Raw genomic sequence first — 42,996 nt, forward strand, 5'->3', positions numbered from 1 at the left:
GAAGATCCGCGGCGTCGACCCGATCGACATCATCCGCGTGATGCGCGGACTGACGCACGGCGGGTGGGACCCGACCGCCGCCGCGAGGGTGAGCGTGATGTACGCCCAGAGGCGCGCGGGCCCGGCCGCGACCAGGAGGCTCGGCGCGGTGGCGAGCACAAGACCCACGATCCACGCGGGGCCCTCCGCGGCGGGCCAGACATCGCCGGCCCGCCGGCGCCGGAGCATGCCGAGCACGGCCCCGACGAGACACATCGCGGCGACGGGGAGCGACACCGCTTCGACCTCGGTCGCCGCGCCCAGCAGCCACCCTGCGGCGCCGACCGCGAAGGCTCCCGCGAGCGAGATCCAGCGGGTCGCGCCGGTCAGCGGAAGGCGGTTCAGCCCCGCGGCGGCGAGATGCAGTGCGGCGAGCATGATGATCGTGCCCGCGACGATGCGCGGCTCGTCGGCGATCGGCAGGATCGCGACGATCGCCGCGATGACGGCTGCCGGGGGCACGATGAGTGCATAGAGCCCGGACGCCGGACGGCTCGGCCGGGCGAGGGTCGCGCCCCAGCCCGACGCGTACGCGACCGCGACCAGCAGCACGAGCCAGAGCACCTGCGAGCCCTGTCCTGCGAACGCGCGCTCGACGGCGACGAGCCCGATCGCGATCACGGCGACGGCGGCCCCGACCGGAGCGGCGGGACGGATGCTGCGCACCGGCGTGAACGACAGCGCCAGGCACACCGCCACGGCGACGAGGGCGATGACCACGCCCCGCAGCGGCTCCCCGCTCCACCCCTCGACGGCCGGAGCCCACAGCCCGAGCGCGAGACCGCCGGCGAGGGCGATGCTCGCCTCGACCCGGCGGCGCAGCCGCACCAGCAGCGCGGCGAAGCCCACGAGCACCACGGCCGACGGCACGACGTACGACTCCACCGTGTAGAACGTGGCGGGGGTGCCGGCGTCGAGCCACGTCCACCACGCCGCGATCGCGGCGACGGCCGCCGGCCACGCCAGCAGGCGGCGCGGGGCGTCGAGAAGCGGCATCCCGTTCCGCTTCGTCGCGAAGCGATCGTCGGCAGGATCCACCGCGATCGTCCCCGCCCATCCGCGGGACACGGATGCCGCGGCGAAGCCGATGGCGACGATCGCGAGGGCGGCCCACACGAGCAGAGGAGTCACCGGCCACACCACGACGAGCACCGTGAGGGCGGCGCCGAGATCGGCGGCGAGCCTGCGGAGCACGCGATCGGTGGGGCGAGGTCGCGGCGGGGCCGGGGCGATGTCGGCGGGCCACTGCGAGACGGGTGCGGACGGCGCCTGCTTCGCTTCGCGTCGCGGGAACGCGGTGGCCGCCGCGACCAGCGGAACGACGACCGCCGCGGCGGTGAGGGCGAGCGGCGCCGCGTCCGTGGTGCGCAGACCGAAGGTCCCGAGCACGTCGTAGGTCGTCGCGGCTGCGACCGGGGCCGTCAGCGCCGCGGCGAGGATCGTCGGCACCCCGGCGACGCGCGTGACGCCGAGAGCGACGATCGTGAGGCCGGCGAGCAGCAGGGCGCCCCGCGCGATGCCGAGGGCCGGCTCGCCGATCGCCGTCAGCAGCGGGTTCGCCGAGGGCTCGGCATCCGGCATCGTCACGGCGGTGAACGCGCCGATGAGGCTGAACGCCACGAGCACCTCGGCGGCGATAGCCAGCGCGATGCGGCTCGCACGCTCCACAGGCAGCACGATCGCCGCGACGAGGGTCGCGACGGCCACCCACTGCAGCAGTGTCGCGATCACCGGGCCCGGCTGGCCCGTCAGGCCGGTGAACGCCGCGAGGGCACTCGGGGCGAACACCGTCGACAGCGCGGCGACGGCGACCGGGGCGACGGCCGCCACGACCGCGGCGGTGTCGGTCGGCCTCATCACGAGCCGCAGGGCGATCGGGTACACCATCGCGACACCGATCCCGACGAGCCACAGCCATGGCGTGGCCACGCCGCCGACGTACGCGCTCGCGGCGGCGATCCCGCCGGCGACCAGGTACCCGATGGGAAGGCCGCGGGCGAGGAGCCCGGCGTCGGGATCGACCGCACCGCCGGCGGCGTCGTCGTTGCGGCGGCGCTCGCGGATCCGCAGCACCGCGACGACGGCGACCGCGACGACGACCAGGACGACCGCGATCGCCACGAGAACGGCCGGGACGGCCGTCCGCGCGCCCGCGACCAGCAGGAGGACGCTCGCCACGGCCGGCACGAACGGGCGCAGCACCGGTCCTCGCAGCGTGGGCGTCGCGAGCAGCAGGCCGCCGATGACCACGGCGGTGATCACCGGGGGCAGCGGTGCCTCGGGGGCTCCGGCCGGAAGGGCGAAGGCATCCGTCCGCCACGCCGTCCACGAGGCGCCGATCGTCAGGATCGCCTGCGTCGCCCACGTGAGGGTGATGGCGACGATCGACAGCCCGGCGACGACCGCGGACGCGATCGCCGCGGGCACCCACGCGGGTGTGCCGCGTCGGCTGCGCGCGACGTCGATGGCGACGGCCACGAGCACGGCCAGCACCGGGGCGACCAGCACGCCGTACACCGGGAGGTCGCTGCGCATCGCGAGCTGCCAGCCCGCGAGACCCGCAGCAGCAGTCGCGGCCACGGACGCGACGCCCGAGACCACGGCGGCGGCGGGCAGACGTGCGCCGTCGACCGGCCGATGGGCGAGCCACGCGTGTGCGATGCCCAGCACCACGAGCCCGATGCTCGACCACATCACGACCGGCAGCGCGTCCCCGGTCAGCAACGCGGCGGTGAGACCCGCCGCGACCAGGGCAGCCACCCCGCTGAGCGCGAGCACGAGGCGCTCGGCCGCGTGGTCCTCGCCGCGCCGCGCCGACGACCAGGGTGCGGGAAGCGCGTGCGCCAGCCCCCCGGCGGCGGCGCCGAGCAGGCCGGCGGTGAGGGCTTCCGCGGGGGGCAGCGACGTCAGCCCGCCCACCAGGAGTCCGAGGCCTGCGGGCAGGGCGAGCGAAGCGGCGAGGTCGGGTCCCCGCAGGTGCGAGACGCGCGCCCACAGGCGGCAGATCGCCGCGACGACGAGAGCGGACACCCCCGCGTACAGCGCCGGGTCGGTCGACCCGGTGCCGAACAGGTCGTTCGCCCGTACGGCCCACGCGTCCAGCGCGAGCAGTCCCACCCCGAGCGCGCCGATCCCCTCGGCCGTCGCCCCCAGGTCGCGGCGGCGCAGCCACGAGGCCAGCGCGATCGTGGTGAGGGTGATGCCGCCGATGATGAGCGCGCGCACCGCGATGCCCCACAGGAACCACGCGAGCAGGAGGAAGAAGACGGCGGCGATGCCGACCAGCGAGACGCCGACGATGAGCAGCAGCACCGGCACGGTCAGCCTGCGGCGGGGAGCGGATGCCGCCACCGCGACCGGTGCCGCCGGCCCGGGCCCCCGCGGCACCGCAGCGGCCGGCGCGGGCAGCTTCGGGGGCACCACGATCTCGGGTCGTGTGGTCGCGGGCGCCGCGGTGGTGGACTTCGGCACGGTCACGAGTTCGATCGCATCGGGCGCTGTGAGGGACGCCCCCTCCGCCGCGGGGTCGGCCACGATGGCCCCGCTCGGCGGCGCCGAGCCGCCGAGCATCGCCTCGGCGGCGGGCGCCAGGTGCACCGCGGCGTCGGCGTCGGGGGCGGCCGCGACGAGCTCCGGCGGGGCCGCGAGCGTTACGGGTACAGCACCTGCTTCCGTCACGGCGGCCGTCGCGTACGCGAGGCGGATCCTGTCCATCAGCTGCTGACGCGACAGCTCGAGCGTGAGCATCTGACGGCCGAGCTCGAGGACGCGCGGGGCGCGCGGGTCGCTCAACGCGAAGCCGCACGCGGGGCACACCTGCGCCGTGACGGCGGTGAAGCACGACGGGCACCGGTGCGCGTCGGCCAGATCGAAGGGAGACGCGGGCCACAGGGGTCCGTCGTTGTGTGAAGCGCTCATGTCCATCCCCTCTCCCGGGATGACGACATGGTCCACCCGGATCCGACGCGGGCGCGAGATTTTGTAGACAGGCACAGGCCTCTCGGCGCCTCGGGCGCCTCGCATTGGATCCCGTGTCAGGAGAGATTCCCGCCCCGGAATATGGTGCGGTGGGCGCGTGTCGCCTCGCAGTCGCGACGGCTGGAGGGCGAACCGGGCCCCGTCAAGCGCGACACGCCGCCCGTGCTAGACTGACTCTTTGTCTGCGCGCCTCCAGCACGCAGTACGCGTTTCGACCCGCTTCGCTCGCTCAACGACCGGAAACTTCCGGGCGATGACGGCGTGCGTCGAGATGCAGACAAGGGATCTTGGGTGAGGCCGTCCGGCCTCACGGTACTAAGGAGACATCACTATGGCAGCAGTGTGCCAGGTGACTGGAGCAGTTCCCGGCTTCGGTCACAACATCTCGCACTCGCACCGCCGGACGAAGCGCCGCTTCGACCCGAACGTGCAGAAGAAGACCTACTTCGTTCCGTCGCTGGGTCGCAACATCAAGCTCAACGTCTCGGCCAAGGGCATCAAGGTCATCGACGCTCGCGGCATCGAGGCGGTCGTGCGTGACCTCCAGGCGAAGGGTGTGAAGCTCTAATGGCCAAGAAGGCACAGGACGTCCGTCCGATCATCAAGCTGCGTTCGACCGCGGGCACGGGTTACACCTACGTTACGCGCAAGAACCGCCGCAACAACCCCGACCGCATCGTGCTCAAGAAGTACGACCCGGTCATCCGCAAGCACGTCGATTTCCGAGAGGAGCGTTGATCCATGGCTAAGAAGAGCAAGATCGCGCGCAACAAGCAGCGCCAGGAGGTCGTCGACCGCTACGCCGCCAAGCGCCTTGAGCTGAAGAAGGCGCTCGTTTCGCCGACGTCGACCGACGAGGAGCGCGAAGCCGCTCGCGTGGGCCTGCAGAAGCTGCCCCGCAACGCGTCGCCGGTCCGCCTGCGCTCGCGCGACGTCATCGACGGCCGCCCCCGCGGTGTCCTCACGAAGTTCGGCATCTCGCGTGTCCGCTTCCGCGACATGGCGCACCGTGGCGAGCTGCCCGGCGTGACCAAGTCGAGCTGGTAAGCACCCGCTTCCCGGAAGGCCCGGAGTTCCTCGGAACTCCGGGCCTTCTGCATTCATGCTCGACATCGGCCGCTCGAATGTGTATCGTTACAAATCGCCTCGCCCCGATGTTTCGAAGGAGAAACCCGTGCCCGACCTCCGCGCCCGCGCCGTCGTCGACCTGGACGTCCCCGGTCCGGTCATCAGCCGCCACCTCTACGGCCACTTCGCCGAGCACCTGGGGCGCTGCATCTACGGCGGCTTCTACGTCGGCGAGGATTCGTCGATCCCCCACGAGCGCGGGATCCGACTCGACGTCGTCGAGGCGCTCAAGGGCATCGGCATCCCGAACCTCCGCTGGCCGGGCGGCTGCTTCGCCGACGAGTACCACTGGCGCGACGGCATCGGCCCGAAAGAGTCGCGGCCCCGCATGGTCAACACCCACTGGGGCGACGTCGTCGAGAACAATCACTTCGGCACGCACGAGTTCATGGACCTGTGCGAGATGCTCGGCGCCGACGCGTACGTCAGCGGCAACGTCGGCTCGGGCAGCGTGCAGGAGATGAGCGACTGGGTCGAGTACCTGACGCGCGACGGCGACAGCCCGATGGCGAGCCTGCGCCGCGAGAACGGACGCGACGAGCCGTGGAAGGTGCCGTTCTGGGGCATCGGCAACGAGGCCTGGGGCTGCGGCGGCAACTTCACCGCCCCGCAGTTCGCGTCCGAAGCGCGTCGCTACGCGACCTTCTGCCGCGACCACGGCGACAACAAGCTCTACCGCATCGCCGCCGGCGCGTCCGATGACGACGTGACCTGGACGACGGCGCTCATGGAGGCGCTGAACTGCCTCGGCTGCCAGCGCGACCCGAAGAACATCTTCCAGGCGATCTCGTTCCACTACTACACGCTCGCCGGCACGTGGGAGCACAAGGGCAGCGCCACGTCGTTCTCCACCGAGGACTACTACGCGACGATGTCGAAGGCGCAGGACATCGACCGCGTCATCAGCGCGCACGCCCGGATCATGGACGCGTACGACCCGGGCCGCAAGGTCGGGCTCGTGCTCGACGAGTGGGGCACGTGGTGGGACGTCGAGGAGGGCACCAACCCCGGGTTCCTGTATCAGCAGAACACCGTGCGCGACGCCCTCGTGGCGGCCGTCCACTTCGACGCGTTCCACCGCAACGCCGACCGCCTGGTGATGGCCAACATCGCGCAGACGGTGAACGTCTTGCAGGCGATGCTGCTGACGGATGCCGAGACTGGCGCGCTCGTGCTCACGCCGACGTACCACGTGTTCGAGATGAGCCGCGGTCACCACGACGCGACGTCGCTCGCCGTCCACGTCCTCGACGCCCCCGACGCCCGCGAGGCGGACGGCCGATCGCTGCAGGTGATGTCGGCGTCGGCGAGCACGACGGGATCGACGGCGCTGCTCTCGCTGAGCAACCTCGACGCCGAGGCATCCCTCTGCCTCGAGGTCGACCTGCGCGGCCGAACGGTGTCGTCAGCGACGGCCCGTGTGCTCACCGGCGACTCCGCGGCCGCGCACAACACGGCCGAGGCGCCCGAGGCCGTGGCCCCGGTCGCGCTCGAGACCGAGCTGGACGGCGGCACGCTGCGCGTCACGCTGCCCGCCCACTCGTTCGCGACGGTGTCGCTGGAGCTGGCCTGACGGCCGGGCCGGCGGCCCACGGATAGAGTTCAGCAATGGCCACCCTGCACGACGTCGCCAAGGCCGCCGGCGTCTCGCCGATGACCGTGTCGAACGTGCTCAACAAGCACCCGCACGTGCGCGCCGAGACACGTGAGCGCGTGCTCAAGGCGATCGACGACCTCGGTTATCGCGTGAACGTCGCGGCGCGCAACCTGCGTGCGGGGCGCACCAACACGATCGGGTTCGCCGTGCCGGAGGTCGATCGGCCGTACTTCGCCCAGCTTGCGGCGCGCGTCATCGCGAAGGCGCACGAGGCGGGATACCGCGTCGTGATCGAGCAGACCGGCGCCGACCGCGAGAACGAGCTGTCGGCCATCGTCTCTTCCCGCACCCGCATGTACGACGGGCTCATCCTGTCGGCCGTCGGCCTCGGCACCGCCGACCGGGACCTGCTCACGACAGACGTGCCGATGGTGATCCTGGGCGAGAGCGTCTTCGACTCGCCGGTCGACCACATCGCCCTGCCCAATGAGGACGGCACGTACGCCGCGACGATGCACCTGATCGACCGGGGGTGCCGGCGCATCGCGATGGTCGAGGGCGACGACGTCAGCCGACTCAGCGTCACGTCGCTGCGTCACGCGGGCTTCCGTCGGGCGCTCGCCGAGCGGGGCATCGAGCCGGACCCTGCGCTCGTCGTCGAGCTGCATGAGCTGACGTCCGAGTCCGGACGCCTCGCCGCGCACGGGCTCGCCGACAGCGGCGCGGGTGTCGACGGTGTGGTGTGCATCACCGACACCGTCGCGCTGGGCGTGATCCGCGGGCTCGCCGATCGCGGCATCTCGGTCCCCGGCGACGTGAAGGTGGTCGGCTTCGACGACATCCTCGAGGCCCGGTACAGCGTGCCGAGCCTCACGACCATCGACCCCGACCACGACGAGGTCGCCCGGCTCGCTGTCGATCTTCTGCTCGCGCGCCTGGCGGACTCGCCGGACTGGCAGCCCCGGGAGCATGTCACCGGGTTCCGTGTGGTCGCACGGGAGTCGACCGGATGAATCCGGCATGAGGATTCGGCACCGGCTCTAGACCGGTTGTAACGATACAGGTAACATTCAGTCCACTTCCGCTGGTCGAAGGAGATCACGTGACACTCATGGAAGAGAGGCCCCGGACAGACACGCGGGTCCTCGTGACGGCGGGCAAGCGCATGTCGCGATGGCTACGACAGCCGGTCGGCAGCCATGGCCCCGTCTACCGCGCCGACCGGGTGCGAATCAGCCTGTTCCTGGTCCCGATGATCATCGTCTTCATCGTGCTGTTCGCGATCCCGCTGGCGCAGTCGCTGTGGTGGAGCTTCACGGACTTCAACGGGTACTCGTCCGACGCCCAGTTCGTCGGGTTCCGCAACTACGCGAACGTCTTCACCGACCCGTCGATGCTGGCCGGACTGAGCTTCACGATCCTGTTCACGCTCGCCACGACGATCATCATCACGGCGCTCGCCATCCCGCTCGCCGTCGTCCTCGACCGCACGTTCTTCGGCCGCAACGCGGTGCGCGCGATCTTCTTCTTCCCCGCGATCCCGTCGGTCGCGATCCTCGGGCTGGTGTGGGGCTTCATCCTCAACCCGCTGGGATCGGGGGCGCTCAACTCGCTCCTGATGTCGATCGCCGGCATCGGGCCGATCCCGTGGCTGTCCAACAGCACGCTGGCGCAGATCAGTGTGATCGCGGTCGCGGTGTGGACCTCCACCGGGTGGCACGCCATCCTCTACCTCGCCTACCTGCAGTCCATCCCCGGCGACTACTACGAGGTCGCTCGCATCGACGGTGCGTCGGGAATCCAGCGCTTCTTCTACATCACGCTTCCGCTGCTGCTGCCGGCGATGACGGTGAGCTGGCTGCTGCTGATGACGGGCGGCCTCAAGGTCTACGACCTGCCGATCACGCTGACCAAGGGCGGCCCCGGCTTCTCGACCTTCACGATCACGCAGACGATCATCCAGAACGGCGTTTCGCAGGCGAAGTACGGCCAGGCGTCCGCGCTCGCGGTGATCTTCATGGTCGCGGTGGGGGCGATCGTCGCCCTGCAGCTCTTCCTCTCCCGCCGCCTCGAGGGGAGGTTCTCATGAGCGTCCGCGAAGCCGCCGTGCCCGCAGCATCCGTCCCCGCCGTCAAGATGCGCCGCCGTGAACGGGTGCTGTCGCGCCCGGGGGCGATCGTCACGAGCCTCGTCATGATCCCCCTCGCCGTGCTGGTGGGGCTGCCGTTCTACTACCTCGTCATCAACACGCTCAAGACGCAGGCCGAGACCACGGCGTCGCCGCTGGCCCTGCCGAGCACGTTCAACCTCGACAACTACATCCGCGTGTTCACCGAGGTCCCCGTCGCGCAGGCGTTCCTCAACACGCTGTACGTGACGCTCGCCTCGATCCTGCTCATGCTGCTGATCGGGTCCATGGCCGCGTTCTCGGTCATCATGCGCACGTCGCGGCTCATGGTCGTGCTGCTGGTGATCGCGTTCCTCGTGCCCGGCCAGGTGACCCTGATCCCGCTGTACCGGCTGCTGAGCGATGCGCGGCTCGTCGACACTCTCGAGGGGCTCATCATCCTCTACTCCGCGGGGGCGGTGTTCTGCTACTTCCTCATCGTCGGCTACATGCGCACGCTCCCCGGCGAGGTGATCGAGGCCGCGCGCATCGACGGCGCCGGGCCGTGGCAGATCTACTGGCGGATCGCTCTCCCGCTCATCCGGCCGATCCTGGTGACGGTCGGCGTCTTCCAGACCATGTGGGTCTGGAACGACTTCCTGCTGCCCGTCGTCTTCATCAGCTCGACCGAGAAGCAGACCCTGGTGCTGCAGACCTACAAGGCGGTCGGCGAGTTCACGACCGACTGGCCGATGTTCCTGACGCTCAGCGTGATCGTCCTGATCCCGATGGTGATCTTCTTCATCGCGATGCAGCGCCACATCGTGCGCGGCCTCATCGCCGGAAGCGTCAAGGGCTGAGATGCACCGCTCGCACGGCGGTACACGCGGACGGCTCCGCAACCTGTAACGATCCAACAACCGAAAGGCACAGCAATGACGCACACCTTCCTCTCCACCCGGGCGTCGATCCGGCTCGCCGCCGGCGCCGCCGCAGTCGCCACGGCCGTGGCGCTCGCCGGCTGCTCCGGCGCACCCGCCGACGACCGGACCGTGCTGACGTTCTTCTCGTGGTCGAACGAAGAGACCATGACGCCCGTGATCGAGGCCTTCGAGGAGGAGAACCCCGACATCCGCATCGACTTCTCCTCGGCGCCGCCGGTCGCGGAGTACATCTCCACGCTGCAGAACCGCCTCGGCTCCAACACCGCCGCCGACGTGTTCGTCATCGCGGCCGAGAACAAGACGAACCTCATCGAGGGCAAGTTCGTCGAGGACCTCAGCGACGAGCCGTTCATGGACGTCGCGTCGGAGTTCAACACGGCGACGTACGCCGGCCCCGGCGGCGAGGCGTACGGGCTGTCGCTGTCGTCGTGGGCGTCGGGCATCGTCTACAACGAGGACCTCCTGGCCGAGCACGGGTACGACGAGTTCCCCACCGAATGGGACTCCTTCGTCGAGATGCTCACCACGCTCAAGAGCGACGGCGTCGTGCCGTTCCTCGAGTCGTGGCAGGGCTTCCCCACGTCGCTGGGTTCGGCCGTCGGCCTCGCGAACTACGAGCAGGGCGGCGACGTCGACGCGCAGATCTTCGCGGGCGAGTCGACCTTCGAGGACCTCTGGACCGCCCCCCTCACCCCGTGGGACGAGCTGATCGCCGACGGCGTGCTGAGCCCCGACATGGTCGGCCTCACCGGAGACCAGGTGCGTGACGAGTTCGTCGGGGGCCGTGTCGCGATGATCACCACGGGTCCGTGGGACGTCGGCACGATCCGTGAAGCCGCCCCCGACCTGAACTTCACGTTCGCGGGCGTGCCTCAGGAGGGCGGCGAGCCCTTCTTCACCGGCGCCGCGTCGCCCGGCTACGCCATCAACACCGCCGCCAAGGAGCCGGAGGCCGCGAAGAAGTTCCTGGAGTTCCTGGCCAGCGAGGAGGGTGTGCGCATCTTCCAGGAGCAGACCAACGACATGACGACCACGTCGAACTACACCCCGACGATCGACGAGTCGCTCGAGGTGCCGTTCCAGGCGCTGCTGGACGGCAAGTTCTACCTGCCGATGATCTCGTGGCCCAAGTACCAGGACGCGCTGTACACCGAGCTGGTCGCGCAGATCCAGCTGATGGCGCAGGGGCAGGCCACTCCGGCCGACGTCGGGGCGGCCCTCGACGCCAAGCTCGCGCAGGAGTCGGGCGAGTAGGCCCGGTCTTCTCGGGCCCGGAGTTCCTCGGAGCTCCGGGCCTTGCGCTTTGTCAAGCGCCGTGCGGCCGCGGCCGGCCGCGCGAGGATGGGATCATGCGGCTGGATCCGTTCTTCGACGAGCGCCTGAGAGTGCACCGCAAGTACCTGCTCGACAAGGCCACAGGGTCGATGCGCGCGCGGCTCGCCGCCCTCTGGCCCTTCCCGCGCGTCGCCGCGCCGACCGCGGCCGCCGAGGCGAGCGCGCCGAGCACCGCCGAGGCGACGGGTTCCCCTGTCGAGGCGCGCGCACAGCAGCGCACGAAGAAGCCCGAGAAGCCGACGCTCGGTCCCCGGGCTCAGGCCCGCGCGCTCAAGCGCCGCGCCGCGCTCGCATGGGATCGCACGGAGCTGCGCACGGTGGGGGTCGCGGGGCCCGAGGTGCGCATCGCCGAGCACCGCGTCGACGTGCCGGGCCGCCCGTCGGTGCGCGTGCGCATCTACTACCCGTCCGAGGCAGCCGGCGCGCCGGTGCCCGCCGTGCTCGCGTTCTTCGGCGGCGCGTTCCGCATCGGGGGGATCGACTATCCGACGACGGATGCCGGATTCCGCCGTCGTGCCGTCGACGCCGAGGTCGCGATCGCCGCCGTCGATTACGCCCTCGCGCCCGACCACCAGTACCCCGTGCCCGTGGAGCAGGGGTACGCGGCGCTCCAGTGGCTGTTCGCGCAGGCGGAGGAGCTCGGCATCGACCCGGCGCGCATCGGAGTGCTCGGCACCTCCGCCGGGGGCAACATCGCCGCTGCAGTGACCCTCATGAACCGCGACCGCGGCGGGCCGGACCTCCGGCTCCAGCTGCTCGAGGTGCCCGTGGTCGACCTCACGGGGGCGCACCTCGATCTGAGCGCGACCCGGGCTCTCGGCATCCCTCGATTCATCGCGGTCCGCGAGCTTCGCTCGGTCGCCCGCACCTACCTGCCGTCGAAGCGGAGAGCCCGGGAGTCCTACGCGTCGCCGCTGCGGGCCGCGTCGCACGAGGGCCTGCCGCCGGCGGTGATCCTCACGGCCGAGTACGACCCGCTCCGCGGTGACGGCGACGCCTACGGCGCGGCGCTGCGCACGGCCGGCGTCGACGCGAGCGTCGTGCGCTATCAGGGCGTGACGCACGACACCCCGATCTTCCTCGCCGTCCTCCCCGCCGCCCGCCGCTGGCACGACGACGTCGTCGCCGCGCTGCGCCGCCTGCACGCCTGACCTCACCCCGCGGATCCGGAATTCGGGCTTCTTGCCTGTTTCCGGATGCTGCGACCACGACCGCTCCGGAAACGCGACGATTCTCCGAACTCCGGATCCGCGAGAAGGTGGGGGACGGACGGCGAAGGCCCGGGGTTCGAAGAACCCCGGGCCTTCGCGTCCCACCGCGGACACCGGCCCGGACACCACCCGGCCGCCGAACCACCAGATGGACTGGGAGCTCGACGACCGGCTGCTGTCGGCGCGGCGCCGGGGCGCAGCATCCGTCTACTGCGCCGCCTCCGTCTCCGCAGCGGCAGACGTCTCGCGCACCTGGTGGGCGGTGGCCCACGCGAGGGCGTCGTCGGCGATCTCCTCCCAGCCGTCCTGGCTCACCAGGCGGTGAGTGCGGCCCGCGTACTCCTTGTACTCGACGATCGCGGGGCTGCCGGTCCCGGTGTACTTCTTCACGACCGCCTTGCCGATCGCCGGCGGCACGACGTGGTCGATCTCGCCGGTGATGATGAGCAGCGGCGCGCGGTCGGTGCGGCCGTAGTCGACGTGGGTCACGCCGCCCTTCTCGTTGAGCACCGAGGCCACGCCCTCGAAGAAGACCCGGTTGTACGAGTTGACCGCGTACTCCTCCCAGAGCCTGTCGGACTCCTCCCGCGGCAGATCGTTGCCGAAGGTGAAGTGGAAGTGGCGCTTCGAGAGCGGCTTGGCGCCGTTGCGGCCGAACGGGTTCGACAGGATCGGGGCGCCGGTCCACAGGGTGGAGAGCGGCAGCGTGGTGACCCCGGCGGTCTGTCCGGGGGCGACACCCACGTACGCGACGCCGAGGCCGCGGTCGGCGAGCATCTGCGTGAGGACTCCCCCGAAGGAGTGGCCGATGATGATCGGCTTCTCGGGGAGCTCGCGGATGATGCGCTCGTAGTTGTCGGCGATCTGCTTCAGGCCGATGCCCTTGAGCGCCTGGGGGTTGTTGCGGATGTCTTCGACCGTGCGGTCGTCGATTCCGGGCCAGCCGGGGACGATGACCTGGTGGCCGGCGGCGCGGAAGCGCTCGGCCCACGTGTCCCAGCTCTTGGGGGTCATCCAGAGGCCGTGGATGAGGACGATCGGGGTCTTGGTCGTGCTGCTCTCGTTCATGTCGTGCTCCTCGGTGGTGTCGTGCGGTGGTGCCGGTGGGGGTCTCAGGCTCCGGATCCTGGTGTGTCTCCGGCTGATGTGTCCGATGGTAGACCGAACGTTCTATCTATGCAAGACTATTCCCAGATTTCCTGGAATGGCACGATGGAAGGACCTGAGGGGGATCCATGAGCACCACACGCGCCGCGCCTGCCGCGGCGAGCCACCCGTCACCGGCGCGTCGACGGCTGCTGGAAGCCGCGACGCAGCTCTTCTACAACGAGGGCATCCACTCGGTGGGGGTCGATCGCATCATCGAGGAGGCCGGCGTCACGCGGGCCACGATGTACAAGCAGTTCGCGGGCAAGGAGGGCCTCGTGCTCGCCTACCTGGAGGGGGAGGACCAGGGCCTGCGGGCGCTGTTCGCGCAGGCGGCACTGGCCGGCGGCGAACCCGATGCGCTGCTGGACCTCGTGGTCGCCGGCATCGAGCAGGACATCCGCGACCGGCACACGCGAGGCTGCCCCTTCATCAACGCCGCGGCGGAGTATCCCGACCGAGGGCCGGTGCGCGATCTCATCGCCGAGCACCGCGAGTGGTTCCGCGGCACTCTCCGGCAGCTGGCAGAGGGAGCGCGGCTGCGCGATCCCGAGGGGGTCGCCGCATCCCTCGTCCTGCTGCGTGATGCGGCGCTCGTCGGCGGCTATCTCGACGGCCAGGACCGGGTCGGCCCGGCGTTCGCCCGCACCGCCCGCGAGCTCATCGCCGCACACAAGAGCTGAACGCTGTCGGCGTAATCGAGTCTCACGAGCCACATCTGTCACTCTTTTCACACGACACGCGGCCTGAATCGCCAGAAATCCGCAGAAATACGCGGTTCTGTCGGCCAGGTCAGGTACATTCGGGACCGGTCGATAGGACCAGCCGGGGGGCGAAGCCGTCCGGTCCGAGCAATGACAAGACGGCACTCGTCGTCTTTGGAGGACATACCAAATGGCCGACAAGACCATCACCAAGACCGAGCTCGTCGCGAGCATCGCGAGCGCGACCGGCCAGAGCCAGTCCGCCGTCTCTGGCGTGCTCGACTCCCTCTTCTCCACCGTCTCCGACGCGGTCGCCGCCGGCAGCAAGGTCTCGATCCCGGGCTGGATCGCCTTCGAGCAGGTCGCCACGTCGGCTCGCACGGGCCGCAACCCGCAGACCGGCGAAGAGATCAAGATCCCCGCGGGCAAGCGCGTCAAGGTCACCGCGGGCTCGAAGCTGAAGGCCGCCGTCAAGTAATTCCGACGCAGACCTCTGGAGAGGGGATGCCGCGACCCGCGGCATCCCCTCTCTGTTCGTAAACGTAGGCTTGAGACGTGAAACCCCGCGCCCTGCGGGCCGTCGGGCCCGTCATCCTCGTCGTGGCCGCGCTCGCCGTCATGGTGTGGGCGCTGGCGTTCGGCGGGGGCGCCGCGCCGCTCGCGATCGCCGACCCCGGGCCGTTCGTGCGCTGGGGGCTTCCCACCGCGAAGCTCTTCGTCAACCTCTCGGCCGCCGGCATGGTCGGCGTGCTCGTGACGGCGCTGTTCACGCTGCGGGCCGGGGATCGCGAGTTCGACGTCGCGCTCGACACCGCGTCGATCTCGGCCGCCGTGTTCACGATGGCCGCGGCCGCCACCGGGTTCCTCACGTTCGTCGACGCGTTCAACCCGGTCCTCAGCATCGGTCCTGAGTTCGGGGCCCAGCTCGGCCGCTTCATCGTCGAGACCGAGGTCGGCCGCACGTGGCTCATCACCACGATCGCGGGCGCCGCCCTCACGGTGCTGACCTTCGCCGTGCGCTCCTGGACGGCCACCATCTTCGTGGCGCTGCTGGCCACGGCATCCCTCGTCCCGATGGGCACCCAGGGCCACTCCGGCGAGGAGGCGTTCCACCACGAGGCGATGACCGCGCTGATCCTGCACATCATCGCCGCGGCGGTGTGGCTGGGCGGCTTGCTGCTCATCGTGATCGTGCGGCCGCTGCAATCCCGGGGCGACAGCGTCGCGACCGTCGCCCGCTACTCGAGCATCGCGCTCGCCGCGTTCGTCGTGGTGGCCGTGTCGGGCACCGTGCGGGCCGCGATCGGCCTGCGGGACTGGTCGGCGCTCATCTCGCCGTACGGGGTGATCCTCGGCGTCAAGGTGCTGGCGCTCATCGCGCTCGGCCTCTTCGGCGCCTGGTACCGCACCCGCCTCATCGGGCGGATGAAGATCGCGGATGCTGCCACCCGCGCCTTCTGGACGCTCATCGCCTTCGAGCTCGTGCTCATGGGCGTCGCGAGCGGTGCGGCGGGGGCCCTCGCGCGCACGCCCCCGCCGGTCGCATCTCTGATTCCGACGACGCCCACGCCCGCGGAGCGGCTCACCGGGGCGCCGCTCCCGCCCGAGCTGACGCTCGACCGCTGGCTCACGGCGTGGAACGTCGACCTCCTGTGGGCGGTCGTCGCCGGCTTCGCGATCTTCTTCTATCTCGTGGGCGTCTGGCGCCTGCGCCGACGCGGCGACGCGTGGCCGGTGTACCGCACGATCATGTGGGTCGTCGGCTGGCTCCTGCTGGTCTGGGTCACCGGCGGCGTCATCAACGTCTACCAGGACTACCTGTTCAGCATGCACATGGTCGGGCACATGCTCCTGACCATGGCGATCCCCCTCCTGCTCGTGCCGGGCGCACCCATCACGCTCGCGGCGCGCGCGATCCACAAGCGCGACGACGGCACCCGCGGCGGCCGCGAGTGGCTGCTCTGGGCCGTGCACTCGCCGGTGGCGCGCATCCTCACGAACCCGTTCGTCGCGGCAGGCCTCTTCATCGGCTCGCTCTGGGTCTTCTACTACACCGACCTCTTCCGCTGGTCGCTGTACGACCACCTCGGCCACGAGTGGATGATCGCGCACTTCCTCATCACGGGGTACCTGTTCGTGATGAGCCTCATCGGCATCGACCCGGTGCCCTACCGCCTGCCGTACCCGGGGCGCCTGCTCCTGCTCATCGGCGTCATGGCGATGCACGCCTTCTTCGGGATCGCGATCATGATGCAGGAGGGCCTCATGATCGCCGAGTGGTTCGGCTCGATGGGCCGCACGTGGGGTGCGACGCCCCTCGAGGACCAGTACACCGGCGGTGGCATCGCGTGGTCGATCGGCGAGATCCCCACGCTCATCCTCGCGATCACGGTGGCGATCCAGTGGAGCCGCAGCGACGACCGCGAGACCAAGCGTCGTGACCGCCACGCCGACCGCACCGGCGACGCGGAGCTCGAGGAGTACAACGCACGGCTGGCGGCCCTCGCCGAGCGCGACGCGCGCACCGGCGGCTGAGAACTACGCTTTCGCGTCGGCGGGGGTGTCGTCCCCCGGGGCGCGCCGCGGCGTTCCGGGCGCAGCATCCCATTTCGTCCCGCCGATGTCGCCGCGCAGGGTGCCCGTGACCTCGTCGACGGCGGCGCCGACGGTCGGTGCGAAGCGGTCGGGCGTGAAGCGGGCGGTGAGGCCGTAGCGGGAGAGGGTGTCGACGACGGGCGACTTCATCTCGGCGATGATGAGACGGATGCCGCGTGCCTCGAGGTACTCGTCGAGCTCGACGAGCTCGTCGGCCGCGGTGGTGTCGATATCGGTGATGGGCTCGGCGGCGAGGATCACGGTGCGCACGTCCGGTCCCGCGGACCGCACGCGCGAGCGCACCCAGTCGTCGAAGATCGCGCCGTTCGCGAAGAACAGCGGTGCGTCGAATCGCACGATGACGATTCCCGGAACGCGGGTGCCCTCGGGATTGCGCGAGAGGTCGTGGTAGCCGCGGAGGCCCGCGACGCGTCCGAGCTCGGCCTTGTAGGGCCGCCACGAGCGGTTGACGAAGGCGATGAACGACAGCCCGATCGTGATGACGATCCCCTCGAGCACGCCGAACACGAGCACGCCGAGGAATGCGGCCGCCGAGAGCACCGCGTCGACGAGGTTGACGCGGACGAGCCGCACGACCCCGCGCGCGTCGATGAGGCCGATCGCTGCGCTCATGACGATGGCGGCGAGGGTCGCCGAGGGGAGGAGCTCGGTGAGTCCCGGCAGGGCGAGGATGAACACGATGAGCAGCACGGCGCCGACCACGCCGGTCAGCTGGGTCCGTGCTCCCGCCTGCTCGGCGACCGGCGTGCGCGACGACGACCCCGAGACCGGGAAGCCGCCGAGCGCGCCGCCCGCGACGTTCGCGATGCCGAGACCGGCCATCTCCTGGCTGCCGTCGACGCTGTCGCCGCGCCGCGCGGCGAACGTGCGCGAGAGCACCGCCGTGTCGGTGAACGCGATGAGCGCGATGCCGGCGGCGGGCAGCGCCAGGGACGCGACATCCGTCCACTCCAGCCCGCCGAGGGCGGGCGCGGGAAGGCCCTGCGGCAGTGCGCCGACCACGGGGAGCCGGTCCGAGAGGCCGAGGATCGCGGTGAGGACCATGGAGACGATCACGACCACGAGCACTCCCGGCACAGGGAAGCGCAGCGCCTTCAGGGCGAAGATCACCACGAGGGAGCCGATGCCGAAGGCTGCGGCGACGGGATCGACGCTGCCGCCCACGATGCCCTCACCCGTGGCGACCGCTCCCCGCCACAGCGACGGCGCCTCGACCGAGAAGCCCAGCAGCTTCGGAAGCTGGGACACGATGACGATGACCGCGATCGCGTTCAGATAGCCGACGCGGATCGGCTTCGACAGCAGATCGGTCACGAAGCCGAGGCGCACCAGGCCGCCGATGATGAGCAGCGCGCCGACCATGATCGCGAGCAGCCCCGCGAGCGCGACGGCGCGCGACGGGTCGCCGAGGGCGAGCGGGAGGATCGCGGCGGCGATGATCGGGGCGAGGGACGAGTCCGGGCCGAGCACGAGCACCCGCGAGGGGCCGAACACCGCGTACGCCAGCAGCGGCACGATGGTCGCGTACAGGCCGGTCACGGGCGGAAGCCCCGCGACCTCGGCGTAGCCCATGCCCGCGGGGATCAGAAGGGCCGTCACGACGATGCCCGCCCGCACGTCGGGCCAGAGCCACGCGCGCCGGTATCCGCGCACGGTCGCGACGGCGGGAATCCACCGCGCGATGCCTTCCTGCGACCTCATCATCGACCCCGGCACCCATCATGGCGGAACGCGGTCGCCGCCGCCCGGTGCGCGGCCGATGAAACGAGGAGTTCTGCGGATCAGGGGGTGATTCGGCGGAATCGGCCCTCGGATGGGCAGATCTCCGCGGACCTGCACGTCGGGTCGGGGTCAGGCCGTGTCGGGGCCGGTGACCACGATCGTCGCGGTGCCATCGGGGCGCACGGTGATCGTGCCCCTGACGATGAAGGGGACGTCTTGGCTGACGGCGCGCACGCGACCGTCGAAGAGCGAGCGGATGCCGACATCGATGTGGGCGACGGCTTCTGCCGCGAGGATCGACCAGCCGGCGCCGTCCGGTTCGACGGCGACGGTCGGCTGCGACACGATCGACCACTTCGGGGCCGACGTGATGCGGTCCTCCACGAAGAAGCCGAAGGGGCAGGCGGTCGGCTGCAGCACCTCCTGCGTCGCGCACGAGGTCAGGAACTCCTCGACCTTCTCCTGCACGACGCTCAGGAACTTCTCGGTGGGCTGGGCGACCACGTTGACCGGAATCGCGCGGAACGGGCTGTCCGACAGCACCGCCACACCCGGGGTGCTCGAGATCGCGGTGTCGACCGACACGGAATACAGGCCGGGCGAGAAGACGAGGAGCGAGACCGGGGCGGCGGGATCGGCGTCCGCCCCGTCGGGCGAGACCTGGCGCTTGTCGATCTCGAAGCCGTTCACGTCGAACACCATCGAGCCGGTGACGCCGAGGTTCATGACCGCGAGCGGGCTCTTCGCGAACCGCCACGTCGGCGCGAGGCCGATCGAGCCGTCCTGCTCGACCGAGAACACCGTGCGGCCGTCGTGGCCGCGTGCCGTGTACTCGATCGTGACGCGGGTGACGTCACCGTCCTGCTCCTGCGAGACGACATGCGCGTCGCGGATCGGGGCGAGCGCGGAGCTGCGCAGCAGCGCCTCGGACGCCGTCGGAGGCAGACCCGCCTCGGCGAGCTCGGCGGAGGTGACCGCGACCCCGGGCATTGCGAGGGCATCGGCCGCGCGCCCCTCGGCGAGCAGCTGGACGTAGCGCTCGACGAACGCCTTCGGGCTGTAGAACTCGCGCTGCATCACCTGCCAGGCCGCGAACGCCGCGCCGACCAGCACCACGCCGACGACACCCAGCAGCGTCAGATCGAGCGCGAGGCGGCGGCGCGTGCGCCGTTTGAGCGGAGGCTGGATGACGGGCGACTCGGGGGTGGCGTGCGCCGCGTCAGGGGTCGCCGGACCGGCCGGAGGCGCGTCCGCGCGACCGGAGGATGTGTCCATCACCCCCTGATCCACGCGCCCATTCTAGGAAAGCGTGGCCGGGAGGGCCCTGTGGACGGCGAAGTTGGGACTCGAAGTCCACTCGATTCCTCGCCGTACCCGCGCGCCGGTCAGCCCAGGATCGCGTCGCGGACGGCGCTCGCACCGGCGAGCTGGCCGGAGGCGATCGCGGCGGCCAGGGACACCATGGGACCGGGGGCGGCCGCCAGGTGCGCCATGTCGCCGCCCGCGTACACGCCGGGCACCGTGGTGCGACCCATCGCATCGATCTCGACACCGCCGCTCGGGAGGCTGCCGCAGCCGAGCTGGGCGGCGAACGGGGCGCGCTGCGTCGCGGAGGCAGCGGTGAAGACCCCGGCGACGTGCTCGACCGAGCCGTCGGCGAGCGAGAGCTCGAGCGCGCCGTCGATCTCGGTCACGAGTGCGACGTCGGCGGGGCGTGCGATGACGGCGGAGGCGACGACGGGGCGCAGCATCCGTTCGATCATCTCGGCGTGCTCGCCATCGATGACGATGCCGACGCGCCGGCCGGCGAACTCGTGGCCGTGGCAGAACGGGCACTGTGCGACGAGGCGGCCCCACTGCTCGGCGAGGCCGGGGACCGGCGGCAGCTCGTCGCGCATGCCCGTCGCCAGCACGAGGCGCGCGGCGCGCTCGGTGGCGTCGGCGGTGGTCACCTCGAAGTCGCCGAGCGACCCCGACACGGCGGTGACGGCCGTCGTGCGCACCTCGACGGTGTCGTACGCGGCGAGTTCGTCGCGGGCGATCCGGCGCAGCTCGGCAGGGCTCCGGCCGTCGTTGGTGAGGAGGTTGTGCGCGTGCTCGACCGTCGCGTTGCGGTACTCGCCGGAGTCGAGCAGGAGCACGGTGCGGTGCATGCGGCCGATGGTGAGCGCGGCCTGGAGGCCGGCCGGGCCGCCGCCGATCACGATGACGTCGTACATGAGTGATCCTCTCGTCGGGTTGCGTCTGCCTCGATCCTGTGACTTCATGTCGACATGAAGTCAAGTCTGCCGATCGGAGACGCCGCCGCCAGGTTCTCGCTGCCCACGAACGTGCTGCGGCACTGGGAGGACGTGGGGCTGCTCCGGCCCGACCGCGACGGCGGGGGGCGCCGTCGCTACGGCGACGACGACCTGGTGCGCATCGGCGTGATCGTGCGCAGCAAGAACGCCGGCATGAGCCTCGAGCAGATCGGCGTGCTGCTGGACGAGCAGGCGCCTGAGCGGCATCGGGTGCTCGAGGAGCACCTCGCCGACCTCGAGCGCCGCATGGCCGACATGGAGCGCTCGCGGCGCATGACGGAGCACGCGCTGCGCTGCCGCTCCCACGACATCACGACGTGTCCGCGATTCCGGGCGATCATGGACGAGGTCGTGGCGGGCACCGGGCGCTGGCGAGAAGCCGAGGAGCCTGTGGACAGCGGGCGGGTGTCCACGGATCGCGGCGTGCAGGGCCGGGACGAGGCATCCGCTCGTTAACATGAGTCGGTGAACACTCCGCCTCTGTCTGCCGAGCAGGAGGCGCTGTTCCGGCTCATCGAAGACACCCGCGAGCACGTGTTCGTGACCGGGCGCGCGGGCACCGGCAAATCGACGCTGCTGCAGCACCTCGCGTGGAACACGAACAAGCAGATCGCGGTGTGCGCGCCGACGGGCGTCGCGGCGCTCAACGTCGAGGGTCAGACGATCCACTCGCTCTTCAAGCTGCCCCTCGGCATCATCGGCTCGCACGACGAGGACCAGTCCGACGCGACCCGCAAGCTGCTCAACGCGATCGACACCCTCGTCATCGACGAGATCTCGATGGTCAACGCCGACCTCATGGACGCGATCGACCGTTCGCTGCGCAAGGCGCGGGGGCGGCGCGGTGAGCCGTTCGGCGGCACGCAGATCGTCATGTTCGGCGACCCGTACCAGCTCGCGCCGGTCCCGCCCCGCGGCGACGAGCTGCGGTACGTGCAGGACCACTACCGGTCGTTCTGGTTCTTCGACGCCAAGGTGTGGGTGGGCGAGGCGGCGACCGACGGCATCCTCGATGTCGGGTCGTACGGCGCCGACCTCAACATCCGAGAGCTCGTCGACATCCACCGCCAGTCCGATCCGGCGTTCAAGGCGATGCTCAACGCCGTGCGGTACGGCCGCGTGACGGCCGACATCGCCGAGGTGCTCAACACGACCGGCGCGCGCACTCCCCCGGACCCGCTCGACGGTGAACACCCGATCATCACCCTCGCGACGCGCAACGACATCGTCAACAACATCAACCGCCGCCACCTCACCGAGCTCGTGGGCCGGGAGCAGACGGCGATGGCGGAGGTCAACGGCGACTTCGGACGGGGGGATGCCGCGTACCCGGCCGATCTCGAGCTCAAGCTGAAGGTCGGGGCGCAGGTGATGTTCCTGCGCAACGACACCGCCGCGTTCGGCGAGCCGCCGCGGTGGGTCAACGGCACGATCGGAACGGTCACCCGCATCGCGGGCGAGACCGTGCGGGTCGACGTCGAGGGCGAGGAGTTCGACGTCGAGCCGTCGGTGTGGGAGAAGTACCGCTACTCGTACAACCCGGGGTCCAAGACCCTCACCCGTGACATCGTGGCCGAGTTCACGCAGTTCCCGCTGCGGCTGGCGTGGGCGGTGACGATCCACAAGTCGCAGGGCAAGACCTACGACCGCGCGATCATCGACCTCGGCTCCGGGGCCTTCGCACCGGGGCAGACGTACGTCGCGCTGTCGCGGCTGACCTCGCTGGACGGGCTGTACCTCTCACGGCCGCTCAGGCCGCGCGACATCCAGGTCGACCCGGACGTGCGGCGGTTCATGGCATCCGCGGTGCGCGGCGCGCCGGTGGCCTGAGGCCCGCCCCGGCCCGCAGCATCCGTCCCCACCGCCACCGTCCGCGGAGTCTGGAGAGGTGCGAGGGCGGCGGGTCAGGCGACGTGCGAGGACTGGGCGGACTCGGCGGCCTTGGCTGCGGCCAGGTCCTCGAAGAGCTCGGTGTTGAAGCGGTAGGCGAGCAGCACCTCGTCGATCACGCGCTCCTGCTCCGCGGCATCCCACGGGGCGGCGTCGAGCTGCTCGCGGTAGACGTCCTTGAAGGCCTTCGGGTCGGCGATGTCGTCGAACAGGTAGAAGCCGATGCCGTTCGTCTCGAACCCGAAGCGCCGCGCCATCAGGCGCCCGATGAACTGGCCGCCCGAGAGGTCGCCGAGGTAGCGCGTGTAATGGTGGGCGACGAAGCCGCCCGCCCACGTCGCGCCGACCTCGTTGATGCGGTCGACGTAGCGGCGCGTCGTCGGCAGCGGCTCGATGCGCTCGCGCCAGTCGGGCCCGACGAGGAACTCGAGGTCGGCCTCGAGCGCGGGCAGCCGCGTGAGCTTGTCGGAGATGAAGACCCTCGCGACGGGGTCGTTGCGCATCTGGCCGGCGGTGCGCTCGAGCGCCTCGTAGATGAACCAGTGCTGCACGACGAGGGCGACGTAGTCCTCGCGCGTGCCCTCCCCCTTCATGAGATCGGCCATGAAGCCGGAGTGCTCGCTCGACGAGTGCGAGCTGCTGGAGCGCTCGCGCAGGGCGATGGAGAACGGGATCGGGTCGCTCATACCTTCATGCTAACTGAAGATAAGGCGAACCTAACCACCAATTTCCTACGCGTGCGGCCGGGGCTCGATTCCGAGGCGGTGGCACGCCTCGTCGTAGAGGGCGACGATCTCGCGGCGCACCTCGCGGCGCTGGGTGACCGGACCCGACGGCCACGGCACCGAGATCTCGGCCGTCGACCCGTCGGCGAGCGTGACCTCCCAGACGCCCCGATCCCCGTCGAACCCCGTCATGGTCGCGACCTTGATCTCGGCATCCGCCACTCCCGCGTCCGCGGCGAACGCGCGCGAGATCAGGAGGTTGTCGCCGCCGTGATCGCCGTTCATGTGGCCGAGCACACCGGTGAGGGCGGCCTCGTCGAAGTGATGGGTCATGCCATCACCCTACGGATCGCCGTTCAACGCAAGCCACCAGGGTGTGTTTGAATTCATTGCACGATCATCGGGGGGTGAGAATGCGGACCCGCTCCACACATCGACGCGCCATCGCGGTGCTCGCCGGTGCCCTGACATCCGCTCTGCTCCTCGCCGGGTGCTCGTTCGAGGGCGACATCCAGCCCGACGTCCCCCCTCAGACGACCGCGGCATTCGCCGACGAGACGGTCCAGCAGCTGACGGATGCCGTCACCCACGCGATGGGCGTCACCGGGTCGTCCGGGGCGATCGTGGGCGTATGGGCGCCGTGGAGCGGGAGCTGGGTCTCCGGTCTCGGCACGCAGCGCCCCGACGGCGGGGGCGAGGTCACCGACGATCTGGTCTTCCGTGCGGGCAAGGTCACGCGCGCCATGACGTGCGACGTGCTGTTCGAGGCCGCCGCCGACGGCAAGGTGAAGCTCGACGACAGCATCACCGAATACGTCTCGGGCGTGCCCGACCTGAAGGACGTGACGCTCATCGAGCTCTGCGACGGGACGTCCGGCATCGGCTCGTACGCCGGCCAGCTGTACTCGTCCTGGCTCTCGAACCCCGACCGCAACTGGGATCCGCGGTATCTGGCGAGCTTCGGACTCGGCCAGCCCCGCACGGCCGACCCGGGCGCGGCCTACCGCGACTCGGACGCCGGGTACGTGCTGCTCGGCCTCGCGCTGGAGCGCGCCACCGAGAGGACGGCCGCCGCCCTCATCCACGACTACGTCGCCGGCCCGCTCGGGCTCGATGCCACCGCGCTGGGCGATCTCCCCGCGTCGGGCATGCTCAAGGGCGGGCAGTCCGTCAACAACGCCGAAGGTGCGCTCGACTGCGCGCAGCCGCTCGATCTCACCACGGCTTCGTCGAGCAGCGGCTTCACCGACGCCGGCGCGATCACCGACATCCATGATCTCGGCCGCTACGTGCAGGCGCTGGCGTCCGGTTCGCTCGTCGAGGACGACGACCGATTCGACGCGCCGGTGGCGGTCGCCGCCGATGCCCCGTCGTGGTACTCCGCGGACGGCGGTGCGCTCATCGCCGGCTCGCTCATCGGCCAGTACGGCAAGGTGCCGGGGTACATCACCGCGGCCTTCGCCGACCCCACGACCGGGCTGACGGTCGCGATCGTGCTCAACAACTCCGCCGCCGATGCGGCGGTGGGCGAGTACCTCGCGTGGGAGCTCGCGGCCATCGCGTCGAAGACGCCGGCCACCGCGGGCGAGACGGCACCCGAGGCCGGTCTTCCCTGGACCGCCGAGCAGTATCACGCCGCGATCGACACGCTCGCGGTGTGCACGCCGCCTGCGTCGGAGTGAACGCGGGAGCAGGCTCCTCGGGTGCGACGATCTCGGGCGGTGGCCGCTCGGGCGCTTCGCCCGCGATCCTGCTGGTGATCGCCGGCCTCGCGTGCCAGGAGGTCGGTGCGTCGATCGCCGTGCTGCTGTTCCCGCAGGTCGGCCCGCTCGGCATGGTCATGCTGCGCCTGGTGTTCTCGGCCGTCGTGCTGCTGCTGATCGCACGACCCCGCGTGCGCGGTCACTCCCGCACCGACTGGACGGCGGTGGCGCTCTTCGGACTCGTGCTCGCGCTGATGAACGGCCTGTTCTACCTCGCCCTCGAGCGCCTTCCGCTCGGGGTCACCGTGACCATCGAGGTGCTGGGTCCCCTCGTGCTGTCGATCGTCGCGGCGCGCCGCGCGTCGGCGTGGCTCTGGGCGCTCCTGGCGCTCGCCGGAGTCGTGGCGCTCGGTGGCGGCGGATGGGACCGGCTCGACCCGCTCGGCGTGCTGTTCGCGCTCGGCGCCGCCGGCAGCTGGGCGTTCTACATCCTCGCCTCGGCGCGCGTCGGACGGGCGTTCCCCCAGCTCGACGGGCTCGCGCTCGCGATGGCGATCGGTGCCGTCATCGCCCTGCCGTTCGGGATCGCCGATGCCGGAGCCGCCCTCCTGCGGATCGAGATCGTCGCGCTCGGTGCAGCCGTGGCGGTGCTGTCGTCGACGATTCCGTACGCGTTCGAGCTCATCGCGCTCCGGCGCCTCCCGGCGGCGGTCTTCGCGATCCTGATGAGCCTCGCACCGGCGACCGCGGCGCTGGCGGGGTTCATATTCCTCGGACAACATATGACCTGGCTCGAGATCTTCGGCATCGCACTGGTCATCGCCGCGAGCATCGGTGCGATCCGGTCCTCCGCCCGCGCGGCGCGCGAGGCCGCGGAGCCGATCGCCTGACCCACGGCGTGCGGCGTGCCGCGGCATCCGCTTTCGCTCCGTCAGCATGCGAGACCGCACAGACGCACCGATCCCGGCGGGTGCGCGGTGCGATCGTGCGGTCTCGCCCCGAGGCGGGTGCGGCTCGGTAGCATCAGGGCGTGACTCAGGCGCAGACGAGATGGGCGGTCCTCGGGCCGGGGTGGATCAGCCGGGACTTCGTGGTCGGACTGCGGGCATCGGAATACGGGATGCTGCATGCCGTGGGCAGCTCGTCGGCCCCGCGCGCGGCGGCGTTCGCGGCGGAGCACGGGGCCGAGGCATCCGGAACCTACGACGAGATCCTGGCGCGCGACGACGTCGACGCGGTGTACATCGGGACGGTCCACACGACCCACGCCGACCTGGCGATCCGCGCTCTCGAGGCGGGCAAGGCCGTGCTGTGCGAGAAGCCCGCGAGTCCGACGCTCGCGGAGGTCGAGCGGATCCTGGAGGCGGCTCAGCGCACGCAGCGACCCTTCCTCGAGGCGTTCAAGACGCGGTTCGGCCCCTTCGCCGACGCGCTGCGGGAACTCGCCGCGGGCGGCGAGTTCGGCGGCCTGGAGCACTTCGGGGGCGCCTTCGGCTTCGACGCCGGAACGCGCGAGGGGCGTCTGTTCGACCCGGCGGTCGGGGGCGGCGCGATCCTCGACGTCGGCTGCTACCCGCTGGCGCTCGCGATCGACCTCGCGGCCGCGGCCGGACAGCCGATCGACGCGCCGCAGTACCGCGGCTTCCAGGCAGAGCTCGTCAACGGCGTCGACGGGTGGGCGACCGCTGAGGTGGACTTCGGCACGGTGACGGCGGAGCTGGCGACGTCGGTGGTCGAGGACCTCTCCGACATGGCGATGCTGTGGTTCGGTGAGACCGAGACCGACGTGCTGCTGCCGAACGCGTGGGGCAGCCGCACCGAGAGCCCGTCGACGCTGATCGTGCGCCGCGGGGCCGACGAGCGGGTCGTCGAGCTGCCGGTGGTGCAGCCGATGGCCGCCGAGGCCGACGCGCTGTCGCTGGCGCTCGCCGAGGGCAGGCTCGAGGTGCCCGAGATGCCCTGGGCCCACACGCGTGCCACGGCGCGCGTGCTCACCGACTGGCGCGCGGCCGCCCTCGCCGGCTGACGCGCCCGGGTCACTCCCAGGTGTGCACGGGCTCGTTCGTGTGCATCGCCTCGCGGTACTCGAGGAGGGTGGCGCGCAGCGCGTCGTAGCGGTCCATGTCGGCCCGGCGATGCATGCGGTCCGTGAACCAGCCGGCGCCCGTGACCCCGGTGAGGCATCGTCCTTCGATGATGCCGAGCAGGCGGTCTCGGACGGATGTCTCGACGCCCCACGCCTCCAGACCCCGGTGCGCCAGCGGCAGCAGGCGCCGCAGCACGAGCTCCGTCGCGGGCACCTGGCCGACGCCGGGCCAGTATTGCTGGGCGTCGATGCCGTCGCGGGCGGCGCTGTGGAAGTTCTCCTCGGCGGCGGTGAACGACAGCTGCGACCACAGCGGCCGGTCGTTCTCGGCGATCGCGCGCACGAGGCCGAAGTAGAACGCGGCGTTGGCCATGATGTCGGCCACGGTGGGGCCGGCGGCGAGCAGGCGGTTCTCGACCCGCAGGTGCGGCACGCCGTCCGCGACGTCGTAGATCGGGCGGTTCCACCGGTAGACCGTGCCGTTGTGCAGGCGCAGCTCCGCGAGGGCCGGGATGCCGCCGTCGTCGAGCACGGCCATCGGGTCGTCGTCGTGGACGATCGGCAGGAGCGCCGGGAAGTACCGGACGTTCTCCTCGAAGAGGTCGAAGACGGAGGTGATCCAGCGCTCGCCGAACCAGACCCGCGGGCGCACGCCCTGCACCTTCAGCTCTTCGCTGCGGGTGTCGGTCGCCTGCTCGAACAGGGGGATCCGCGTCTCGCGCCACAGCTGCTTGCCCAGCAGATACGGCGAGTTCGCCGACATCGCGAGCTGCACGCCCGCGATCGCCTGCGAGGCGTTCCAGTACGCCGCGAACGAGTCGGGTGAGGTCTGGACGTGCAGCTGCGTGCTGGTGCACGCCGCCTCGGGAAGGATCGAGTCCGCCGTCGTGAGGAGTCGCTCGGGCCCGTCGATCTTGATCAGGATGTCCTCGCCGCGCGCGGCGAGGATCTGCTCGCTGAGCAGCCGGTACCGCGGATTCGCGCTGATGCTGTCGGGCCGCAGGTGTCCCTCCGCGAGGGTGGGCAGGATGCCGATCATCACGAGGTGCGCGCCGACCGTCGCCGACCGCTCCTCGGCGTGGTTGAGACTGCGTCGCAACCCCTCCTCGAACGTGGTCAGGCCGCCCTCGCGCAGGCGCGCCGGCGGCACGTTGATCTCGATGTTGAACTGTCCGAGCTCGGTCTGGAACGCAGCATCCGCTATCGCCTCCAGCGCCTCGGCGTTGCGCAGCGCCGGGTCTCCCGCCTCGTCGACGAGGTTCAGCTCGACCTCCAGGCCGGTCAGCGGGTCGTCGGTGTCGAAGTGCGCCTCGCGCAGCATGCGCGCGAACACGTCGAGGTTGCGCCGGACCTTCTCGCGATGGCGTGTGCGGTCGGCGCGGGTGAACTCCTGTGCCGGGACGTCCTCCCCCATGGCGGCACTCTAGCGAGCCCCGGGCGTTTGCGCGCCTACGCGCCGCGGGGCGGGGCGGTCGAGCCGCGGACGTTCAGCGTGGGATTCAGCACGACGCGGTGCACGGGGCGCGTGGGGTCCTCGATGCGCCGCGCCAGCAGGTCGACGGCCGCGCGGCCGACCGAGTGGCGGGGCGGGCTCACCGCGGTGAGCGCGGGCGTGAAGAGCTCGGCCACCTCGTCGTCGTAGGCGACGACCGAGAAGTCGCCGGGCACCGATATCCCCCGGTTCAGGGCCAGGTCGACGAAGGCCATCGCCTCGGGGTCGGAGTGCACGAGGATCGCCGTGACCGAGTTCGACAGCGCCGCGTCGAGCGTGGCATCGACGACCGCCGAGAAGTCGGGACTCGTGCGCGGCGGCAGGCTCGTCTCGAAGTGGTCCGACGGGGTGAGGCCGAGCTCGAGGCAGGCGGCCTGCCAGCCGGCGGCGATCTTGCGTGAGGTCGGCGAGTCCCGCGCGATGATCAGCCCGACGCGGCGGTGACCGAGCGAGGCGAGGTGCCGGGCCGCGAGCACGGCGCCGAGCGCGTGGTCGGTCGTGACGTTCTCGACGGGGCTGCCGTCCGGCAGCACCACCGCGTCGCGCTCGACCAGCACGTTGGGGACACCGCAGTCGGCGAGCCACTGCACGACGTCCTGCGCGTGGGGCGTGTCGGTGTTCGGTGCGACGACGAGCCCGCGCACCCCCTCGGTGTGGACGAGCCGCTCCAGCACCGGGCGCTCGTCCTGGAGCTCGTACGACGCGCCGCGCAGCACGACGCGCAGGCCGTGGCGCGTCGCCTCGGTCTCGGCGCCGCGCACGACGCTCGGCCAGTAGAAGCTCAGCGACGGCACGAGCATCGCGATCGATCCGGTGCGGGTGGCGGTGAGCGGATGCCCCGGCTCGACGTCGTCGAATCCGCCGGCGGCGGGCACGGCGCCGCCGTGGACGCGCACGAGCAGGCCTTCGCGCTCCATCTGGGCGAGGTCGCGGCGCAGCGTCACCGGGGCGACGCCGAGCTCGTCCATGAGCTGCGCGACCCGTACGGCGCCGTCGCGCTCGAGCGTGGCCATCACGTGCGCCCGCCGTTCCGCGGCCAGCAGCGCCGGAGTCTGGTCGGTCATCGGGCGTCCTCCGCGTTCGTCAGGTCCAGTTCTACCGTGACGGCGACCGCGTCGGCCGTCGTCACGTCCAGATCGAGCCGGGTGAGTCGCGCGCCCCACACGCCGGACAGCACCGGGTCGTCGAGCTCTCGCACCATGAGAGACGCCTCCACGCCCTCCGGCCACGAGATGCGCACCGGCGTGGCGCCGTCGAGCGGCGTGACCGTGACGGATGCTGCGTCCCTGCGCACGTCGCCGGCCAGCAGCATCCGCACCTGGGTCTTCTCGTCCGTCCGGGGCGTTTCGCCTGTGCGTTTCGACTCGCAAGCTCGCTCAACGACCACGTTCCTCGCTCGCTCGACGAGCGGGGGGAGAGCGGGTGTCCAGGCGTCCTCGATCACGACGCGCCGCGTCGCGCGCTCGAGGCGCACCGTGCGCCGCCACGGCGCCGCGCCGGCGTACGCACCCGAGAGCTCGAGCGACAGCGACGCATCATCGACCGCCACCTCCACGCCGGATGCCGCGAACTCGGCGCCGGGGCTCTGCTCGACGCCGCCGATCACGGGCACGTTGTGCCACCCGCTCTGCATCGTCCAGATGTCGTAGCGGCCGGGGCCGAAGGTCTGCAGGGTGTACGTCGGCCGGCCCGCGTCGACGATGACCGGCACGCCGTCCGACGCGACGACGAACGAGCCGACGTCGTTGTGGTTGTGGTGCTCGCCGTTGTGCCCGCCCTTGACGGCGACCGTCAGGCCGCGCGCGGTCCCGCCATGCTCACGGGCCAGCAGCACCTCGGTGGAGGGCAGCCAGACGTCGCGCGGGAACGGCGACGTCTGGAGTGCCGCGCCCACCCAGGCGGGATCTGTGATGCCGCGCAGCAGGCGATCCAGGCCCTCGTGCTCTGTGGCCGCGGGCGTGCCGGCGTGACGGTGCGACGCAGCGTGGGCGGCAGCATCCGTGTCTCCCGTGCTCCGCGCCGCACGATGCAGGGCGTGCCACGGCTGCCGGTCCGTGATACGCGCCTGCCCGTCGGCGAGGTTCAGGTACCAGTCGCCACCGAGATGCATGCGGTGCGGGAAGGCGACGGTCTCGCGCAGCGCCGGGATGCCGGATGCGTCGAGCACTCCCCCGGTCGCGTGGCGCACGATGTCGAGGGCTTCGAGGGCGCGGCACGCGCCGTTCCACCAGTACGCGTACCCCTCGTCGATGGCGCCGTCGGCCGGCAGCACCGAGACGTATCGGTCGATGCCCTCGATGGCCAGGGCGACGATGCGCGCCCGCTCGTCGGCTTCGGCCGGGTCGTCGAGCAGCCGCAGCGCCGCGGTGATCACGTTGCCGTGGATCCACGGGTTCCAGTTGTGCACGTCGCCGTCGAGGCCGATCCAGTGCCAGTCGCGGCGCTCGACGAACGGCTGGAATACGCGCACCCGCGCCTCGTGGCGGATGCGGGAGCGGATGCCGGGGTACCGGGCTTCGAGCCGTGCGCCGAGGAGCTGGTCGACCCACGTGAGCAGGGCGACCGCCTCGCCCGCGCCGAGGTCGAGGTACGGGGCGGTCACCGTCGGGAGGACGGATCCGCGCTCGCGGAAGGCGTCGTCGTGGGCCGGCCAGCACCATGTGCTCTGCTCGCAGATCAGCCAGACGCCGTCGAGCACCTCGGCGAGCCATGCGGGGCCGAGCTCGGGGTCGTCGCCGTAATGCGCGGCGGCGATCGCGGCGCGGGCCAGGCGGAACTGGCGCTCGAACACGACGCTCTCCCACCCGACGCGGTCGCCGTCGTCGTGGATGCGCGCCGCGGCGGTGGCGAGGGGGACGCCCCACGGACGGCCGAGATCCGCGTGGGCCCGGGGGAGGACGTCGGCGACGGCGACGGGATCGGCGCTGCCGTCGGGTCCCCAGACGGTGCGGTCCTCGGCGGGTGCCACCGGGAGTGCGCGCTCGGGCTCAGCGAGGAGGGAGGCGAGTGCCGCGCCGAAACCGGCGGCGTCGATGCCGGCCTGCCGGTGGTAGGCGGCGGCCAGCTCACCCTGGAACGTCGCGGGAGAGGCATCCGTCGCGGTCGTCAAGGTTCCTCCTCGTTGATTCACCATGGGTGGGGGATCCACCGCGCAGTGAGGCTCGCCATGAACCCAAAGCGATCATAAACGATCATAACGAATCTCAAACAACCTTGCAATGAACGAATTGGGTTGCTACAGTCCCAAACGTTCGCTTTCCGCTGATCTGATTCCGGCGGCGAGAAGAAGGCATCAAGGGAGATCCCAGTGACGGTCCAGCAGCCCACCACGTCGGCGCACATCGCGACGGGCTTCGATTGGACACGCGACGAATGGCTCGCCTACGCCGACCGCCTGCTCGACACCGCTCGCACCTACGCGTCGCCCGGTGCCGGCCGGATCCACTTCCCGGGCGCCGAGGGCGGCTACGGACGCGCCGTCGACGGGCTCGAGGGATTCGCCCGCACGTTCCTCCTCGCCGGCTTCCGCATCGCCGGGGCGCGCGGGCAGGGCACCGAGGAGCTCGCCGACTTCTACCGCCGCGGCATCGTGTCGGGCGTCGACCCCGAGGCCGAAGACCGCTGGGTCCGTCTCGACGAGCACGCGCAGGCCAAGGTCGAGGCGGCATCGCTCGCGCTCGTGCTCGACATGACGCGCCCGTGGATCTGGGACCGCCTCGACGCTGTCACCCAGGGGCGCGTCATCGACTACCTCGCGCCCGTCGTGGGCGATGCGACGTATCCCAAGACGAACTGGCTGTGGTTCCGCGTCGTCGTGCAGACGTTCCTGCGTTCGGTCGGCGGGCCGTGGTCGCAGGGCGACATCGCCGACGATCTCGCGCTGCACGATGTGCTCGTGCGCGAGGACGGCTGGATCTCGGACGGCTTCGAGCGCTCGTACGACCACTACGTCGGCTGGGCCCTGCACACCTACCCCGTGCTGTGGTCGCGCATGCGGGGCGCTGAAGAGCTCGCCGCCGGCCGCACGCCCGGCGACATCGCGCGCCTCGACCGCTTCCTGCAGGACGCCGTCACCCTCGTCGGCGCCGACGGCTCGCCGCTCGTGCAGGGCCGCAGCCTCATCTACCGCTTCGCCGCCGCCGCCCCGTTCTGGGTCGGCGCGATCGCCGAGGTCCCGTCCGTGCCGCTCGGGCAGCTGCGCCGCGCGGCGAACGCCGTGGTCGCACACTTCGACGACGCCGGCGTTCCGACGGCGGACGGCGTGCTCACCATGGGGTGGCACCACGAGTGGCGCGAGCTCGCCCAGTCCTACTCGGGCCCGGGTTCGCCGTACTGGGCCGTGAAGGGCCTCCTCGGCATCGCGCTGCCCGCGGACCACCCGGTGTGGGCCGCCGCGACCGAGCCGCTGCCGATCGAGTCGGGCGACGAGCTGCGCACCGTGCGCCCCGCGGGCTGGGTGATCTCGGGCACGCAGGCCGACGGCATCGTGCGCATCGTCAACCACGGCACCGACCACGCCGCAGGCGGCAGCCTCGTCGGCGACTCGCCGCTGTACGCCCGCATCGGGTACGCGACGGCGGCGGGCCCGCTCGCCAACCAGCGCGCGTTCGAGGAGCCCCTCGAGCAGTCCGTCGCCCTGGTGGACGCCGCCGGCCGCGCGACCCATCGCGCGGCGATGGACCTCATCGACGTGCGTGTGCAGGACGACGAGGGCGGCCGCGTCGGCATCGCCGCCTCCGTCTCGCGCGCCCACTGGATCGACCTCCGCCCGTCGGCGCAGCGCCACGGCTCCGGCATCGACGGCGAGATCGAGCTCGCCGGCCTCGTCGAGGTGCACTCGCTCGTGCGCGGCCCGTGGGAGGCGCGCCTCGTCCGCGTCGCCGCGCTCGAATCCGGCGTCGACGCCGCGTCGCTCCGCCTCCGCGTGGGGGGCTGGGCTCTGGCAGACGACCACACCCCGCGCTCCTCCGACCACACCCCGCGCTCCTCCGACCGCACCCCGCGCTCCTCCGACCACACCCCGCGCTCCTCAACTGAGGAGCTGCGCCGAGATGAGGGAGCACACGCCGAGGCGGCCTCCGCATCTCAGCTCTCGTCCTCAAATGAGGGTGCAGGAGGGGGCACGGATGCTGCCGCCTCGGTCGTCGCGAAGGGCCTGAGCAGCAGCATCCGTCCCCTTCTGGGCGACGGCGAGGCGAGCATCGAGACGCGCGGGGACGCCAGTCCACTGGGGCCCGTCGCCGGAGTGCCGCTCGTGTCGTTCCCGGTCGAGCCGGGCACGTGGAGCGCGACGCTCGTGGAGCTCACCACCGAAGACCTCGCATCGCCTGGCGATGCCGCACACGTCGTCCTCGACGAGGACGGCGACCAGACCACCGTCACGGTCACCTGGCCGGACGGAACGGCGACCACGAGTCGCCTCGCACACCCCGGAACCGCGCCCGGCGCGAACCGGTAATCCGATGGGCCCGAGGACGGGTCCGCAATCACAAAGGAGTACCCCCAGAATGAAGCGCTCATACGCTGCCGCGGCCGGCATCGCCGTGGTCGCAACGCTCGCTCTCGCCGGCTGCAGCGGCGGCGACGACGCAGCCTCGCCCGAGGAGTCCTCGGGGCCGGTCACGCTCAGCCTCTCGGGCTGGAGCATCGACACGACGCCGGAGTTCCAGGCGCTCGCCGACGCGTTCCACGAGGAGAACCCCGACATCACGGTCGAGGTGAAGGGCTACGACGCCACCGAGTACAACACGCTCGTCACCGCCGACCTCGCCGCCGGTTCCGGCCCCGACATCATCACGCAGAAAGAGGTCAAGTTCGTCCCGACCTTCGCCGAGGGCGGCCAGCTCCTCGACGTGTCGGACGTCGAACTGCCCGACGGCATCAGCGGCGCGAAGTCGTACGAGGTCGACGGCACCGCATACGCGGTCCCCTACCGCAACGACTCGTGGGTCCTGTACTACAACAAGGCCCTCTTCGACCAGGCCGGTGTCGAGTACCCCGACGGCACGTGGACGTGGGACGACTACGCCGACGCGGCCGCCGCTCTGACCGACGGAATCGCCGCGGCGGGCGGCTCCGCCAAGGGCGCGTACCTCCACAACTGGCAGTCGACGGTCCAGGGCTTCGCCAACGCGCAGTCCGACGGCGACATCCTCGCGGGCGAGTACGACTACATGGAGCCCTTCTACGACAACGTGCTCGCGCTGCAGGACGCCGGCGACCAGGTCGACTTCAACACCGCGAAGGCCAACCAGCTCACCTATCAGGGCGAGTTCGGCAAGCAGAACGCCGCGATGCTGCAGATGGGCACGTGGTTCGTCGCGACGCTCATCGCTCAGCAGGCCTCGGGCGACGCCGATGACTTCGAGTGGGGCATCGCTCCCATCCCGCAGGTCGACTCGAAGACGGCCGGTCTCGACAACACCCCGGTCACCTTCGGCGACCCGACCGGTTTCGGCATCAACGCCGCGATCGACGAGTCGAAGGTCGCGGCCGCGAAGAAGTTCCTCGCGTTCGCCGCAGGTGAAGAGGGCGCCCAGGTGCTCGCCGGCATCGGCATCACGCCGGCGCTGCTGACCGACCCGGTCGTCGAGACGTACTTCGCGGTCGACGGTGCCCCCACCGACGACCTGTCGAAGTTCGCGTACTCGACCCACGAGGTCTTCCCGGAGAACCCGACGTCGAACAAGACGGCCGCGATCCAGGGCATCCTCGGCGACATGCACACCGCGATCATGTCGGGCTCCAAGAGCGTCGCCGACGCCATCACGGAGGCCCAGGACCGCGTGGCCAACGAGGTCGGCACCGACTGACCCGTCTCACCCTGAGCTCGGCCTCGTCTGAGCTCACCCGTCCTTCGGCAGGCTCGGGGACCCTCCCTGAGCCTGCCGAAGGACACCCCCCGCTTCTCGCCCACCCACTGGAGGTCCGCCATGGCGACCATCACCGCCACAGAGGCCGGCACCGCGCCGCCGCCCGTGCGCCGCGGCCGCTCGAAGCTGCGGCTGCGCAACACCCTCATCGGGTGGAGCTTCATCCTTCCGAACTTCATCGGCTTCGGGCTGCTCACCCTCATCCCGATCATCGTGCTGTTCTACATGTCGTTCACGAACTGGAACGTGTTCGGCAAGGCCGACTGGGTCGGCCTCGCGAACTTCCAGCGCCTCATCGGCGACGGCAGCTTCCGCATCTCGGTTCTCAACACCCTCTACTACTCGGTGCTGCACATCCCGCTGACGATCCTCGTCTCGCTGGGTCTCGCGCTGCTGCTCAACAACAAGCTCCGCGGCGTCGCGTTCTTCCGTACGGCCGCGTTCTTCCCCTACATCACCTCGATCGTCGCGATCGCGGTCGTGTGGAACCTGCTCTTCAGCCCCGAGTACGGCCCGATCAACGAGTTCCTCCGGTTCATCGGCATCCAGAACCCGCCCGGATGGCTCACCTCGCCCGAGTGGGCGATGCCCGCTGTCGTCATCGTCGGCACGTGGCGCGACATGGGCTACTACATGATCCTGTTCCTCGCGGGCTTGCAGACCGTCCCGCGCGAGCTGCACGAGGCGGCTCGGGTCGACGGCGCGAACGTGTGGCAGCGGTTCGTCAACGTGACGCTGCCGTGCCTGCGCCCCACGATGTTCTTCGTCACCGTCATGCTGACGATCAACTCTTTCAAGATCTTCGACCTGATCCTCGTGATGACCGACGGCGGCCCCGGCCAGTCGACTCTCGTGCTCTCGCAGTTCATCTACCGCAAGGGCTTCGAAGAGAGCCAGTTCGGCTACGCGTCCGCCGCCGCGGTGGCGCTGTTCTTCATGTGCATCATCGTGACGATCCTGCAGTTCCTCTGGAACAAGAAGCGGAGCAACTGATGGCTGCGACCGAGATCCAGAAAGACGCCGACCTGCTGGTCGCCGACTTCACGCCCCCGAAGGCGTCGCGCCGGGGCCTGCGCAAGCTCGCCGAGGAATCGCCTCAGCCCGAGCTCATCCCGACCGAGAAGATGACACCCGGTCGCCGCGTGGCGCGCATCGCGATGTACGTCGGGCTCATCATCTTCGCGATCGGGCTGCTGACACCCTTCGTCTGGATGGTGCTGAGCTCGTTCAAGTCCGCCAACGAGGTCTTCTCGGTGCCGGTGAAGTGGCTTCCCGAGACGTGGGTGTGGCAGAACTACATCGACATCTGGACCGAGTCGAACATGCTGGTCTGGATCCGCAACACGCTGTTCCTGGCCGTTGTCGTCACGTTCCTGCAGGTGCTGACCGGCTCCTTCGCGGCGTACGGCTTCGCCCGCATGCGCTTCCGCGGCCGCGACGTGCTGTTCCTGCTGTACGTCGGCACGATCGCCGTCCCGTGGCAGTCGTACATGATCCCGCAGTTCATCCTGCTCTCGAACTTCAAGGTGTCGAACACGCTGTGGTCGATCATCCTGCTGCAGGCGTTCGGTGCGTTCGGCGTGTTCCTGATGAAGCAGTTCTACGAGACGATCCCCGAGGAGCTCTCCGAGGCGGCACGCCTGGACGGCCTCAGCGAGTACGCGATCTGGCGCAAGATCATGCTGCCGCTGTCGATCCCGGCGCTCGCCTCGCTGACGCTGCTCACGTTCGTCAACACCTGGAACGACTACCTCGGGCCGCTCATCTACCTGCGAAACCCCGACCTCTGGACGATCCAGCTCGGCCTCAAGAGCTTCGTCTCGAACCTGTTCGACACGAACTACGCACTGCTGTTCGCCGGCCTGACGATCTCGGTCATCCCGATCGCGATCATCTTCCTGCTCGGCCAGAAGTACTTCGTCGAGGGCATCGCGACGAGCGGACTGAAGGGCTAGTGCCATGAAGAAGCTGAACGGGCTGGTGTCGCACGAGACGTGGGCGTCCCTCATCGGGATGATCTATCTCGGGCTCATCGTGAACCTGCTGCTGGTGGTCTCGTCGCTGCCGCTCGTGGTGCTGCTGGTCACGACCGACCCGCTGTACTCGTGGCCGCTGCTCGCGATCGCCGCGCCGCTCGCCGCCCCCGGTCTCGCTGGCGCGTTCCGCGCCTTCCGCGAGCACGGGGAGGGCGGGCTGGGCCCGATCCGCGCGTTCGTCGCGGGACTGCGCGCCACGTGGCGTCGTGCCCTCCTGATCGGCGCCGCGGTCGCCGCCGTCGTCGTGGTGCTGCTCGTGGACGTGCGGATGCTGTCGGCCACGGCCGCGGCCGTGTTCACCGTCCCGCTCCTCGGGGTGCTGGCGCTGCTCGCGATCGCGGTCGGGCTCGTCGCCCTGGTCGCGATCTCGGAGGTGCCGACCGCACGCCTGCGCGACGTGCTGCGCGCCAGCCTCTACCTGAGCCTGCGCCGCTGGTACCTCACGGCGGCGTCGCTGGCGGCCCTGGCGGCCCAGGTCGCCGTGTTCGCCACCGCGCCCGCCCTCGGGCTCGGCCTCACGGCCTCCGCCGCCCTCTTCTTCGCGTGGACCAACTCGCGCTTCACGCTCCGCCCCGTGCTCGATCTCGACGAGAAGGCCGTCGCGCAGGCCTGAGCCCGCGGCATCCGTTCTCTGCATATACCTCAGAAGGAATCTCTCCATGACGTCCACCTCGCCCGCCGCGGGCACCACCGAGACCACGACCGACGCGGCCATCGCCGCGGCGCTGTCGACGATCCGGCGCAACATCGCGAAGTTCGGGGGCTCGTACCCCGACGACACGACGGTGGACGACCGCTACGAGCTGCGTCCTGCCGAGGGCGGCATCCCGCTCGGCGGCAACCGAGGCTGGACCACGAGCTTCCGCACCGGCCTGCTGTGGCTCGCCTGGGAGCTCACGGGCGATGAGGACTATCGCGACGCCGCGCGGATCGACGCGGCCGACTTCGAGCGTCGCGTGCGCGCCGAGGAGGACCTCGACACCCACGACCTCGGCTTCCTCTACACGCTCTCGACGGTCGCCGCCTGGCGCCTGGTCGGCGACCCGAAGGCACGTGACGCGTCGCTGCTCGCCGCCGACCACCTGATGCGCCGGTTCCTCGAGCCGGCGGGCATCATCCAGGCATGGGGCGACCTCTCCGACCCCGCCCAGCGCGGACGCACCATCATCGACAGCCTGATGAATATGCCGCTGCTGACATGGGCCCACGAGCAGACCGGCGAGGAGCGCTTCGCGGACGCGGTCGTGCGCCACACGGCGCAGCTGCGCGAGCACATCCTCCGCGAGGACGACTCCACCTTCCACACGTTCTACTGGGACGCCGAGACCGGCGACGCCCTCCGCGGCGGCACCGAGCAGGGCGCGGCCGACGAGTCGTGCTGGGCGCGCGGGCAGGCGTGGGGCATCTACGGCTTCGCGATGAACTACGCGGTGACCGGCGACGAGCGCCTGCTCGAGGCATCCCGTCGCTGCACGGAGTATTTCCTGCGCCACCTGCCGGCCGACGAGGTGCCGTTCTGGGACCTCGTCTACACCGACGGCAGCGACGCGCCGCGCGACAGCTCCGCCGCGGCGATCGCGGTGTGCGGCCTGCTCGAGCTCGCGAAGGTCGAGACGGATGCTGAGCGAGCCGCCGAGTGGACCGCCCGGGCGCACTCGATCCTGGCGTCGCTCATCGCGCACTACACGCCGGTGAACGCCGAGGACTCCGACGCGCTGATCCTGCACTCGGTCTACGACCTGCCGAAGGCCAACGGCGTCGACGAGGGGACGCTCTGGGGCGACTACTTCTACCTCGAGGCTCTGATGCGCGTCGCGCGTCCGGAGTGGAGGAAGTACTGGTGAGGCTCGTCACCTATGCGGGTCCGGACGGCGCCCGGCCGGCCGCGGTCGTCGCGGACGATCGCGTGCTCGACCTCGGAGCGATCGCCGGCACGGTGACGGAGCTGCTGTCATCGGACGCCGCACTGGACGCGGCGCGGGCCGTGGTGGCGTCGGCGGACGCGGAATCCCTGCCGGTGGTCGATGCGGCGGACCTCCTCGCCCCCGTCGTGCCGGGCAAGATCCTCTGCCTCGGGTACAACTACCGTGGACACGTGCCGGACGGCGTCGACCCGACCGCGAACGACCCGGAGTATCCGGACGTGTTCGTGAAGACGCCGAACACGCTCGCCGGCCCGAACGACGCCGTCGTGATCCCGCCGGGTGCGACGGACGTCGACTACGAGGGCGAGGTGGCCGTGGTGATCGGCCGGCGCGCGCAGCGCGTGTCGCTCGAGGACGCCCTCGACCACGTCGGCGGCTACACGATCCTCAACGACGTGTCGGACCGCGCGTGGCAGCGCCGGCAGAGCCAATGGGCGCTGGGCAAGTGCTCCGACGGCTTCGCGCCGCTCGGGCCGTGGGTCGTCACGCCCGACGAGGCGCCGGACCCGCAGGACCTCCTCGTGGAGGTCGAGCGCGACGGGGTCGTCACCGTGTCGCAGTCGACGTCGACCACGATCTTCTCGGTCGCGTACGTCATCCACCATCTCAGCCAGGTGCTGACCCTCGAGCCGGGCGACATCGTATCGACCGGCACGCCGCAGAAGCTGCCCGCCGCCCAGGACGCGCATCGCCCGCTCGCCGACGGCGACGCGGTCACCGTGCGCATCTCGGGGCTCGGCGAGCTCACCACCCGATTCATCGCAAGCCAGGAGCCCGCCGCATGATCCTCGATTCGTTCCGCCTCGACGGCAAGGTCGCACTCGTCACCGGGTCGAGCCGTGGGCTCGGCCAGGGCGCCGCTGTCGCTCTCGCCGAGGCCGGCGCCGATGTGGCTCTCCTCGACCGCGGCGATGCGTCGGCGACGGCCGAGCTCATCGAGGCGACCGGCCGCCGCGTCCACCGCGTGCAGCGCGACCTCGTGTCGGCCACGCCCGACGAGCTGTCGTCGGCGGTCGACGAGGTGATCGCCGACCTCGGCGGCCTCGACATCCTCGTGAACAACGCCGGCACCATCCGGCGCGCGCCCGCCGCCGAGTATCCGCTCGGGGACTGGGACGACGTTCTCGCCATCAACCTCGACGCGGTGTTCCACCTGTCGCAGGCCGCGGGCCGCCACATGCTCGCGAACGGCGGTGGACGCATCATCAACGTCGCGTCGATGCTGTCGTTCCAGGGAGGCATTCTCGTTCCGGCATACACCGCTTCCAAGCACGCCGTGGCCGGGCTGACGAAGGCCCTCGCGAACGAGTGGGCGGCCGCGGGCGTCACCGTCAACGCCGTCGCCCCCGGTTACATGGCGACCGACAACACCGCACCGCTGCGTGCCGACGAGGACCGCGCCGCGTCGATCCTGTCGCGCATCCCCGCAGGACGCTGGGGCGAGGCATCCGATCTGCAGGGCGTGTTCGTCTTCCTCGCCTCGGACGCCGCCGCCTACGTGACCGGCGCCGTCATCCCCGTCGACGGCGGCTGGCTCGTCCGCTGACCCTTACGCACCCCCACGCAGAACCAGGAGAGAACTCGTGACCGAGACGCACATCCCGCAGCGCTACGCGACCAACCCCGCCCAGATCCCGGGCATGACGACGCAGGACCTGCGCGACACGTACCTCATCCCCGACGTCTTCGTGCCGGGTGAGATCCGCCTGACGTACACGCACCACGACCGCATCGTGCTCGGCGGCGCCGTGCCCGCGGGTGCGGTGCTCGAGCTCGGCGGATACCCCGAGATCCGCAGCGACTACTTCCTCGAGCACCGCGAGGTCGGCATCATCAATGTCGGCGGCACCGGCACGGTCACCGCCGACGGCGAGGTCTACACGCTCGTCAAGGGCGCGTGCCTGTACCTCGGCCGCGGAATCCGCTCCGTGTCGTTCGCGGATGCCGGCGGCGAGACGGGGGCGCAGTTCTACCTCTTCTCGGCGCCCGCCCACACCGCGTACCCGGCGGCCCTGGTGTCGCCCGGCGAGGGCACCGTGCGCGAGCTCGGCGACCAGCTGACCTCGAACCGCCGCACGCTCAACCAGTACATCCACGAGAACGGCGTGAAGAGCTGCCAGATCGTGATGGGCGTCACCGAGCTGCACCCGGGCTCGATGTGGAACACCATGCCGGCGCACACCCACGACCGCCGCACCGAGTGCTACCTGTACTTCGACCTGCCCGAGGACGCCCGCGTCATCCACCTCATGGGCGAGCGCGAAGAGACGCGTCACCTCGTGGTCGCCGACCGCCAGGCCGTCATCTCGCCCTCGTGGTCGCTGCACTCCGGCGTCGGCACGTCCTCCTACACGTTCATCTGGGCGATGGCCGGCGAGAACCAGGCGTTCGACGACATGGACGCCGCCCCCGTCACCGACCTGCGATGACGCGGCCCGACGCCGTCGGCACGACGACGGCGGCCGAGTGCGGCGAGATCGCAGAGTTCCGCATGATCCCGCCGGGGAGGGCGACGGATGCTGCAGCCTGACTACGCTGGCGGGGTGCCCCGGACTCTGCTCGCGATCGGCGAGACCATGGCGATGGTGACGCCCGTCGTCGCGACTCCCGTCGCCGACGCCGACACGTTCCTGCTCGATGCCGGGGGAGCGGAGTCGAACGTGGCCGCGCACGTGGCCGCGCTCGGACACCGCGGCGTCTGGTTCAGCCGGCTCGGCGAGGACGCTCTCGGGCACCGCATCGCGCGTCAGCTGTCGGGGCGGGGCGTGGATGTCTCGCGCGTGGTGTTCGACGAAGGGCACCCGACCGGGCTGTACGTGAAGGACCCGGGCAACGGGGTGCTCTACTACCGCCGGGGCTCCGCTGCCGCGCAGCTGTCGGAGGCCGACGCGGCCGACGTGTCGTTCGACGGCGTCGACCTGCTGCACGTCTCGGGCATCACGGCAGCGATCTCCGCATCCGCCGCCGCGTTTCTCGGGCGAGTCATCGCCCGCGCCCGGGAGCACGGCGTGCCGGTGTCGTTCGATGTGAACCACCGCGCGCCGCTGTGGGATGCCGCGACCGCCGCGCCGGTGCTGCTCGAGCTCGCCCGCAGCGCCGACATCGTGCTCGTGGGCCGCGACGAGGCCGAGACGCTCTGGTCCACTCCGACCGCTGCCGACGTGCGGGCCCTCCTGCCGCACGTCGCCGAGCTCATCGTCAAGGACGGCGACATCGGCGCGACGGCCTTCGTCGGTGACGACGAGGTGTTCGAGCCGGCGCTCGTCGTCGAGGTCGTCGAGCCGGTCGGCGCCGGCGACGCCTTCGCCGGCGGGTACCTCGCGGGCCGGCTCTCGGGCGACTCGGTGTCCGACCGCCTGCGGGCCGGTCACGCCCGCGCCGCCCGCACCCTCCAGACCACCACCGACTCGATCGACGAGCCCGCCGCCCCGGCGCCGGCC

At 70.8% G+C, this 42,996-nt stretch carries 36 protein-coding genes and 1 pseudogene; 27 read left to right on the top strand and 10 right to left on the bottom strand.

Annotated features, from left to right (window positions below; translation table 11 throughout):
- A pseudogene (locus tag AC3A46_RS15425) lies at nucleotides 1-3,957 on the bottom strand (hypothetical protein); the annotation flags it as partial.
- A 391-nt stretch (nucleotides 3,958-4,348) separates the two neighbouring features.
- Between AC3A46_RS15425 and rpmB the strand changes: the two are divergent.
- The 9 genes from rpmB to AC3A46_RS15470 all read left to right on the top strand — a co-directional run bounded on the left by rpmB (nucleotide 4,349) and on the right by AC3A46_RS15470 (nucleotide 12,279).
- On the top strand, nucleotides 4,349-4,585 hold the full coding sequence (rpmB, locus tag AC3A46_RS15430) for a 50S ribosomal protein L28 (protein ID WP_013584774.1): 237 nt from the start codon (nucleotides 4,349-4,351) through the stop codon (nucleotides 4,583-4,585).
- Nucleotides 4,585-4,755 (top strand): 50S ribosomal protein L33, encoded by a 171-nt coding sequence (gene rpmG / locus AC3A46_RS15435; RefSeq protein ID WP_018173550.1) that lies wholly within the window; start codon nucleotides 4,585-4,587, stop codon nucleotides 4,753-4,755. The genes rpmB and rpmG overlap by 1 nt, the downstream gene beginning before the upstream one ends.
- 3 nt (nucleotides 4,756-4,758) lie before the next feature.
- Nucleotides 4,759-5,064: a 30S ribosomal protein S14 gene (gene rpsN / locus AC3A46_RS15440; RefSeq protein ID WP_018173549.1), complete on the top strand. Its 306-nt coding sequence runs from the start codon at nucleotides 4,759-4,761 to the stop codon at nucleotides 5,062-5,064.
- A gap of 127 nt (nucleotides 5,065-5,191) precedes the next feature.
- Complete coding sequence (locus AC3A46_RS15445) at nucleotides 5,192-6,718, top strand: alpha-N-arabinofuranosidase (protein WP_487665989.1); 1,527 nt, start codon at nucleotides 5,192-5,194, stop codon at nucleotides 6,716-6,718.
- Nucleotides 6,719-6,753: 35 nt separating this feature from the next.
- The gene (locus AC3A46_RS15450) at nucleotides 6,754-7,755 is read left to right on the top strand and encodes a LacI family DNA-binding transcriptional regulator (RefSeq protein WP_487665990.1); all 1,002 of its coding nucleotides are present in this window, start codon (nucleotides 6,754-6,756) and stop codon (nucleotides 7,753-7,755) included.
- Nucleotides 7,756-7,853: 98 nt separating this feature from the next.
- Entirely contained in the window at nucleotides 7,854-8,831 is a 978-nt protein-coding gene (locus AC3A46_RS15455; protein WP_487666016.1) for a carbohydrate ABC transporter permease, read from the top strand.
- Nucleotides 8,828-9,709, top strand: coding sequence for a carbohydrate ABC transporter permease (locus AC3A46_RS15460; RefSeq protein ID WP_487665991.1), 882 nt, complete (start codon nucleotides 8,828-8,830; stop codon nucleotides 9,707-9,709). The genes AC3A46_RS15455 and AC3A46_RS15460 overlap by 4 nt, the downstream gene beginning before the upstream one ends.
- A 75-nt stretch (nucleotides 9,710-9,784) precedes the next feature.
- Nucleotides 9,785-11,047: an ABC transporter substrate-binding protein gene (locus AC3A46_RS15465; protein ID WP_487665992.1), complete on the top strand. Its 1,263-nt coding sequence runs from the start codon at nucleotides 9,785-9,787 to the stop codon at nucleotides 11,045-11,047.
- A gap of 95 nt (nucleotides 11,048-11,142) precedes the next feature.
- Nucleotides 11,143-12,279, top strand: coding sequence for an alpha/beta hydrolase (locus tag AC3A46_RS15470; RefSeq protein WP_487665993.1), 1,137 nt, complete (start codon nucleotides 11,143-11,145; stop codon nucleotides 12,277-12,279).
- A gap of 267 nt (nucleotides 12,280-12,546) precedes the next feature.
- Here the strand turns inward: AC3A46_RS15470 and AC3A46_RS15475 are convergent, their stop codons facing one another.
- Entirely contained in the window at nucleotides 12,547-13,407 is an 861-nt protein-coding gene (locus tag AC3A46_RS15475; protein ID WP_487665994.1) for an alpha/beta hydrolase, read from the bottom strand.
- 167 nt (nucleotides 13,408-13,574) lie between these two features.
- Between AC3A46_RS15475 and AC3A46_RS15480 the strand changes: the two genes are divergently transcribed.
- From AC3A46_RS15480 to AC3A46_RS15490, 3 genes are all read left to right on the top strand, one after another.
- Nucleotides 13,575-14,168 (top strand): TetR/AcrR family transcriptional regulator, encoded by a 594-nt coding sequence (locus AC3A46_RS15480; RefSeq protein WP_487665995.1) that lies wholly within the window; start codon nucleotides 13,575-13,577, stop codon nucleotides 14,166-14,168.
- A 211-nt stretch (nucleotides 14,169-14,379) separates the two neighbouring features.
- Nucleotides 14,380-14,667: an HU family DNA-binding protein gene (locus AC3A46_RS15485; protein WP_045301792.1), complete on the top strand. Its 288-nt coding sequence runs from the start codon at nucleotides 14,380-14,382 to the stop codon at nucleotides 14,665-14,667.
- Nucleotides 14,668-14,744: 77 nt separating this feature from the next.
- On the top strand, nucleotides 14,745-16,724 hold the full coding sequence (locus AC3A46_RS15490; RefSeq protein ID WP_487665996.1) for a bifunctional copper resistance protein CopD/cytochrome c oxidase assembly protein: 1,980 nt from the start codon (nucleotides 14,745-14,747) through the stop codon (nucleotides 16,722-16,724).
- 3 nt (nucleotides 16,725-16,727) lie between these two features.
- Here AC3A46_RS15490 and AC3A46_RS15495 read toward each other — a convergent pair whose 3' ends face one another.
- The 3 genes from AC3A46_RS15495 to AC3A46_RS15505 form a co-directional block, all read right to left on the bottom strand.
- Entirely contained in the window at nucleotides 16,728-18,509 is a 1,782-nt protein-coding gene (locus tag AC3A46_RS15495; protein WP_487665997.1) for a SulP family inorganic anion transporter, read from the bottom strand.
- A 147-nt stretch (nucleotides 18,510-18,656) separates the two neighbouring features.
- Nucleotides 18,657-19,802: a hypothetical protein gene (locus tag AC3A46_RS15500; protein WP_487666017.1), complete on the bottom strand. Its 1,146-nt coding sequence runs from the start codon at nucleotides 19,800-19,802 to the stop codon at nucleotides 18,657-18,659.
- A gap of 110 nt (nucleotides 19,803-19,912) precedes the next feature.
- Entirely contained in the window at nucleotides 19,913-20,746 is an 834-nt protein-coding gene (locus tag AC3A46_RS15505) for an NAD(P)/FAD-dependent oxidoreductase (RefSeq protein ID WP_487665998.1), read from the bottom strand.
- Between the two features lie 54 nt (nucleotides 20,747-20,800).
- Here AC3A46_RS15505 and AC3A46_RS15510 point away from each other — a divergent pair, with 54 nt between their 5' ends.
- Both AC3A46_RS15510 and AC3A46_RS15515 read left to right on the top strand, forming a co-directional pair.
- Nucleotides 20,801-21,283, top strand: a complete 483-nt coding sequence (locus tag AC3A46_RS15510) for a MerR family transcriptional regulator (RefSeq protein WP_487665999.1) — start codon at nucleotides 20,801-20,803, stop codon at nucleotides 21,281-21,283.
- 9 nt (nucleotides 21,284-21,292) lie between these two features.
- Entirely contained in the window at nucleotides 21,293-22,657 is a 1,365-nt protein-coding gene (locus tag AC3A46_RS15515) for an ATP-dependent DNA helicase (RefSeq protein WP_310244031.1), read from the top strand.
- Between the two features lie 74 nt (nucleotides 22,658-22,731).
- Here the strand turns inward: AC3A46_RS15515 and AC3A46_RS15520 are convergent, their stop codons facing one another.
- Nucleotides 22,732-23,403: a biliverdin-producing heme oxygenase gene (locus AC3A46_RS15520; protein WP_487666000.1), complete on the bottom strand. Its 672-nt coding sequence runs from the start codon at nucleotides 23,401-23,403 to the stop codon at nucleotides 22,732-22,734.
- Between the two features lie 45 nt (nucleotides 23,404-23,448).
- Nucleotides 23,449-23,775, bottom strand: coding sequence for a DUF2470 domain-containing protein (locus AC3A46_RS15525; RefSeq protein ID WP_487666001.1), 327 nt, complete (start codon nucleotides 23,773-23,775; stop codon nucleotides 23,449-23,451).
- Between the two features lie 80 nt (nucleotides 23,776-23,855).
- Here AC3A46_RS15525 and AC3A46_RS15530 point away from each other — a divergent pair, with 80 nt between their 5' ends.
- The 3 genes from AC3A46_RS15530 to AC3A46_RS15540 all read left to right on the top strand — a co-directional run bounded on the left by AC3A46_RS15530 (nucleotide 23,856) and on the right by AC3A46_RS15540 (nucleotide 27,171).
- Nucleotides 23,856-25,124 carry a serine hydrolase domain-containing protein gene (locus AC3A46_RS15530; RefSeq protein WP_487666018.1) on the top strand — a complete coding sequence of 423 codons (1,269 nt, stop codon included), beginning with the start codon at nucleotides 23,856-23,858 and terminating at the stop codon, nucleotides 25,122-25,124.
- A 29-nt stretch (nucleotides 25,125-25,153) separates the two neighbouring features.
- Nucleotides 25,154-26,035 carry an EamA family transporter gene (locus tag AC3A46_RS15535; protein WP_487666019.1) on the top strand — a complete coding sequence of 294 codons (882 nt, stop codon included), beginning with the start codon at nucleotides 25,154-25,156 and terminating at the stop codon, nucleotides 26,033-26,035.
- Between the two features lie 140 nt (nucleotides 26,036-26,175).
- The gene (locus tag AC3A46_RS15540; protein ID WP_487666002.1) at nucleotides 26,176-27,171 is read left to right on the top strand and encodes a Gfo/Idh/MocA family protein; all 996 of its coding nucleotides are present in this window, start codon (nucleotides 26,176-26,178) and stop codon (nucleotides 27,169-27,171) included.
- 10 nt (nucleotides 27,172-27,181) lie between these two features.
- On the opposite strand, the gene AC3A46_RS15545 is transcribed toward AC3A46_RS15540, so the two are convergent.
- Genes AC3A46_RS15545 through AC3A46_RS15555 form a run of 3 tightly spaced genes read right to left on the bottom strand, consistent with a single transcriptional unit; the run spans nucleotide 27,182 to nucleotide 31,832 of the window.
- Nucleotides 27,182-28,645, bottom strand: coding sequence for a glutamate-cysteine ligase family protein (locus AC3A46_RS15545; RefSeq protein WP_487666003.1), 1,464 nt, complete (start codon nucleotides 28,643-28,645; stop codon nucleotides 27,182-27,184).
- A 35-nt stretch (nucleotides 28,646-28,680) separates the two neighbouring features.
- Entirely contained in the window at nucleotides 28,681-29,787 is a 1,107-nt protein-coding gene (locus tag AC3A46_RS15550; protein WP_487666004.1) for a LacI family DNA-binding transcriptional regulator, read from the bottom strand.
- Nucleotides 29,784-31,832 carry a heparinase II/III domain-containing protein gene (locus AC3A46_RS15555; RefSeq protein ID WP_487666005.1) on the bottom strand — a complete coding sequence of 683 codons (2,049 nt, stop codon included), beginning with the start codon at nucleotides 31,830-31,832 and terminating at the stop codon, nucleotides 29,784-29,786. The genes AC3A46_RS15550 and AC3A46_RS15555 overlap by 4 nt, the downstream gene beginning before the upstream one ends.
- 198 nt (nucleotides 31,833-32,030) lie before the next feature.
- Between AC3A46_RS15555 and AC3A46_RS15560 the strand changes: the two genes are divergently transcribed.
- The 10 genes from AC3A46_RS15560 to AC3A46_RS15605 all read left to right on the top strand — a co-directional run.
- Entirely contained in the window at nucleotides 32,031-34,181 is a 2,151-nt protein-coding gene (locus AC3A46_RS15560; protein ID WP_487666006.1) for a DUF2264 domain-containing protein, read from the top strand.
- Nucleotides 34,182-34,230: 49 nt separating this feature from the next.
- Entirely contained in the window at nucleotides 34,231-35,535 is a 1,305-nt protein-coding gene (locus AC3A46_RS15565) for an ABC transporter substrate-binding protein (protein ID WP_487666007.1), read from the top strand.
- 120 nt (nucleotides 35,536-35,655) lie between these two features.
- The gene (locus AC3A46_RS15570; RefSeq protein ID WP_487666008.1) at nucleotides 35,656-36,588 is read left to right on the top strand and encodes a carbohydrate ABC transporter permease; all 933 of its coding nucleotides are present in this window, start codon (nucleotides 35,656-35,658) and stop codon (nucleotides 36,586-36,588) included.
- Complete coding sequence (locus AC3A46_RS15575; RefSeq protein ID WP_487666009.1) at nucleotides 36,588-37,550, top strand: carbohydrate ABC transporter permease; 963 nt, start codon at nucleotides 36,588-36,590, stop codon at nucleotides 37,548-37,550. Before AC3A46_RS15570 ends, AC3A46_RS15575 begins: the two co-directional genes overlap by 1 nt.
- 4 nt (nucleotides 37,551-37,554) lie before the next feature.
- Nucleotides 37,555-38,244, top strand: coding sequence for a ferredoxin-NADPH reductase (locus tag AC3A46_RS15580; protein ID WP_487666010.1), 690 nt, complete (start codon nucleotides 37,555-37,557; stop codon nucleotides 38,242-38,244).
- Nucleotides 38,245-38,290: 46 nt separating this feature from the next.
- Complete coding sequence (locus tag AC3A46_RS15585; protein ID WP_487666011.1) at nucleotides 38,291-39,475, top strand: glycoside hydrolase family 88 protein; 1,185 nt, start codon at nucleotides 38,291-38,293, stop codon at nucleotides 39,473-39,475.
- Nucleotides 39,472-40,341 carry a fumarylacetoacetate hydrolase family protein gene (locus AC3A46_RS15590; RefSeq protein WP_487666012.1) on the top strand — a complete coding sequence of 290 codons (870 nt, stop codon included), beginning with the start codon at nucleotides 39,472-39,474 and terminating at the stop codon, nucleotides 40,339-40,341. The genes AC3A46_RS15585 and AC3A46_RS15590 overlap by 4 nt, the downstream gene beginning before the upstream one ends.
- Complete coding sequence (kduD, locus tag AC3A46_RS15595) at nucleotides 40,338-41,102, top strand: 2-dehydro-3-deoxy-D-gluconate 5-dehydrogenase KduD (RefSeq protein ID WP_487666013.1); 765 nt, start codon at nucleotides 40,338-40,340, stop codon at nucleotides 41,100-41,102. Before AC3A46_RS15590 ends, kduD begins: the two co-directional genes overlap by 4 nt.
- A gap of 37 nt (nucleotides 41,103-41,139) precedes the next feature.
- The gene (gene kduI / locus AC3A46_RS15600; RefSeq protein WP_487666014.1) at nucleotides 41,140-41,985 is read left to right on the top strand and encodes a 5-dehydro-4-deoxy-D-glucuronate isomerase; all 846 of its coding nucleotides are present in this window, start codon (nucleotides 41,140-41,142) and stop codon (nucleotides 41,983-41,985) included.
- Nucleotides 41,986-42,099: 114 nt separating this feature from the next.
- Nucleotides 42,100-42,996 (top strand): sugar kinase (locus tag AC3A46_RS15605; protein WP_487666015.1); only part of this gene is annotated, 897 nt, incomplete at its 3' end.

Source organism: Microbacterium sp. Soil_C_42 (genome assembly GCF_057656735.1).

Excerpts from the sequence above, each read along its gene's own strand:
- AC3A46_RS15485 (WP_045301792.1), top strand. The coding sequence starts at position 14,380 with ATGGCCGACAAGACCATCACCAAGACCGAGCTCGTCGCGAGCATCGCG.
- AC3A46_RS15530 (WP_487666018.1), top strand. The coding sequence starts at position 23,856 with ATGCGGACCCGCTCCACACATCGACGCGCCATCGCGGTGCTCGCCGGT.
- AC3A46_RS15575 (WP_487666009.1), top strand. The coding sequence starts at position 36,588 with ATGGCTGCGACCGAGATCCAGAAAGACGCCGACCTGCTGGTCGCCGAC.
- rpmB (WP_013584774.1), top strand. The coding sequence starts at position 4,349 with ATGGCAGCAGTGTGCCAGGTGACTGGAGCAGTTCCCGGCTTCGGTCAC.
- AC3A46_RS15525 (WP_487666001.1), bottom strand. The coding sequence starts at position 23,775 with ATGACCCATCACTTCGACGAGGCCGCCCTCACCGGTGTGCTCGGCCAC.
- AC3A46_RS15480 (WP_487665995.1), top strand. The coding sequence starts at position 13,575 with ATGAGCACCACACGCGCCGCGCCTGCCGCGGCGAGCCACCCGTCACCG.
- AC3A46_RS15460 (WP_487665991.1), top strand. The coding sequence starts at position 8,828 with ATGAGCGTCCGCGAAGCCGCCGTGCCCGCAGCATCCGTCCCCGCCGTC.
- rpmG (WP_018173550.1), top strand. The coding sequence starts at position 4,585 with ATGGCCAAGAAGGCACAGGACGTCCGTCCGATCATCAAGCTGCGTTCG.
- AC3A46_RS15465 (WP_487665992.1), top strand. The coding sequence starts at position 9,785 with ATGACGCACACCTTCCTCTCCACCCGGGCGTCGATCCGGCTCGCCGCC.
- AC3A46_RS15475 (WP_487665994.1), bottom strand. The coding sequence starts at position 13,407 with ATGAACGAGAGCAGCACGACCAAGACCCCGATCGTCCTCATCCACGGC.
- AC3A46_RS15470 (WP_487665993.1), top strand. The coding sequence starts at position 11,143 with ATGCGGCTGGATCCGTTCTTCGACGAGCGCCTGAGAGTGCACCGCAAG.
- AC3A46_RS15455 (WP_487666016.1), top strand. The coding sequence starts at position 7,854 with ATGGAAGAGAGGCCCCGGACAGACACGCGGGTCCTCGTGACGGCGGGC.
- AC3A46_RS15500 (WP_487666017.1), bottom strand. The coding sequence starts at position 19,802 with ATGGACACATCCTCCGGTCGCGCGGACGCGCCTCCGGCCGGTCCGGCG.
- AC3A46_RS15580 (WP_487666010.1), top strand. The coding sequence starts at position 37,555 with ATGAAGAAGCTGAACGGGCTGGTGTCGCACGAGACGTGGGCGTCCCTC.
- AC3A46_RS15550 (WP_487666004.1), bottom strand. The coding sequence starts at position 29,787 with ATGACCGACCAGACTCCGGCGCTGCTGGCCGCGGAACGGCGGGCGCAC.
- AC3A46_RS15510 (WP_487665999.1), top strand. The coding sequence starts at position 20,801 with ATGAAGTCAAGTCTGCCGATCGGAGACGCCGCCGCCAGGTTCTCGCTG.
- rpsN (WP_018173549.1), top strand. The coding sequence starts at position 4,759 with ATGGCTAAGAAGAGCAAGATCGCGCGCAACAAGCAGCGCCAGGAGGTC.
- AC3A46_RS15565 (WP_487666007.1), top strand. The coding sequence starts at position 34,231 with ATGAAGCGCTCATACGCTGCCGCGGCCGGCATCGCCGTGGTCGCAACG.
- AC3A46_RS15505 (WP_487665998.1), bottom strand. The coding sequence starts at position 20,746 with ATGTACGACGTCATCGTGATCGGCGGCGGCCCGGCCGGCCTCCAGGCC.
- kduD (WP_487666013.1), top strand. The coding sequence starts at position 40,338 with ATGATCCTCGATTCGTTCCGCCTCGACGGCAAGGTCGCACTCGTCACC.
- AC3A46_RS15520 (WP_487666000.1), bottom strand. The coding sequence starts at position 23,403 with ATGAGCGACCCGATCCCGTTCTCCATCGCCCTGCGCGAGCGCTCCAGC.
- AC3A46_RS15545 (WP_487666003.1), bottom strand. The coding sequence starts at position 28,645 with ATGGGGGAGGACGTCCCGGCACAGGAGTTCACCCGCGCCGACCGCACA.
- AC3A46_RS15570 (WP_487666008.1), top strand. The coding sequence starts at position 35,656 with ATGGCGACCATCACCGCCACAGAGGCCGGCACCGCGCCGCCGCCCGTG.
- AC3A46_RS15495 (WP_487665997.1), bottom strand. The coding sequence starts at position 18,509 with ATGATGAGGTCGCAGGAAGGCATCGCGCGGTGGATTCCCGCCGTCGCG.
- AC3A46_RS15450 (WP_487665990.1), top strand. The coding sequence starts at position 6,754 with ATGGCCACCCTGCACGACGTCGCCAAGGCCGCCGGCGTCTCGCCGATG.
- AC3A46_RS15585 (WP_487666011.1), top strand. The coding sequence starts at position 38,291 with ATGACGTCCACCTCGCCCGCCGCGGGCACCACCGAGACCACGACCGAC.